Genomic DNA, 57671 nt, shown 5'->3' on the forward strand with positions numbered 1-57671 from the left:
GTGATTCCTCTTTATTATCTTTATCGGGAATACGTTCAGCTTCGGTCACAGCAGCGCGGCCCGAGGGCCGCGTGTCTCAGCGTTTATACGCCTGCAGGCCAGGCTTGATGCTCTTGTCGTCGAGGAACTGCTTCATACCCTGCTCGCGACCGCCCTCGGTGTCGAGCAAGCGCGACTGATCGAGCTTGGCGTAGAGGTAATCCTCGTTCTGCTCCCAGGTCAGTTCGCGGCAACGTTTGAAGCCATGTTTGGCCGCACGCAGCACCACCGGGTTTTTCTCCAGCAGGTTACGCGCCAGCTCAATGGTGACTTCGCGCAGCTGGGCCAGCGGTACGCTCTCGTTGACCAGGCCCATTTCGGCGGCTTTGCGCCCGTCGAAGGTCTTGCCGGTCATGATGTAGTACAGCGACTGGCGATGGCCCACGGTGTCGGCCATGGCCTTGCTTACCAGGTTGCCCGGCGGGATGCCCCAGTTGATTTCCGAGAGGCCGAAGGTGGCTTCGTCGGCGCAGATCGCCAGGTCGCATGCCACCAGCGGGCTGAAGCCGCCACCGAAGCACCAGCCATTGACCATGGCGATGGTCGGCTTGGCGTACATGCGCAGCAACTTCCATTGCCATTGCGAGGCTTCGCGGCGGATTTTTTCCTGGAGGATTTCCGGGCCGGCGTCCACTTCGCGAAAGTATTCCTTGAGGTCCATGCCCGCGGTCCAGGCTTCACCGGCGCCGGTCAGCACCAGAACACCGGCGGCCGGGTCCTGCTCGAGGGTCTCCAGCACGTCGATCATTTCCCGGTTGAGGGTCGGGCTCATGGCGTTGCGTTTTTCCGGACGATTGAGAATGACCCAGGCAATGCCTTCCTCGATCTCGACTTTGACGGTGGTCCAACGGCCTTCGTAATTGCTCATGGCGGTACGCTCTTGTTCTGGTGTGAAGATGATTCGAAATTAAACCGCAAATATAGTTATGTCAATTAACTATTAATCCAGATAACCACTATTTTTCGCGCCGGCACCCAGGTTTTTTTCGGGCGGCGTAAAAAGCCGGCATAGCCATTGCTCGCCAACCCCGGCAAACTAGATAGCCTTCTTAACCGCCACCTTCTGAGGACTGCACTGCCCATGGCCAAGCCTTCCAACATCGCCGCCAGCCAGGCCCTACCCGACCACGACGAGGGGCGGCCGCCGCTGGATTCAGCCCTGGACGATCTGATCGGTTATGCCATGCGCCGCGCCCAGCTCAAGCTGTTCCAGAACCTGATCGGCCGGCTGGCGGACCACGACCTGCGCCCCGCGCAGTTCTCGGCCCTGGCGATCATCGAGCAAAACCCAGGGCTGATGCAGGCCGACCTTGCGCGCGCCCTGGCCATCGAGCCGCCCCAGGTGGTGCCGTTGCTGAACAAACTGGAAAGCCGCGCCCTCGCCGTGCGCGTGCGTTGCAAACCGGACAAGCGCTCCTACGGGATCTTCCTCAGCAAACCCGGTGAAGCGCTGCTCAAGCAACTCAAGGACATCGCCACGCAAAGCGACCTGGACGCCACCGCAGCCCTGGACGTCGAGGAACGTGCAGAGCTGCTGCGCTTGCTCAAGAAGGTCTACCAGGACGGATGACCTACCACAGCGCCACGGTGTAGAGCACCAGGAAGCGGGTCTGGTTTTCATCGCGAAACGCCGCGCCACCAGGGAAGTCGTTACGGTAGATCGACTTGCGCGCCATCAGCCCGAGGTTTTTCAGCGGGCCACTCTGGATCACGTAGCCCAGTTCCATCTGGAACTCGCGCTCCTTGCGCTCCTCGGCATTGAAGGCTGCCAGCTCAATGTTGTCACCCCGCACATAGCGCAGCCGGGTCTTCAGGCCCGGCACGCCCGACGCGGCGAAATCATAGTCATAGATGGCCTGCCAGGTGCGCTCCTTGGCGTTGAGAAAGTCCGAACTCATGGTCAGTTCGCTCATGCCCATCAATTCGGTGCCGGAGATATAGGGCGTGGCCGTCTCCCCACTGGAACGCATGTAGCCCAGGCTGACCCGGTGGCCGCCCAGGCGGTAGCCGAACAGCGCCGAGAGGTTGCGGTTGTCGACCTTGCCGGCCTTGGCGCTGCCGTCCTCGCGGCTGAAGAAACTGCGCAGGTCGCTGGTGAACACGCCATCGCCCACCGGCAGGTTGTGCAGCAACGCCAGGGTGTCCTGCTGGTACAGGTCCGCCACTTCGGCGTGGTACGCGCGCAGGCTGAGGTCCTTGTTGACCTGGTAATCGCCGCCCACATACGCCAGGTGCGAGGTGGTGGCCGTGGCATTGAAACGCCGGTTGGGCGAGGCAATGGTCATGGCCTGGTAGTCGGTGGAGTCGCGCTTGTTGATGCGGTCGATGTAACCGGTGTTAAGCGTCAGGCCGTCGATGTCCTTGGAGCTCAAGGTGGTGCCGCGAAAGGTTTGCGGCAGCAGGCGCGACGGGCTGGCAAACGCGAACGGCAGGAAGATCGACACGTCGCCGGCCTTCACCGTGGTTTGCGCAAACCGCAGTTTGGCCGTCGGCGCCAGGCGCGAATATTCATCGGCGGCACGCTTGTCGCCAGCCGACACCGGCAATAATTCGGTGCCGCTGCGGTCCGGCGACGAGTCCAGCTTGACCCCCATCAACCCACGCACATCCAGGCCAAAGCCCAGCGGGCCAGGGGTATACCCCGATTCCAGGTTGAGGATGAACGCCTGCGCCCATTCCCGCGCGGCGGTCTTGGCGCCGTCGTCCTTGTAGTCACGGTCCAGGTAGTAATTGCGCAGCGTGAGGGTGCCATGGCTGTCGTCGATAAAGCCCGCCGCCCAGGACGGCGCTGGCAGGGCACTCAACATCAGCAACGCGCTGATCAGGCGTGGAGCGCTGTGAGGCACACAGCAGGCGGCCGCAACGGCGCCGGTGGGAAGTTTCGGCATGTTCGATGTCCATTTTTTGTTGTTGTTTTCGGGGCAGCACGCGCTTGGTCCAAGCGGCTTCGCGAATAGAGAATGGAAACAGCAGGCGGCACTCGTCAACAGCCACTGACCGATAATCGAACATTAATAAACGTATCTATTTGGCATTTTCCTACGCGCGCTAATCTCAAACGGCCGGGGTAGACGGCTCTTTTCATGATGGCGTGCGCAGATCCGCCGCCCTTCTTTTTATAGTTATATTTGTTATCTTAATTGCCAGCGGCCGGCCAGGCTCGCCACAACAAAAACAACAATGAGGTTTGCCCATGAACAGTCCATCGCGTCGTTCGACGCTGACGATCGCTCTGTGTTTTATCGTTGCGCTGATCGAAGGCTTCGACCTGCAAGCGGCCGGCACCACCGCCGCAGGGTTGCGCCACAGCTTTGCCCTCGACCCGAAAATGCTTGGCTGGGTGTTCAGCGTCGGGATCATCGGCCTGCTGCCGGGCGCGTTCTTTGGCGGCTGGATCGCCGACCGTATCGGCCGCAAGAAAATCCTGGTGATGGCGGTGCTGCTGTTCGGGCTGTTCTCCCTGAGCACCGCGTTTGTCGACAGCTACGGCAGCCTGTTGCTGGTGCGCTTCCTTACCGGCCTGGGCCTGGGTGCTGCGCTGCCCAACCTGATCGCCCTGTGCGCCGAAGCGGTGAGCGAGCGTAACCGTGGCACCGCCATCAGCGTGATGTACTGCGGCGTACCGCTGGGCGGCGCATTGGCGGCGGTGGTGGCGATGTTTTCCAGTGAACACTGGCAAACCACGTTTATCATCGGTGGCCTCGCGCCCTTGCTGGCCGTGCCGTTGATGATCCTGCTGCTGCCTGAATCCAGCGCCTTTCGCCAACAATCGCCCACCACGCCCGGCGCCCGCGCCTCTACCCGCCAGGCCCTGTTCGGCGAAGGTCGCGCGCGCACCACACTGGCGTTGTGGCTCAGTTATTTCTTCACCCTGACCGTGATGTACATGCTGCTCAATTGGCTGCCGTCGTTGTTGCTGGAACAAGGCTTCAGCAAACCCCAGGCGGGCATGGTGCAGATGCTGTTCAATATCGGCGGCGCCCTGGGCTCGCTGCTCGGCGGCGTGCTGCTGGACCGCTGCAATGCGCTCAAGGTGGTGGTGTTCGTATACGTCGGTTTGCTGGGCGCGCTGGCGGGTGTCGGCCTGTCGGTGGGCATCGTGCCCATGGCCATCGCGGGCTTCGCCGCCGGTTTGTTCGTGATGGCCGCGCAACTGGTGCTATACGCCAGCGCCCCGCCCTCCTACCCCACTGCCGTGCGCGCCACGGGTGTCGGGGCGGCCGTGGCCATCGGGCGATTGGGCTCGGTGGCCGGGCCGCTGGCAGCCGGGCAATTACTGGCGGCGGGCGCCGGTACCACCGGCGTGCTGCTGGCGACTTCGCCAGGGGTGGTCATTGCCGCACTCACCATCATCAGCGTGATGGTGCGTACGGCGCCCCTGAACCTGCCCGGTACCTCGACCTCTAGAACTGATGCAGCCAGTTGAGCACCAGTTTGTTGCCCTGGGTACGGTTTTGCGCCTGCTGCTCAAAGTAGGCGTTCACTGACAGCACGTTTTCCTTGTTGAACGCGTAGACCAGGCCTGGGCCGATGGCCCAGACCTTTTCGCGACGCCCGCTCACCGCGTCCCCATCAACCTTGGTGTCGGTGATCTGCTTCAACCAGTAGCCGTTCAACCCCACGCTCAGCTGTTGGCTCACGGCGTATTGCAACGTCAGGTTGGCGTGCAACGCCTGGCCGGCCTGGGTGCTGGAGACATCGCCAAAGCCGGCCGCCGGCTCATCGTTCTTGCCATTCCACAGGTACATGAAGCGCCCACTGGCCGACCACGTGGGGTTGAACCAGTAGGTGGCTGCGTAGTACGGGTTGAATGACCAGAAGTTACTGCCGGGGTTGATCGAGCGCTTGCGATCATAGGCGCCCACCGGCACCGAGATGTCGGCCTCGACACGCTGGGTCAGCAGCGGGCTGCCGTCAGCGCGGCTCATGGTCGGCAGTTGCAGGAAAGGCCCGATCACCACATCGCCAAACCCCGCGCGGGAACTGAGCGCAGCATTGTCCAGACCGTCATCGACATCCACATGGGCCAGCGACGTATTGATCAGGGTAAGGCCCGGCATCGCGCCGTTGGCCAGGGGTTGGCCGACGTAAATGATCTGCGTGGTCGGCGCCACCACTTCGACGTCCTGGCGGGGCAGCGCCAGCTTGTTACCGTGGGCATCGTTGAATCGGCTGGCCCGGGAGTACGTCAGGTATTCCTCAAGGTACCAACCGGGCCCGGCGGGTGCCGGCGAGCCATCATAGAAACTGGTGCTGCCCAGGTTAAGTCCTGGCAGGTCGTAGGCGTATGCGGTCGACGACAGCGCGACAAACGTGGTGGCCGCAACCGTCCGCAAGATAGGCTTGAGCATCTTGTATGTCCTGTATTTTTGTTGTTGTTCAAGACCCCCGGCGCGTTGGCTGCGCACCGGGGCTTAACGGGGTGGCAAGGCCTACACGTAGGTGGCCGCCAAGCCGCCATCCACCGGCAGGTTGACGCCGTTGACCCAGCGCGCCGCGTCCGAGCAGAGGAAGGCAATCACCGCCGCCACCTCGTCGGCCATGGCCGGGCGAGTCATGCGCCGGCTGTCCTGGGCCACCCGCTCCGGGCCGAGCATGCTGACGAAGTCACCGAGGATCGGCGTGAACACCGGCCCCGGCGCGACGCAGTTGATGCGCACACCGTGATCGCGGAACCAGGCCTGGGACTGCGCAAAGCTCCAGACAATCAGCGCCTCCTTGAAGTACTGGTAACAGCTAGCCTGCTCGACCGGATGGTCGTTGAGCCATTGCTGCCCGGCGCGGTAGCTTGCAGTCGCCGCCAACGCCTTGTGCTGCGCCAGCCGTTGCGGCCACTGCGCGCCGAGGACCGAGGCGACATTGACGATGCTGCCGCCCACCGGCAGGCGGGGCAACAACGCTTGGGTGAGATGGCGCAGCCCCAGGTAATTGACCTTGGCCACCGCTTGCACCGGTGCCGTGCCGGGCACGCCGGCAATGTTGCAAAGCGCGTCGACCCGCGCCGGCAGGCGCGTCACCAAGGCATCAATGCTGGCAGGGTCGCCCAGGTCGGCCTTAAAAAAACCATCCAGGGTCAACTGCGGTTCATGGCGATCGACACCAATGACCGTGGCGCCCTGGAAGCGCGCAAGCCGTGCCAACTCGGCGCCAATGCCTGAGGCGACGCCGGTGACGACCAGGGTTTTGTTGTGCAGGTTCATAGTCAAGCCCTCTTGTTTTTGTATAGGCGTGGGTGCATCAAAACCGCGAGCCGGGGCTCAGAAAGGGTAAGTCGGCGCGGTGTTTTTCACGGTGACCCACTGCCACTGGGTGTACTCGTCCCAGTCGGCCGGCCCGCCGACACTGCCGCCATTGCCGGACGCACCGCGCCCACCGAAGGGGTTGATGCATTCGTCTGCCACGGTCTGGTCGTTGATGTGCAGCAAGCCGACGTCAAGCCGCTCGCCGATGGCCATGGCACGCCCCACCGACGGCGAGATGATGCCGGCCGAGAGGCCGTATTCCGTGCGGTTGGCCAGCTCGATGGCCTCCTCGTCCGTGGCAAAACTGACCAGCGTGGCCACCGGGCCGAATATTTCATCTTCAAAGGCGCGCATGCCCGGCCGCACGCCGCTGAGCACGGTGGGCTGGTAAAACAACTGGTCGTATTCGCCGCCGGCTTCCAGCCGCGCACCGGCTTGCAGGCTGTCGCTGACGATCTCGTGTACACGCTGCAATTGGCGCGCGTTGATCAACGGGCCGAGCGCGGCTTCACCACGGGCGGCATTGCCCACGGTCAGGGCCCGAGCCTTGTCCACCAGCTTGCGCGTGAAGCTGGCGGCAATCGATTCATGCACCAGGATCAACCCGGTGGCCATGCAGATTTGCCCTTGGTGCAGCCAGGCGCCCCAGGCGGCGTTGCTCGCGGCCAGGTCGAGGTCGGCGTCTTCGAGGATGATCAACGGGTTCTTGCCGCCCAATTCCAGCGCGACTTTTTTCAGGTGTCGTCCGGCCACCTCGGCGACTTTGCGCCCCGCCGCCGTGGAGCCGGTGAACGCGATCATCCGCACATTGGGGTCGCGGCACAGTGCCTCGCCCGCCGGCGCGGCACCCGGCAACACGTGCAGCAGGCCCTTGGGCAGGCCAGCCTCCTCGAACAGCCGGGCGATGAGGAACCCGCCGCTGACCGGGGTTTGCGGGTCCGGCTTGAGCACCACTGCATTGCCCGCGGCCAGGGCCGGCGCCACCGAACGCATCGACAGCACCAACGGGAAGTTGAACGGGGAAATCACCCCGACCACGCCATGGGGTTGGCGCCGCGCATACGACAAGCGTCCCGCCGCACTGGGCAGCACCAGCCCATGGGGTTGGGACAACAGCCCCGCCGCCTGATGCAGCAGCACAATCGCCTCGCGCACTTCGTGTTCGCCCTTGAACAGCGCCGCCCCGGTTTCCCGCGCGACATACAGCGCCAGTTCGGCAAAGGACTGCTGGGCCAGATCGGCCGCCCTGCGAAACACTTCGGCGCGCTCCCGTGGGCCGAGGGCGGCCCATGCCGGTTGGGCCAGGGCCGCGCTGCGGCTGGCAATGGCGACGTCGGCGGGGCTGGCCATGGCGCAACGCATCAAGGGTTCGCCGGTGGCCGGCTCGATAACAGGGACCGCAGCCCCCGAGGCGGGTATCCAAGCGCCGTTGAACAGGCACTCGGACTCAATGGCCCGCTGTAGCAGGTGGGTGGTTTCAGACACTGACATGGCAACTCCGGTTCTTGTAATTGTCATCGTCCGCACAGGGTGCAAACGCCGCCTCAAGCCTTGAGCAAAGGCTGTGCCGTTTGCACGCGCCGGCCGGAGCATCCGCCGGCGAAGGCTCTAGGCCGGGGCCTGCCGCACACTACCCAGGCACGCCGCGCCCAGCGCCGAGAAAAACCGCAGCCCTGCCACTTGTTCAATTGATAAGGTTATGTTTAATAACTATCTCAGCGGTTACTCATATCGATCATTCGCTTTGCAGGGGCATAACAATGACTAATCCCCACGGCGCTGTGCCTGAACACCCGACGGCCACTGCGCCCTATCATCCGCGTGGCGACAGCCGCCAACTCAGCGACAACAGTTCGCCGACGCCGGCGGAACTGACCGACTGCCTGTTTTTTTCGCCCGAAGACGGACGCATCTGGCTCAACGACCAACGCATGCTGCTGCTGCACAGTTCCGCCTTCGGCACCCTGCGCGGGGAGGTCATCGAAAGACTCGGGCTGGAGCAGGCGCGCGGCCTGTTCACACGCACCGGTTACGCCTCGGGCTTGCGCGATGCGCGCCTGATCCGTGAACGCTGGCCCCAGGCCGATGCCGCTGCGGTGTTTCGCGCCGGCACGCACCTGCATACCCTGGAAGGCATGACCAAGGTAGAGCCGCTGCACTTCAAATTCGACGCTGACTCGGGGTTCTATGAAGGCGAGTTTCTGTGGCACCACTCGTGCGAGGCCGACGAACATGTCAGCGCCTATGGCATCGGCCAGGACCCGGTGTGCTGGACGGAAACAGGCTATGCCATCGGTTTCGTCAGCGGCCTCTTCGGGCAAATGGTGATTTTTCGCGAAGTGCAATGCCGTGGCATGGGCCACAGCAGTTGCCGGGTGATCGGCAAGACGGCCGAACAATGGGGCGACGTGGAACAGGACCTGCGCTACCTGAATGTATCCCAACCCATCACCAGCCCCGCCGTTACCACGCCCACCCCACCGCTCAATGAGGGCAGCAGGCTTGATGCGCCCCCACCGCTGATTGGCGCCAGCGCCGCCTTCAACGCCGCGACCCAAGCCCTGCAACGTGTCGCGCTGACCCCGGCGACGGTACTGATCAGCGGTGAGTCCGGCGTGGGCAAGGAGATGTTTGCGCGCCAGTTGCACCAACTCAGCGCCCGCCGCGACAACCCATTCGTGGCCCTCAATTGCGCGGCCATCCCCGACAACCTGATCGAGGCCGAGCTCTTCGGTGTGGAGCGCGGCGCGTATACCGGCGCCACGCATTCGCGTCCCGGGCGTTTCGAGCGCGCCCAGGGCGGTACGTTGTTCCTGGATGAAATCACCAGCCTCAGCCTGGCCGGGCAAAGCAAACTGCTGCGGGCCTTGCAGGAACGCGAGATCGAACGCGTCGGCGGCGTGCGCGGCATCAAGGTAGACGTGCGGGTGGTGGCCGCCACCAATATTGATCTGCGTAAAGCGGTGGCGGACGGCACGTTTCGCGAAGACCTGTTCTACCGGTTGAATGTCTACCCCATCGCCCTGCCGCCACTGCGCGAACGCCGGGATGACATCCCCCTGTTGATTAATGCGTTCCTCACACGGTTCTGCCAGGAATATGCACGCACGCCCGCAGGCTTGACCATGCGCGCCCTGAAAGTCCTGCTGCGCTACGACTTCGCGGGCAATGTGCGCGAACTGCAAAACCTGATCGAGCGCGGCTTGATCGCCAGCGATGAGGGCCAAGCCATCGACTTGGTGCACCTGTTTCGCAACGAAGCCCTGCCCGCCGCTGCGTACAGCCTGGACGATCACGGCAGCCTGTCGAACAGCGGCCCGGTTGCGTGCCCCGCACTGCTGGACACCCTTGGCCAACTGGACCAGGGGTTTTCCATCGAAGGCCTTGAATCTCGCCTGATCAACGAAGCCCTGCAACGCAACGCCGGCAACCTGGCCGCCGCCGCCCGGCTGGTGGGGCTGAGCCGCGCCCAATTTGCCTACCGCTTGAAGAAACATCAGCGCCAAACCCGCTGAGTTTGCGCAGGCAAGCGCGCTGCCCGGCAATCAGTGCTTTAAAAGCTTTACCCATTTAAGTATTTTGCTGGGGTAACGGGCGACCAGCGCCCTCTTTTTCCTCGTGACAAGGACCTCCCGTGAGCGGACTGCGTGAACGTCAGAAAGCCGAACGACGGCAAGCCATCAGCCAGGCAGCCATCGAACTGTTCGAGCGCCAGGGTTTCCAGAACACCACCATCGAACAGATCGCCAGCCAGGCCGGCGTGTCGCCGCCCACGGTGTTCAAGTACTTCGGCAACAAGCAGGAAATCATCCTCGAAATCCTGCACAACGCCGACCAGCGCGCCATCAGCGACACCCGCAGCCTGATCCAGGACATCCAGGACCCGGTCGATGCGATGTGCCATTTGGAGCGGCTGTTGACCGGTTACGCCTTGGAGGTCATGCACCCCAGCCTCTGGCGCGAACTGCTGCCGCTGATCCTGTTCGGTGGCAGCAATGAATTGCCCGCAGGCTACAGGGCCATGAACGATGCGCTCAGGGCCGAAATCAGCCAATTGCTCCGGGAACTGCAGCAAGCCGGCAAACTGCGCCCGCAACTGGATGTGGAACTGGCCGCGTTCCTGTTGAACGACTACTCACACCTGCAACTGTTCAGGCTGGTCAACCAGGAACAGCCGGATATCGAGGCGCACTCCTTGCAGGTCAGGCGCATCACCGAGTTGCTGTTTTATGGCATGCAGGCCTGATACCGGTAGCGGTAGGTCAGTGACCCATGTACTGACTGACCCATTGCTATCGGGAGCAAGCCCCCCTCCCACATTTAACTTGTGCTGTTTCTGGGGGCTCAGCGGTGCAGGTACGCCATAAGCCACCTGCTCGGCCGTCCCTGACCACCACAGCCCCCCCTCCTACATGGATGAATCCGCGACCCACCCCGTCAGCCGCGCTGCTCAGCGGTTGGTCTTGATGGCGGTCCAGGTACGGTTGCGGATGCGCTCCACCGCGGAGGGCACCGGCTCCAGGGCGAACAGGGTCTTGCGGGCCTCTTGCGGCACGTACATGTTGGGATTGTTGCGAATGCCGGCATCCACCAACGCGGTGGCGTCCTTGTTCGGGTTGGGGTAGCCGATCTGGTTGCTGATGCGCGCAATCACGTCCGGGCGCAGGATGTAATTGATGAACACGTGGGCCTCGGCAGTGTCGGGCGCATTGGCCGGGATCATCATCACGTCCGACCACATCGGCGCGCCTTCCTTGGGCAGCGCCATCGCGACCTTGACGCCCTTGCCGGCGGCATCGGCCAAGCGCGTGGCCAGGGCCACACCGCCGGACCAGCCCACGCCGATACAGATATCGCCATTGGCCAGGTCCATGCCGTAGCGCGACGAGTTGAAGTAGGTCACGTAGGGCCGGATCTTCATCATCAAGGCCTGGGCCTGGGGGTAGTCCTCACGTTTCTGGCTGTTGGGGTCCAGGCCTTTGTAGTGCAGGGCAATCGGCAGGATTTCATTACCGGCATCGAGAAAGCCCACGCCGCAACTGGCGAGCTTGGCGAGGTTTTCTTCCTTGAAAATGATGTCCCAGCTGTTCATCTGCACGTCCGGCCCCAACGCCTTGCGCACTTTGTCGACGTTGTAGCCGATCAGCGTGGTGCCCCACAGGTAGGGCGCGGCATAACGATTGCCGGTGTCGCCCACCACCTCCAGGGATTGCATGAACTGCGGGTCCAGATGCTGCCAGTTCGGCAACTGCCGGCGGTCCAGCGGTTGCACGGCACCGGCCTTGATCAAGTGCCCCAGGTTGGCGGTGCCAGGGAACACCACGTCATATCCCGAGTTGCCCGTCAGCAGCTTGGACTCCATGGTTTCGGCACTGTCGAACACGTCATAAATCGGGCGAATACCGGTTTCTTCCTGGAAGCTCTTGAGTACGTCAGGCGGCAGGTATTCGATCCAGTTGTAGATGCGCACGGTTCGTTCTTCGGCCAGGCAAAAACCGCTGATCAACAGCGAAGCAAGCGTGCCCAGCAAGGTGTTACGCAAAAAACCATTCATGATGAAAACACTCCAGCGCGGCCGCGATGGCTCGCAGCACTTAATAGCGATAGGTGAAATACAGCTCCAACGCACTGAACTTCTGGTCGTTGCCGAATACCTGCCTGGCAGCGGCCAGTGGCTTGACCCAGTTATACGACAGCGACGTATAGAACGACGGCGTGGGCGTCCAGTCGAGGAATATCACGCTCTCGTCGGCAAAGCGCCGGTCACTGACCGCCGCGCCCATGTAGTTTTTTTCATCCAGCCAGAACTGGTAGTGAATCGCGCCGAGGGTCAGGGTTTCGTTGAGGTGGGTCTTGAGCGAGAACTGCTGGACATTTTCGTTGCTGTTGAACAGCAAGTAGTTGCCGACCACGTCACCGACCAGCCACGTGCTCCAATCGACGAAGCCTTTGCTCAGCGGGTCCCAGGCTTTCTGGCGGTTATCGGCCAGGTTGTCGTCACCGGAAAAACTCGCGTAGCGATAGCCGATCACCGGCGTCAGCGGCAACGTGTTGAAGGCATAGTCGGCCTGGCCGTACCAGGCGTTGGCAGCGTAATCGACACCCTCGCCGCTGCCGCGCTCAAGGGCGTATTCGGCATTCAACGTCAAGGCCTGAACACCGGGCACCTTGGCATTGAGCGCCCGCAGGTTGTACACCTGCATCCCGTCGCGACGACGCGGCAGCGTGCTGCCTTTGGGCCCCAGGGCGTTGACCTTCATGGCCATGGCGCCCAGCGTAACCTGGTCAGCGAGGTTGTAATCGAGGTTGACGCCGGTCATGCGGAAATCGCCCAGGTCATCATCGGTGCGCAAGGTGAACACCTGCGACTTCAGCGCGCCGTGGTTCCAGGTCAGGATCGCCGAATCCTCGAAGGCCGTGCGCGGGCCCAGCCAGTAGGCGGCGTCCTTGAACTGGTCGAGGTTGCCATCCATGACGATGAACCCCGTACCGATCATGTAGTTCTGGCGCCCGGCGGTGAAGGTCCATTCGCCGGCGCGCACGCCTGCATAGAGTTCTTCGGCGGCGACCTTGCCGTCGGAGCTGCGGGTGAAGCCGCCTGCATCGCCGTCGCCGAAGGTGGTGGCCGCCACCAGGGAACCGCCGGCCAGCAGGCTGAAATCGGGTTGCAACGCATACTCGAGCTTCACCCCCGGCTTTACGTAGAACTCTTGCCAGTTGATCCGGGTGCCGCCATTTTTGCCGTTGCGCCCATCGACACGGCCACTGCCGAAGTTGACGCCACGGGTAGACAACGTCGCGCCGCCCGCCGTGAGATTGACTTCACCCTTGAGGTTACCGTCCTCAAAGGTGTAGCCCGCCCACGCGACATGGGTGGTCAAGGGTAAGCCGAACGCTAAGAGCGCTCGAGAGAAACGCTGGGTGAAAACCATAAGAAGCTCCTGTGGAATTATTGTTGTTACAGGGCAGTCAATGGCGACGCAGCGCGCCGCCAACACCTGGCCAAGCCAGGTGAATAGAACGCAAGACTCTTATTGTTTGGCGTGTATCAGTGGCTCAGGTGGGCGGCGATGCTGCGCAGCATGCGCACGCTGTCGCCATCGAACGGGCTGACCGCCTCGGTCAGCGAGGATTGCTTGACGATCACCACGCCGGACGGTTTGTCGATGAACAGGTATTGGCCGTGGATCCCACCGGCCATCAAGGCCTGGCTGTGGTCGTTGAATACGTACCACTGGCTTCGATAGGACGCACCCGGCGTCCAGCGGGAGAACTCGGTATTTTGCGCGTAGATCGCCGGATCGGCCCCGGCGGCGATACGTGCCACGGTGTGTGGCGAGAGCAGCTCAACCCCTTCATGACGCCCGTCATTGGCCAGCAGACGGCCGAAACGCGCCATGTCTCTCAAGGTCGCGCTGAACCCCGCCCCGGCGACATTGCGCCCCCACGGGTCGGCCATGAAATAGCCGTCGCGCTCGCAACCCAGGCGCTCCCAGATCTGTTCCAGCATCTGGCTGCACGCCTGGCCCGAAGCGCGCTCCATGACCCAGGCCAAGGCCTCGGTGGTCGCGGTCACGTAATGGAAAAAGCCCCCATGAGCGCCGCGCTTTTGCAACGACGGCAGGTACTGATACAAGGACTCGTACCGCGTGTATTGCGCCGGTGCCGGTTGGAAGCCGCAGGCATAGCCGTATTGCGAGCTCTCTGAAGCGGGATCGTCATACACCTCGCTGTAGTCGATGCCCACCGCCATATCAAACAGCTGACGCACCGTGGCATCGCCAAACGCGCTGCCCGCCAATTCAGGCACGTAGTACGCGGCAGGCAAGTGGGGCTTGAGCGCGCCCTGGGTGACCAGTTGCTCACCCAGGGTACCGATCAGCGACTTGGTCACCGAGAACATGATGTGCCGGTCACCTGCGCGCTGGCCATTGAAGTAACGCTCGAACAACACCGTGTCGCCCTGCATCACCAAGAAAGCGTCGGTCTGGCTGGCCAGCAAATGATCGATGACACGGATGCTCAACCCGCATTCACTGTCGAAGTACAACGCATCCAGTGCCGTGGGCGCGTCCTTGAGTGGACCGGCAGGCGCCGCGCCGGCCTGCACATCAATGGTGGGGCGCAGGCGCGCCAGGTTGCGAAACCCCCATTGGCTGTAGGGCGAGCGCATCCAGTTGCCCCACGTTACCCGCTGATTCGGCTCTGCCGGGAAGCCCTGCATCAGTAATGGTGCCAAGCGAGGCTCGGCTAAGGATTGCGCAGCCTGGGCATACAGGCTGGCGAGTGACGGCGTGATTTTCTGACCCATGGCATAACCCTGGAAATGACTCTGCGTTTGAGCAGATGCGCCGCAATCATTAACCAGACATTATTATTTAGTCAATAAAATATTTTACCGACACTCACAACTTTCAGCCTTCGAACAATGCCGTCAGCAGGCCTTCGACGCGTGGCCCAGACGGTGGTAGGCACGGTTGAAATACACCAGCCCCTCGTCGGCGCCGCTCTGGCGAATGGTCTGGATCTGGCAGTAAAAAATACTGTGAGACCCCACCTCGTGTACCTGCACGATACGGCAGTCGAAATTCACCAGCGCTTGGAGCATCACCGGCGCGCCGCTTTCCAGCGTGGTCCACTCGGTGACGGCAAACCGTTCATCCATTGTCAGCGTGCGGTCGGCAAACGCGCCGGACAGGTGCTGATGATCACCACACAAGGTGTTCACGCACACCGAACCGTTACGCTTGAAATGCTCGTTGGAATGCGAGGAACGGTTCATGCACACCAACAGCGTGGGCGGTGAATCGGTCACGCTGCACACCGCCGAGGCGGTAAAGCCGAACCGACCCGCCACGCCGTCGGTGGTGATCACCGACACGGCACCGCCCAGCATGGCCATTGCATTGCGAAAGCTGCCTACGTCTACCATGGTCGTTCCCCTTAGATATCCAGCACGAGTTTTTTGGATTTGGCGCGTGAACAGCACACTAGAATTTGATCATTCCCGGCCTTCTCCTCGTCCGTGAGGTACACGTCCCGATGGTCCGGCTCGCCTTCAAGCACATCGCACAGGCAGGTACCGCACACGCCCTGCTCGCAGGAAATCTCGATCTTGATGCCGACCTGCGCCAGCGCGGCGAGAATGCTCTGCCCTTGCGCCACCTGTACGGTCTTGCCACTGCGGGCGGCCACCACTTCGAAACTGCCGCCCGAGCTGTCCACGTCCACCTGGAAATACTCCCTGTGGATGTGCGCCTCGGTGTAGCCCCGGTCGCGCGCGCCCTGGATCACCCAGTCCATGAAACCGGCGGGGCCGCAGGTGTACAGGTGCACGCCGGCCTCGCCACGGCCCAGCACCTTGGCCAGGTCGAGCTTCTGTTCGGCGCCTTCATCATCGAAGTGAGTGAACACCTGCGCAGCAAACGGCGCGCCGGCCAGCTCTGCGAGAAAGGCACTGCGGCCGCGCTCACGCCCGCAGTAATGCAGTTCGAATGACTTGCCGGCCGCGTGCAGGGCGTAGGCCATGGCGATCATCGGCGTGATGCCTATGCCGCCGCCCAGCAGCAGCGAACGCCGCGCCTGCGCCGCCAGCGGGAACAGGTTGCGCGGTGTGCTGATCTGCACTTCGCGGCCTTCGAACAGAGTGTCGTGCACCCCCACCGAACCGCCGCGCGAGGCCGGGTCTTTGAGCACGCCCAGGCGATACAGGCTCGGGTCGGCGGGGTCGCTGCACAGCGAATACTGGCGCACCAGCCCCGGGTCGATATGGATGTCGACATGCGCACCGGCATCGAACAGCGGCAGCGGCGCGCCGTCACGACGGGTCAGGTCCAGGACGACAACGCCGTCCCCTTGCAGCTCGCGCTTGCGCACGACTACGTCCAACAGTTGTTCAGTCATGGCCGTTATTCCATGGAGTTCGCAAAGGCCGCCGTGGCGGCCGTTATCAGTCAGCGCATGAACAGGCCGCCATTCACGTCCCAGGTGGCCCCGGTGGTGAAATAGGCTTCGGGCCGTGCCAACTGCACAATCAGGTCACCCAGAAAATCCGCATCGCCAAGACGCTGCACCGGAATATTGGCCAGCAGGCCCGGCAGGCGTTCGGGCGGGATCGCCGCGCGCACCGCCGCCGACTCGATCGGCCCCGGAGCGATCGCGTTCACGGTCACCCCGCGCGCGGCAAATTCCTTGGCGAAGATCTTGGTCAACGTGACGATGCCGCCCTTGCTCGCGGCGTAATGCGCGCCGGTCGCGGTACCGCCGTTCTGCCCGGCCAGGGACGCCATGTTGATGATGCGTCCGTAGCCGGCCTCGGCCATGTACGCGCCCAACACCTGGCAGCCGAGGAACACGCTGCGCAGGTTCAGGCCCACCACGGCGTCGAACTCCTCGGGGCTGATCTGCAGCAACGGCGTGGTCTTGGTCACCGCGGCGTTATTGACCACCACGTGCAGCGTGCCGAAGCGCACCAGCACCTGGTCCAGGGCCGCTTCGAAATCGGCCTTGCTGCCGGCGTCCAGTTGCAACGCAAGCGTGCGCTCTGCGCCGGGGTCCAACTGCCTGGCGCAGGCTTGTGCGGCCTCAAGGTTGAGATCGCTGATTACCACCGAGTACCCGGCCCGCAGCAGGCTGGCACAGAAATGCTGCCCCAGGCCCTGCCCCGCGCCCGTCACCAACGCAATCTGGTTCATATCGGCGCGCCTCAGAGGATGTAGCCGATACCGGCGAGGGCATCGTCACTGTTAATCAGGCTGACCACCTTGCGGTGGATCTTGAAACCGCTGTCGCTGCGGATCAGGTCGTAGGTCAGGTCGGCGCTGTAGAACTTCAGGCTTTCCTTGCGAAACTCGCGCACGTTCTGCGCACAGCGCACGCTGACCTGGTTGCCGTCGTCGGCCAGCACGCGGAACCGCGATTGCAGGCGCACCGTGCGCGGTTGCGGGCTGGTGGAGATCGACTCGCCGCCGGTCAGGCGCTGCACCCGCAGCTCACGCATGGCGTGGTCGTCGTAGGCGTAGTTAAGGCTGTTCTCGAAGTCGGCTTCCTTCGGGTTGATCGGAATGATGTAGGTGCCCTTTTCGGTCCACATCTTCAACCAGCCGTCGTATTCACCGTGGTCGAGCATGTCGCCTTCCTGCCAGATGAAAGCGGTGACTTCTTGCAGTAATTGCAGGTTCATAAGGTTCTCCACAGGTCAGGCCGACATCATCTTCTTCCACTGCTGGTACCCGGCGCGCATGCCGGTCTCGGCACTCACGTCGGACACCCGCCCGTCCTCACTGGCCTGCTCGCCGGGCAGGCCGCGATTGAGCATGATCCACAGATCTTCACCGGCGCCGGCGCCTTTTTGAACCCGTTCCCAGGCTTCGGAGTCGTCGGGAGTGCCGAAGCCCATCGGGCCCTGGAAGTGCTCGTGCAGGCGCAGGCGGTAACGGTTGGCCACGGCCGGGCCGCCGTCCATGGTGATCACCGCGTGGTGGATTTCGGTCTCGGTCACCGAGATCGGTTGCAGTACACGAAAGAACGCCATCGAACAGGCGACGTTGGGAAACAGGTTGAGGTTGAAGCCAGTACCACCGACCGCACGCACGATCCGGCGGACTTGTTGCTCGTCGATGCCTTCGTCGCGCAGCTCGGCCGCCAGCCCTTCGAAACGCTCGGGGATCGGTTTGTCCAGGTCGGCCTCGAGGTCGATCAGGTCGGGAATCATCACCATCACGCTGTGGCCGTTGCCCAGGTCTTCGACGTAGCCGGGGCCTTTGACGAAGTCGAACAGCGCCATGGTCTGTTCGTCCACCGATGACAAAAAGCTCTTGTGCACCAGCGGGAAGTGGTAGGCGTCGGTGGTGTTTTCCAGTTGGATCTTCCAGTTGCCGGGGAAGCGGAAGCGGTGTTCGCCCGGCACCTTGATGCCGTAGCCGGCGCCCTGTTTCATGAACAGGTCCATCCATTTTTTCGCCGCGCCAAGATAGTCTTCCAGCGGCTCGATATCGTCCTTGAACGTGGCGAAAATCATGCCGGCATAGCTTTCGGTGCGCAGGCTGACCAGCGGCAGCTCGGCCTTGTCGATGCAGTCGCCGTAGCTTTCCGGGTGCGGAACGCCGCGCAGCGATCCATCCAGTGCGTAGCCCCAACCGTGGTAGGGGCAGACGAAGCTGTTGGTCTTGCCCTTCTTGTGTTCGCACACCGTGGCGCCACGGTGGCGACAGCGATTGAGCAGCACGTGTACGTCTTTCTTGCGATCACGCACCACAATCACCGGCTGCTTGCCGACGTAGGTGGTCTTGTAGCTGCCGTTGTCGGGTATCTCGCTGTCGTGGGCGACCCAGATCCAGGTGCTGTAGAAAATCTTCTCAAGCTCGGCGTCGAACAGTTGCGCGTCGGTGTACATCGAGGTGTGGACGCGGTCGGCCTGCACCAGGTCGGCGGGGTCTACGGCGAGGTTTACAGCGGGAATCAACTTGCTCATGGAAGTGTCCTCGTCGGCATCAAGTACGCTGGATGATCAGCTCGCGCCCAACCCGGGCTTCAACCTTGGTGTAGCGCCACAGCTTGTAAGGGCCATCGCCCACCGGCGTGCTGCGAAACAGGTTGCACGCGGCATGCACGGTCTCGATGTCCGGCACGTCGGCCAGCAGGTAGGTGGTCCAGGGGAAGCCATCGGACGGCCCGACCATGCTCTGGTCGTCATCCATGTTGCCCAGCACCTTGACCCCGGCGAGGTCGTGGATACCGTTCCACATGGCGCTGAACGCTGCCCACACCTGCAATTGCTCATCGCGCGGGGCGTCGAAAAAGTTCTGGTTGATGCCCATGCAGAACAGCACGCGCAAGGTCTTTTTATCGCTCATTTTTTTGTTCTCGACGGTTAGAGGTAGCCAGGCAGAGGCTGTTTGCCGAAGAACATGGCTCCGGCGTTCTGATAGGTGATGTCGCCCATGAAGGCGTGCTGGGTGACCACTTGGGCATCGTTGACGCAGCGCGCCAGCGGGCTGTCGTTGTACACACCGCTCATGCCCGAGAGCATTTGCGCGGTACGCGCCACGTCAGCGGCGACGCGGGTGGCATGGGTCGACGACAGCCGCAACAGGTTGGTCGCGGCCACGGGGACCGCGTCGCCGGCCAGCACGTAGATCCAGGCGCGGTCGATGGATTCGTAGAAAAACGCACGCGCGGCGCGCAGTTCGGCTTCGGCGCGGGCAATGTCGACCTGGGCCAGTGGCCGATCGGCAATCGCCGGGGCGCCGGTGACCGACACGCGACCGCTGGCCATGTCCGCCAGCGCATCGAGTGCCGCACGCGCCACACCCAGGCCGACCACCGAGAGCACCTGGGTGGCGAATGACAGCGATGGGTAGCGGAAAAACGCCTCGTCCAGATTCGGCAGGCCACCGCGCACGAACGTCCATTGCTCGTCGACCCGCACGTTGTCGGCGACCAGATCATGGCTGCCGGTGCCGAGCAGGCCGACGGTGTCCCAGGTCTGCTCGACGCGAATCGCGCTGCGCGGCATCACCGCAATGCGCGGTAGGCCGAAGGTATCGCCACTTTTCGGGGCGATGCCGACACCGACGATGTCCGCGCCCAGGGAGCCGCTGGAGTACTTCCAACGGCCATTGACCACAAAGCCGCCCGCGACCGTTTCAGCCGGTTGCGGCGGGAAGATGCCGCCGGCGAACACCACGTCAGGGCCGTCGGCATACACCTGGGCAATGCTGGCGGGCGGCAGTGCCGCGAGGTAGACCGGGCTCATGCCGAAACTGGCGACCCAGCCAGCAGATCCATCAGCCTGGGCAATACGCTCGATCAGTTGGCAGAACTCGGCCGGCGAACACTCCAGGCCACCAAAGCGCTTGGGCACCAGCGCCCGGTAGACACCGTGATGCTTGAAGGCTTCGATCACATCCGGCGAGATATGGCGCTGGCGGTCGAATTCACCGGTACGGGCCCGTTCACGCACATCGACGAGCAACGCTTCGAAAGCGGGGCCACTGGCAAGCGGACTCACCGCACCCACCGCTGGTTTTTTTAGCGAATGCATACATTTACTCCGTTGTCAGGAACGGTATTGGGCTGGGCAGGAAATCAGGGTCGAGATGGGGCGAGACGCGCAACGAGCGGGATGGATCGGCATAGTGATTACCTTTGTTTTTGTGGGTGCCGTTGGCGGTGAATCTGGTCCTTAATACGTGAATTGTCAATTGATTTATCATGCTAAACAACACCACTAATCACGTAATTAAAAGCGGGAATTACTGGAACAAACAGCTATATCTATTTGTTTTTAATCAATAAAAAACACACAAAACACCCCCGTATAAAACCTGAAACCCGCGAAAAATTATTTATTTTTTACACACAAAAATATGGGAGCGGGCTTTCTCCCGAAGGCGGTGTATCACGTCAACATGAGTCGACTGATGCACCGCCTTCGCGAGCAAGCCCGCTCCCACAGGGGGTCTGCGTTGTTTTGGGGTACGGGGTTATGCGTCAGCGCTTGAGGGCACCGGTAGCTCGGCGTCGCTGTTCCATGCCTGCACCGGGCGGCCGAACAGGTTTTCGGTCTGGAAATGCGCCATGCGCCAGTGCCCATCTTCCTCGGCGAAGCGCACCGTCAGGCGCGCCGCATTGAGATGGGAGGCACCGCTGGCGAAGGTCGACGTCTGCAACATCACCCAACTGCCGATGACCGCATCGTCGCGCACCTCGATCAGCTCACTGGTGAGGAAGTGCACGTTGAGGGCAAAGTGTGCCGGCGTTTTCATGTAGCCGGCGAACATTGCCGCAATGGCCTCGCGCCCACGGTAGCCACCAAAACTCTTGGCGTACCTGGCGCCCTTGCCCTCCCACACCGCGTCCCGGGTGAACAGGCCGGCCAGCTCATCGAGCGGGGTGTGGGCGTCGAGGGCATCACACAACACCATGTAGCGGTTCATGCAGGCGCGGGCGCTGTCCTGGGTTTCAAAACGGCGCAGGCGTTGTTCCAGATCGGCGCGTGGGGCGGCTGTGTTCATGTCAATCCTCCTGCCCGGCGTAAAGGCGTTCAAGCAAGCGCCCGGCGATGGCCAGCAGTTGTTCATCGGCGCCCTTGGCCCCGACCAGTTGCAAGCCGACCGGCAGGCCCTCGGCACTGGCCAGCGGAATGCTCAGCGCCGGGTGCCCCGACAGGTTGAACGGGCGCACGAAGGCGGTCATGCCCAGCACCGCCTGGGTGTCGCCCGCCTCGGTCAGGGTCAGGGGTAAGTCCGGCATAGTCGGCAGCACCAGCACGTCGACCAACTGCAAGGCGGCGTCGACTTCGGCACTGAACTGCACGCGCACCTGCTCGGCCTGCGCCAGTGCCGCAGCCGTGGTGTGGCCGGCGGCGGCCAGGCGCGCGGCGATATCGGCGCCCACTTTGCCGGTTGCCAGCAAGTGCCCGCAGGCATCGAAGGTCTCGCGGTTGATCACCACCATGCCGGCCTCATAAGCCGCCTGGAGGCTGGGCAGTGCAAGGGTTTGGCCCGGCAACCGGCTGCCGGCGATGGCCGCGTCGATCACGCGCTGTACGGCTGCACTCGCCTGCACGGCCACGATGCCCAGGCGCGGCGAAGCCGGCGCCGAGACAGGTTTGAAGGTGACGTCGATGGCTTGCATGGCGGTGACCAGCATCGGCAGGCTCGGGGCAAACGGGCCAACGCAATCGAGGCTGCTGTGCGCCGGCATCACCCCGCGCCGGCTGACCCGCCCGAACGTTGGTTTAAAACCGAACACGCCACAGCAACACGCCGGGATGCGCACCGAACCGCCTGTGTCGGTCCCCAGGGAAAAATCCGCCAACCCGGCCGCCACGGCCGCCGCCGAACCACTGGAGGAACCACCCGGAATACGCCCAGGGAAACGCGGGTTCGGCGCGGTGCCGGTCCAGTGATTGATGCCCGTGGTGCCGAACGCCAGTTCATGCAGGCTGGTCTTCGCCACTATGCGGCAGCCTTGGTCCAGCAGCGCCTGTACCACATCGGCGTGGGCGGCTGCCGGTGCGGCATCCGCCAGGGCCTGGCTGGATGCGCGGGTCGGCGAGCCGGCGATATCGATGGTGTCCTTGACCATGACGGTCGGCCCATCGCCGCCAAGGGAAAGCTGTTCAATCACCAGGGTCATGTCACGTCACCTTCAGTGCAAAATGCGCAATCAGGGCGCCCGATGCGCCCTTTGCTTTTTTCACACTCACCGAATATTACGTGAATTGTCAATTATATTTCCGCGCACAATGGCGTCTGTAGGGCGGTCAAAACCCGTGTCGGATTCACGAGAAAAGTCTATGATTGCTCGCCTCCTTCGACATGAGCAGACCATGAGCCCACCCAAGAAACACGCAGGCCGCTACGACCCCGGCAGTGAAGACTTTCACAAGGAAGATTTCCCGTTCTACTGGCTCGCCATGGTGCATGGCCGCTACAGCCAGTACATGGAAAAGGCCCTGAAAAAAATCGGCCTGGACATCCCGCGCTGGCGGGTGCTGTTCATCCTCAAGGAGAACGGCCAGTCGAGTATTTCGGAAATTTCCACGCATGCTATCGCCAAGCTGTCGACCATCACCAAGACGGTTTACCGCATGAAGGAAGACGGCCTGGTGGATACCGCGCCGTGCGAGGACGACGGCCGGGTCACCCAGGTGCGCATCACCGCGCAGGGGCGCGAGGCGATTGAACGCATCCAGGCGGCTACCGGTGACGTGTTCAAGCGCAGTTTCACCGGCATGACCGAAGCGCAGATCCAGCGCCTGAACCGCATGCTCGAAACGGTGTTCGATAACCTCGGCGAACCCTAGGCCGGCGCGGCACTGCCTGTCAGGCATAACCAAGTTCCAGGCGGGCTCGCACAAGCCGGCAAACGCGCATCCGTTTTTAATGCAAAGGTCTTTCGAGCGCGCTTCGGGCGCGACGAACCTTTCATTGGAGCGCCGCCATGCACATTGCCTTACTGCCTTCAGTCGTTGCCTTCCTGGGCCGCGACCACTCCAACTTCATCGACGGCGCCGCGCACACCAGCGCGTCCACCCAGCGCATCGGCGTGGTCGACCCCGGCACCGGCGAAACAATCGCCCATCTGCGCGACGCCCAGGCCGAAGACGTAAACCTGGCCGTCAACAATGCGAACGCAGCCTTCAAGGGCGCCTGGGCGCAGGTCACGCCCTACCAGCGCGGTGTCCTGCTCAACCGCCTGGCCGACCTGATCGAGGCCCATGGCGAAGAACTGGCGCAGTTGGAAACCCTGAGTTCCGGCAAGTCGATCAACCTGTCGCGCCATATCGAAGTGGGCCAGAGCGCGGTGTTCCTGCGTTATTTCGCCGGCTGGGCGACCAAGATCGGCGGCCAGACCATGAGCCCCTCGTTTCCCAGCCTGGACGGCGAGCAGTACAGCGCCTATACCCTGCGCGAACCGGTAGGCGTGGTAGCGGCCATCGTGCCGTGGAATTTCTCGCTGATGATCGGCGTGTGGAAACTCGGCGCCGCGCTGACCACCGGCTGTACCGTGGTGCTCAAACCCAGCGAGTACACCCCGCTGTCCCTGTTGCGCCTGGCGGAACTGGCAATCGAGGCCGGGATTCCGGCGGGCGTGATCAATGTGGTCAATGGCCGTGGCCAGGTCGGCCAACAGTTGATCGAACACCCTGGCGTGCGCAAGGTGTCGTTCACCGGCTCGGTACCCACCGGTATCGCCGTGGGCAAGGCCGCCATGGCCGCCGACCTGACCCGTGTCACCCTGGAACTGGGCGGCAAGAACGCCGCCGCGCTGCTGGCCGACGCCAATGTGGATGACGCCGTGGCGCGCTTCGTGCAGTCAGCCTATGTGCATCAGGGCCAGGTGTGTGCATCGCCCGAGCGTTTGTTCGTGCACCGCTCTCTCATCGGGCACGTCACCCAGAAAATGGTCGCGACGTTGTCGCAGCTGGTCATCGGTTCGCCCCTGGATGAACATGCCCAGTTCGGCCCGCTGTCGAACAAGGCGCACCTGGACAAGATCCTCGGCTTTTTCGACCGAGCCCTGCAAGGCAACCAGGTGGTATACGGCGCGCGTGCCGTGGACCGCGCCGGCTACTACGTGGAGCCGACGCTGATCGTGGCCACCGGCAGGGACGACCCGCTGCTGCACGAGGAAACCTTCGGCCCGGTGGTGTGTGTGCTTGCGTTCGACGACGAAGAGGAACTGGTCGAACTGATGAACGACAGCCCGTTCGGCCTTACGGCGAGTATCTGGACCAACGACTTGTCCAAGGCCCTGCGCCTGATCCCGCAAATCGAAGCGGGCACGGTGTGGGTCAACATGCATACGTTTGTCGACCCCAGTGTGCCGTTTGGCGGCGTGAAGGCTTCGGGCATTGGTCGTGAATTCGGCAGTGCGTTTATCGATGATTACACTGAGCTGAAATCGGTGATTATTCGTTACTGAGATGGGTGGGGGTGCTTGTTTGCGTGGCGGCCTTAGGGCCGACCAGGTTCTTTGGGTGTGAGTACATATCCGTTGCTGCGGTAACGGCGGCTATGGGTTCCGCCCTTACGGCGGGTCACTTTTGGAAAAGAGCCCCAAAAGTAACCAAAAGGGCTCTTGCCCCAACACTCGGCACCTCGCTTAGGCTCGGTGTGCCCGAACGCAGGCTTGAATCCGTGGGCCGCCGCCACGCGCCATCCATGGCGCGGGGCGGCTAACCCGGCGTCCTGCCGGGTTACCCACGGATTCAAGCCTGCGTTCGGCCAGCGTGTTTAACGGGGCGCCTAAGATCAAAAGCAAAAGCAAAAGCCAGATCAAAAGATTGCTGACTTCGTCAGCGGCTGAGGAAGTAGAAGCGGCACCGCGTACGCCTCAACGGTCAGGTCGGCTCTAAGGCCGCCTCGCTTTGTTTTTGATCTGGAGCGCCCCGTTAACCACGCTGTCGGATTACGGGCACACCGAGCCTAGGCGAGGTGCCGAGTGGTGGGGCAAGAGCCTTTTGGTTACTTTTGGGCTCTTTCCAAAAGTGACCCGCCGTAAGGGCGGAACCCATAGCCGCCGTGACCGCAGCAACGGATATGCACACACTAAACCCCAAAAAAAGCGTTCACCCCGAAGCCCCCAGCAACCCAGCCTCAGTACCCACGATGTCTATAACTGCTCGGTGTCAGCCCCGTCTGCCTCTTGAACGCCTTGGAAAAATGCGCCGAATCGGCAAACCCCCAGTAGCTGCCAATATCAGTGATCGAACGATGCGCGCAAACGGGGTCGCGCAGGTCTTGCGCGGCCTTCGACAACCGCTCCCGCAGGATGTAGCGGCAGACACTGTCGCCACTGGCCTCAAACAACCTGTAGAGCTGACGGCTGGAGATGCCCAGCTCTTCGGCCAGCAACGCCGGAGACAGCCGGGGTGATTCAAGCCGTTGCTGAATGAGCGATTGCACCTCATGCAACTGCCATCCCGGCGAGTGGTCGCTCGCACGGTACTCCAGCACCGAGGCCAGCAAGGCCACCAGCGCCCTTGGCACACCCTCGCCATCCTGCGCGCAAGACCACTGCGCCAGCTCGCCCGCAGCGAGCTGACGGACCAGCGTGCCCAGCAGTTGGCCGCACACCCCGGTGGTCGACAGCTTGCCGAAGCGGTTGCGGTCCAGGCCCTTGAGCAACTCGCTCGGCAGCGGAATCGACACATGGGCGAACAACCCCATGGGGGTCATTTTCACCGCGCCGCAAAAGTCCAGCAAAGCCAGGTCACCCGCGCGCAGGTCAAGCACCTTGTCGCCCAGCTCGATACTCATCGAGCCCTGCTGCTGCAACACCAGAAAACACCGCGCCGATGAGTCGCGCCCGCTTGAGCCGGCGGCCTTGGCAATCACACTGGCATTGCTGCGAATATGGGCGACCGCCGTGGTGCCCACCAGCGTCTGTTGCATGTCGCCGATGAACAGGCTCTGGCAATGGTCATAGCGCGTATCGAAACGGCCACAGGCCGCGTGCACACGCTCGTTCCACGCCGACAACGCTTGACCGCGCATGGGTATTCCCCTTGTTACTCGCTCACACCCCGGACATAACGGCGCTGCCCGCAGCCTGGGTACGCTGGAATGCCAGTTGGGCTCTCAACACCGCCGCACCATAGATGGCCAGCACCGCCACCGAACAGGCACCCGAGAACACCAACACCGCCGAGTAGCCGAATGCCTCGATCAGAAACCCACCGATGGCCGGCCCGAACGCCGCGCCGAGGGACAGGCAGAGCGCGCCCAGCGCGACGAGCTTGCCCGAGAGGTCAAACTCGGCCATGACGCCAAAGGTATAGGTCAGCACGAAGCCGATCGAAAACAGAAAACAGATCACGCCTATCACGTAGCTCGTCAGGGAAGCGAACTGCGCCAGTGCCACCAGGCCCAGCAACTCTGCGAGGATAACCACGGCCACCGGCATGAAGCGCCCCACGTTCAGGCCGATCGCCGACGCGATGAAGCCACCGCCCGCATTGATCAAAAACCCCAGCGCCAGCACCATGCCGATGGTGTCGGAAGCCAGGCCGGTCTTTTTGCCCATGAGCTCGAGGAACGCCCATACCGACATAATGCCGGTCAGGAACACCAGGCTGGCCACCAGGCTCAACCACACGATGGTGCGACTCTCGGCGCTGGCAATCCGCACCTGGGCACCGGCCGCATCCCGTTGCCGCTCGCTGCGACGCGGCACCCAGGGCAGCGGCAGGATCCCCATCACCACCATGGCAATCGCGATGGTGATCAACATACCTTCAAACCCCCACACCGGGGCCACCGCCACCGGCAGCACGATGAGCAGCAAGGCGCCCGGCACGGTCTCGATACCCAGCTTGAAACCAAACGCACGTTCGGGCTGCGAGCTGTCACCGAAAATCGTCATCGCCAGGGCATACAAGGCACCTGTGCCGGCGCCCGCCAGGGCCATGATCACCAGCAGCGCTTGATAGGACGGGTTGCGCAGCACAAACAGGATCGCCCCCACCACCAGCGCCGACGACAACGCCGAAATGACCCGCCAACTGAGCCGGTGAATCCACAGCAAAGACGCCAGCCCGAACGCGCCAAACCCCAGGTTCATGGCCATCGCCAGGTTGCCCAGTTGGTGCTCGCCAAGCCCAAAACGCTCGGCAAACGCGCCAAACAGCAAGGGCAGCACGTTCAACAACAGCGCACCTGCGCCCGAGACCAGCCCTGCACACACATAGACGGAGGTTTTATCGATCGGATTTATTTTTGTAGTTTTCATTCCAATATCCTGGTTTTTTTAACAGCGGCTCACGTTTGCTCGACAACATCCTGCACCGCGACCGCGCGGGCAGGCATACGCAGGCTGACTGCATAGGCAACAAGGCAACCCAGCCCACAACATCCCACCACCAGGCACATCGGCCAGGCGCTGCCATCAGCCAAGTGGCTGACCCACAGGCTGGCCAGCGCTCCAATAGCGAATTGCACCGAAATCCCCAAGGCCACGCTTGCACCGGCCTGGCGCGGGAACAGCGCCATCAGGCTGGCCGTGCAATTGGCGCCGAGCAAGCCGGTCACACCCATATAGAGCACCATGCAACCCACGATGCTCGCCAGCCCGCCCCAGCCGGTAAACCCCACGATCAGCAGCGCCAGCCCTGCCCCGCACGCCAGCATGGCGCCCACCCCGAGCATGCGTTGCGGCCCATAACGGCCCACCCAGCGTGCGTTGATAAAGGTCACCAGGATGATGCCGAGGATATTCAGGGCGAACAGCGCGCTGAACATGCGTGGCGACACCCCGAAGTACACGACATACACAAACGGCGAGGCGGTGATAAAGGCGAACATGCCGCCGAACGCCAATGACATGCACAAGATCAGCGCCACCGCCCTGGGTTGCCGGGCAATGGCCAGGTAAGCCGCGAACGCCGCCTGCACCGACGCCCCCCGCTCCTGCGGCGGCAGGCTTTCTTTCAAGGTCACCGCAACCAGCAACAGGCACAGGCTGGACAGGATGAACAAGGCCGCGAAGATCGTGCGCCAGCCCTGGATCAATACCAGCCAGGTGCCGATCATCGGCGCGACCAGTGTCGCCATCATGGTCAGCACGTGCATCCACGACAGCACTTTGGCCGCCTGCACCAGGCCCACCAGGTCCCTGGCGACCGTGCGGGCCAGCACCAACGCACCCGCCCCGCCCAACGCCTGGACAAAGCGCCAGGCAATCAACTGCTCGACGCTGCCGGCAAACAGGCAACCCAGGGTCGCCACGACATACAACGCCAGGCTGCCCAGCAACAGCGGACGACGGCCATAACGGTCCGACAACGGGCCGTAGCACAACATGCCCAGGCACAACCCGGCGAGAAAGGCGCTGATGGTGTGTTGCACCTGCGCGGTGCTGGTCGACAGGTCCTCGGCGATCTGCGGGAAGCTGGGCAGGTAAGTATCAATCGAAAACGGCCCGAAGGCCGTCAGCGATGACAACAGTGCGATCAGGCGTGCTTGCGTCTTCATTGACCCGCAATCGCGAGGCTATCCAGGAACTCGATGACCAGCCGGTTGAAGATTTCGCCCTGGTCGTCATGCACATAGTGACTGGCATCCGCCACCTGCGCCGTGCGCACCCACGCATTGCTGTCACGCAGGGCTTGCAGCGTCGCCGCCGGCAGAAAGTCCGAGCGCATACCTCGAATGAACAAGGTCGGGCAATCCAGGGCGCGTACCGCCGGCCACAGGTCGGTCGGCTCAATGCTCAGGCGCGCCTCGGCGATACCTTGTTGGTCGTGGCGCCAGGTAATCGCGCCCGCGCTTTCCTTCATCGAATGCGCCAGCCGCGACGTCAGGCCCGCTGCCGACAAGCCGGGCCGCGACGCCTGCCAGAAGGCGCGGGCGGCGTCCCAAGTGTCGAAACGCAACGGGGTCTGGGCCATCTCGCGACGAATGCGCGCCGCACCGTCGCCCTGGCTTGAGGAACCGGGCCCGATGTCTTCGATGATCAGGCCAATCAAGCGCCCCGGATGCTGGCGTGCATACTCCAGCGCGTTGGCGCCCCCCAGCGAGTGCCCCAACAACACGAAGCGCTGCAAGCCGACATGGGCGACGAAGTCCTCCAAGTCGTGCACATAGGATTGGGTGTGGTAGCTGGCGGCCGGCGCCCAGTCACTCAGCCCGCGACCGCGCTGGTCCAGGGCATAGATGCAATAGCCATCGCCCAGTGCATCGACCAGTGACTCCCAGGTCTGGGCGTACGCGCGCAAGCCGTGCAGCAAGACCAAAGGCACGCCGCTCGGGTTGCCCCAGCGCAGCACATGCAGGTTCAGGCCTGAACGATTGGTGAAAAAACGGCTGTCCGGGTGCATAGGGTGGCTCCGCTAATCCGGGTAAAAGCGAGGGGCGTGGGGGGTGGACCTCGTTAGAAACGCTCAAACCGATAGGGGCTCGGGTCGATGATCGGGGTATGCCCGCTGACGATATCGGCGGCCAAATGGCCTGCCGCCGGCGAGGTGCCGAAGCCGTGCCCGGAGAAACCGGTGGCCACGGTCAGGCCGGGGATTTGCGCAACCGGCCCGATCACCGGGTTGGAGTCCGGCGTCACATCGATCGTGCCCGCCCAGGCCTCGGCTATCCGCGCTTGCTCGAACACCGGCCAGGCGGCCTTGAGGTTGTTCATCGCATCGTTATTGAGCCGGGGGTTGGCCGCCGGGTCCTGTACGCGCACGCGCTCGAACGGGCTGACACTGTCAGCCGACCAGCGCCGCGCAAGTGCCAGGTCGTTAAAGAAATATTTGCCCAGCGACACGTTCAACACACTGCGCTGCGCGCGAAATTGCGGCATGTATTGCTTGGCCAGCAACAGGTGATCGAGGGTCAGGAACGCGTCCAGCTTGCCGCGCTGGGTAATGATGAAGCCGCCATCCTTGTGCTTGCGAAAGGAAAAGTCCGGCGCGCCCACGGCAATTTCGGTGGGGCCCTGCATCGGATGGGTGCGCAACACCGAACAGGTCAAGGCCAGGGTCGGCAGCGACACCCCCAGGTTACCCAGGAAGCGCCGCGACCACATGCCGCCGGCGAGTAACACCTGGTCGCAACGAATCTCGCCTTTTTCGGTGACCACGCCACTGACCTTGCCGGCCGACATCTGCAGCGTACGCACCGCGCACTGTTCGATGATCACCACGCCCAGCGCCATGGCGGCCTTGGCGATCGCGCTGCTGGCCAGGGTCGGTTCGGCACGCGCATCGGACGGCGTGTAGATCCCGCCGGCCCAGGCCCCCTCGCCGCCCGGCACCAGCGCTTCGATCTCGCGCTTGCTCAGCAACAGCGAGTCAAGCGACAACTGCTCGACCGATTTAAGCCAGCCTTCATGCATTGCCATTTGCGCCTCGTTATGGGCGACAAACATGATGCCTTCCTGGCGGTAGCCCACGTCCGCACCGACCCGCTCGGGCATTTGCGCCCACAAGCGGTCAGCGGCCAGGGCCAGTGGAATATCGTGCGCGTGGCGGCTGGTCTTGCGCACCCAGCCCAGGTTGCGCGAGGACTGCTCGCCGGCGATACGGCCTTTTTCCAAAACCACCACCGGGATATTGCGTTCGGCCAGTGTCAGTGCAGCGCTCAAGCCGATAATGCCGCCGCCGATGATGACAACGGCGGTGGCGGTGGGAAACTCGGTGGACGTATTCACGGGCGCAATAGTCGGGGCCATGATCAGGACTCGCAAAACAATTGAGGTCGGCCGCGCGAGGGCGCGGCCGCGGGACGGGTTATTGCGCCAGGCGAATCACTTCGACCTGGGCCTTGGAGGCGTTGCGATACGCCGTCACTTCCAGCTCCACCTTGTACACCGTCGAACCCAACGGCGGGCAGGTCACGGTGCTCGCCGGATCGACACCGCGGAATTTCTCGCCGATCAGGCCCATCACCGCCGGCACGTCCTTGGGGTCCTGGATAAATACCCGCGAGCACACCACATCGGCCAGGCTTGCATCGACGGCGGCCAGCGCGGTTTCGATGTTGGCGAACACTTGGTGCGTCTGCTCGAGGATGTCTTCAGGGATCAGTTTGGTCTGCGGGTTGCGCCCGGCGGTATTGGACACATAGATCCAGTTATCCACCACCACCAGGCGCGAATAGCTGGCCTGGTCTTCAAAGGGGGAACCGGTTTTGAGCTTGATGATTTTAGTCATGTCACAGGTCTCGTCAGTGGGGTAAAGGTTGGCTTAGCGCAGGACGGGGGTTTCCCACAGGTTGAGCTTCACGCCGATGCCTTTTTCCACGGCATTGCGGTACACCACGGTGCCCCAGGCGACGTCTTCCACCGGCATGCCGCCCACCGACATGATGATGATCTCTTCATCGTTGCGACGGCCCTGGGCATCACCGGCGACGATCTTGCCGATGTCTTCAAGCTCTGCGTGCTGCATCTTGCCTTCGGCGATCATGTCCATGAACCGCACACCAATCACCGGCACGCAGTGGTGCGCAGGCTTGGGCAGCTCTTCGAACCAGGCTTCGTAGAGGCCGGTGTTGTCGAGTACCTTGCGCACGTCGGCGCGCTCCATGCCTTCATCCAGCGAGCACGATGCCGGCATCGCCATGAAGCACCCCGGCTTGACCCACTCGCGCTTCACAATTGGGTAGATCGAGGGGTCGCCTGTCTCGCCGGAGCTACAATAAGTAACAAGGTCGGAACCACGCACCACCTCTTCGAGACTGTCGACCACCTTGATCGTGGTCACCTGCGGGTAAGTGTTTTTCACCCAGGCAATAAAATCGTTCAGGCTTTTCTCGCCACGGCCTTTGATCTTCAAGGTGTCGATGTGCGGGCAAACGGCGATGAATGCGGCGAGCGTGGTCTTGCCCATCACCCCGGGGCCGAGCAGGCCGACTACCTTCGAATCCTTGCGCGCCAGGTGCCGCGCGCCCACGCCGGGGATGGCGCCGGTGCGGTAGGCCGACAGCAGGTTGGCGGACATATGCGCCAGCGGTGCGCCGGTGTCGGGGTCGTTGAGGGTGAACATCAGGATCGAGCGGGGCAGGCCTTTTTCGCGGTTGGCGATATTGGAGCCGTACCATTTGACGCCCGCGGTGCAGAAGCTGCCGCCCAGGTAGGCCGGCATCGCCATCATGCGGCGGTCGGCGGTGGGCTTGGGCATGTTCGGGAACGGCGAATCCTTGGGGAATACCACCATCGCGCCATGGGAATCATTGTTCGGCCCGGCCATGCGATAGTCGCCGCTATAGAGCAGGCCGAACATCTCTTCCATGGTATTCACACAGGCGAGCATATCGGTTACGCCCGCGCGGATCATGTCCTGCTCGGACAGGTAGATGAAGTCTATTTTTGTAGTAGTGGACATAGTTATTCTCGGGCTGAAGGTGATATCGCTGCGGTAGGCGCTGCTCCCACGCTATCGAGGTCGAGTATCACGGCGCGTTTTGCGCCGGTATTGTAAATTTCGGACATCAAGGCCCGGCCCGCTCGTCTGAGTTGGCGCGAAAAATGCGTGAATATTCCCGCTTTTAGCCAACCCGAGTCCGCTCATGATCAACCCGAGTACGCCAACGCTGCGGCACCACACCGCGTACGAACAACCCTGGTTCGTGCTCAACTCATCGCGCTATTCGGTCATGCCTTCCCAACACCCGGCGATCTCGCATTTCTACGCCTTCGATGTGGCCCACTCGGCGGACCTGCTGGCGGTGCCGGACGGCTGCGTGGACATCGTGTTCGACTGCGACGCCACGCGCCCCAGCGTGAGGATCTGTGGCACACCGCTGCAAGCGCAACGGGTCGAGCTGCTGCAGGATCACCACTACTTCGGCGTGCGCTTCGCGCCGGGGGTGATTCCAGGCTTCATCAATGTGGTGGCCGAAGACCTGACCGAACAGGAATGGGACCTGCTGGAAGTGTCGGCCTTTGCCCAGCGCATTTTCGAGAGCATCGTGCAGGCCCCACAGCTGCACGAGCAGATGAAATTATTCAGTGACTACCTGGCCCCGCGCCTGATGGGCAGGACCTCAAAACTCACGGCCATGGTCATTCAACAAGCGCTGGCCCATCGGGGCGACCTGCGCATTCAGCAACTGGAAGACCTGAGTGGCTACACCAGCCGCACGATTCATCGCCAGTTCAGCCAGGACACCGGCGTGTCGCCCAAGACGTTCTGCCGGATCATTCGCTGCCAGGCGGCGCTGGAAACCCTGAACACCCGCAACGACGTATCGTTTTCGGACCTGGCCCTGGACCTGGGTTTTTCCGATCAGTCGCACTTTTTGCGCGACTTCAAGAAGCTGGTCAGCACGACCCCCTGCGACTACCAACGCAAAATGCTGCAGAGCGCCTGCAACGAGCGCATCCGTTTCGCCTGAGCGGCCCCTCCTCCCAGCTCGACGAATATTTATTCGCCTCTCCATCATTTCTCCATAAAACCTTCGCTGAACGTGCATGCTTGCGGTGCATCATCCAACCCGTTGCTGAAAAACCGTGCACCGAACGAGCAGACCATGACTGAATCACTCCCTGCATCACCCGCCCACCAGGCGCTGGTGCTGATCGCCGAAGACGAACCGGAAATCGCCGACATCCTCACGGCCTACCTCAAGCGCGCGGGTTTTCGTACGGCGCATGCGCCGGATGGGCGTCGCGCGCTCGAACTGCATCAGCAGCTCAAACCGGACCTGGTGCTGCTCGATGTGATGATGCCCAAGCTGGACGGCTGGAAGGTGCTGGCAGAGCTGCGCCATCGCGGCAACACGGCGGTGATCATGCTGACCGCGCACGACCAGGATATGGACAAGCTCATGGGCCTGCGCATCGGCGCGGACGACTACGTCGTCAAACCTTTCAACCCGGCGGAAGTCATCGCCAGAACCCAGGCCGTGCTGCGCCGCTGCGGCGAACAGGGCCATGGCGCCGACCGCCGTGTACTGCGCGTCGACGCCTTTGAAATCGACATCGACAGCCATGAGGTGAACGTCCACATCGGCACGCAAAAACAGCCGTTGCACCTGACGGTCACCGAGTTCAAGTTGCTCGCCCAGTTGGCCAAGGCGCCGCGCCGAGTGTTCAGCCGTGCCGAACTGCTGGTGCTCTGCTCGCCGGAAAGCGACAGCCTGGAGCGTACCGTCGACAGCCATATCAGCAAGCTGCGCCGCAAGATCGAAGACCTCGGCCTGCAGGGCGTGCCCGCCAGCATCCGTGGCGTCGGCTACCGGTTCGGGAGCCAGGCATGAACGTGGCCAACAGTCTGAGCCGGCAGATCATCGTGTCGATGTCGGCCGTGGTCCTGTGCGTGATTGCGCTCGCGGTGGTGGGTTCCTATGTGTTCTACGCAGTGCTCTGGACAATCGCGCCACCCACGGAGTTGGAAATGGAAGCGAACGAATGGCTGCCCACAGGCGTGGAATGGGTGTGGATGGGCCTGATCACCTGCGTCAGCCTGGGGGTCGGCGCGGCGGTGGCCGTCAAGTTGTCCAAACGCATTCTGGCGCCGCTCAATTCGGTGGCGGCGAGCCTGCGCAGCCTGGCTGACGGTGACCTGGATGCCCGCGCCGTGGCGCCCGATCTTTCCCTGGGTGAAGCCGCCCTGTTGGTCAATGACTTCAACAGCATGGCCAACCGACTCAAACGCATGGCCGAGGAACAAGCCTTCTGGAACGCTGCCATTGCCCACGAACTGCGCACCCCGCTGACTATCCTGCGCGGCCGTCTGCAGGGGCTGGCCGAGGGCGTTTTCGCGCCGGATACCGCGCAGTTCTACAGCCTCCTGGGCCAGGTCGAGGGCTTGACCCGACTGGTCGAAGACCTTCGCGTGGTGGGCATGAGCGACAACGGCCATTTGGAGCTGGCACTTCAGGAGGTGGAACTGGCCGACGCACTGGAGGCTGAAGCTCGCTTGTTCGAACCCAGCCTGAACGGTGCCGGTTTTGCCTTGCAATTAAACCTGCGCAAGGGCCCCGTGCACTGCGACGCCGATCGCATCCGCCAGGCCTTGCTGGCGCTGCTGGACAATATTCGTCGGCATGCCACGCCGGGCATCGTCAGCATCGAACTGGGCAGTGACGAGCGCGGCCATTTCCTGAGGGTCGCGGATGAGGGCCCGGGGGTCGACGCGGCGTTCGCCGAGCACATTTTCGAGGCGTTCCAGCGCGGCGAACGTTCACGCTCGCGCGCCCAGGGCGGCAGCGGCCTGGGCCTGACCGTAGTACGCGCGATTGCCATCGCCCATGGCGGCGCAGTGACCTGTCGAACCGCGCTCAACAGCGGCACGTTATTTGAACTCAGCTGGCCTGGCGCCGCGCTGTTTAAGACTCAACCCTGACAACTTATCCGTACTAAATCGCACCAAGGTGATGGCATGCATTGCTCTATTGGCCTGTTCAAAAGAGTCAAAAAATACCGCCACTTTGCCTTACTGGACACACACGGACGTTGTATTGCTTTTATGAGTTGCCAAGGGATTCCCGCCAGGGGTGAATGGGTGGAAGTCAACGCAGTCAATGTCGCCTGGCTCGGCCAAACGCTGCCAGGCCGTGGGCACCCGGGCCAACAATAGCCACATCGTCGATGGCCCGGCTCCGATGTTTAACGTTGTTACTTGGATAACTGTTATGCCTACACAGCATTCAGCTCGGCACTCTATCGACCTTAAACAACTGGAAACGTCATTGACGCTCTATGCGTTTAAGTTGAGAAAGTTGCAACGCGTGTGGATCCCCCTGCAGCAGTACGCGCCGCAATGTGTATTGGCGCTGTGGTTGATCGGCGTGTGCGTTTCATTAGTCACGCTGTCGTATTACCACTGGCTGGTCATTGCCCCGGCTATTGGCCTGTTGATCACGCTGGAAATCATTATCGAGGAAGTCCAGATCGACCTGTTGTTGATGACTGACGAAGCGCGTTATCTGCTCGACGTCACCCGTGACATCTATCACCGTTCGACGCACTCCACAGGTGCCCCATGCCGTCCGTAACGCCGCCAAATGTGGGAGGGGCTTGCCCCCGATGGCGGCCTGACCGGCGACCAGGATGTTGGATCGAGTAAATATCCGTTGCTGCGGTAACGGCTGCTTAGGGTTCCGCCCTTACGGCGGGTCACTTTTGGAAAGGAGCCCCAAAAGTAACCAAAAGGGCTCTTGCCCCAACACTCGGCACCTCGCTTAGGCTCGGTGTGCCCGAACGCAGGCTTGAATCCGTGGGTCGCCGCCACGCACCATCCATGGCGCGGGGCGGCTAACCCGGCGTCCTGCCGGGTTACCCACGGACTCAAGCCTGCCTTCGGCCAGCGTGTTTGACGGGGCGCCTGAGATCAAAATCTAAAGCAAGATCAAGAGCGGCTCGCTTCGCATCGTAGTTACCGATCCAGCTGATACATGGCGATCAAACATGTAGAAGCGCGCTTTGTCGTGTCAGTACTGTGCCCGGCGTGTTTCGGACGGCGATTCGCCGAACAGCTCACGATAGTGCGTGGCGAAATGGCTCAGGTGGAAAAACCCCATGGCCACAGCAATCTCACCCACGTTTTTCTCGCACGCGGGGGTGGCGATCAACTGTCGCCGGACCGCGTTGAGGCGCAGGTTGCGCAGGTATTCGACCGGCCGCATATCAGTCACGGCCTGGAAGCTGTTCTGCAGGGTCCTGCGACTGACGCGCAGTTGCTCACACAGGTCAAGAATGCTTAACGGCGCATCACCACTGGCAATAAGCAGTTCCTGGCTGCGCCGGACCAGGTAGGCACTCACCGCGAAATTGCCACGTCGGCAACGCACCTCATCGCCGGCGTGGCTGAACAGATCGAGGAACGCACCGAGCAGTTCGTCCTCGAGCATTTTTTCCGACGCCGGGCTGATCGCGTGCGCATGTTCCAAAAAGTGACGAAACAACGGGTGGATGCGCTGGCGAATACGCAACAGTAACGTTTCATCCACGCTGAGCGCCGACACGCTGGTGAGGCGCTTGAGCTGATCATTGGATAATTCCACCGCAGCCAGTTTGGCAAAACGTACGGCGTCGACGTTGAGCGCAAAAAAGTGCGTGCCTTGCGGCGCATGTAACACGAACTCTTCGCCGTCGCGCAGCAACACCACACTTTGCGCATTGACCTGCTGCCCCTGAACCACCGGCGGGCTGCCCAGGGACATGGCCGCGCACAAGCGTCCCTTGGGCGAGCGGCCGTGCTGCACCACGCGCTTGTCCAGCACCTCCTGGAAGATCTGAAAGCGATCGCCGGACAACTGCCACAGCTCGCTGGTCAGGCAACCACGGCCGAGCTGGTCATACACCTGCTGCCAGCCCTGGATCGAAACGGCGTGCTGTTGAGAGTCATTGAAGGTGCGGACTTGCGCGAGCATATTCGTCGTTCCTCGGCGGCCGGTTGCGTGGCTTGGGCCTGAAGGGGGCTTTGTCATCCCTGACGGCAGCTGGCGTTTACGCGGACGCGATGCCCGCGTGAAAAACCAAAGCCAGTTCCGTGCCAAGCATGTGCAGACGATACGTGCCCGGCTGAATATCCAGCGGTGCCAGCAGCGCACCGGACAGCACAACCTGCCCGGCCTCAACGCCCTGCCCGGCTGCCAACAGGCGCCGCACCAGCCAACACAGGTTCAACAGCGGGCTGTCTTCACGCTGCTGAGTGTCGCCGCTCCCCAATGGCGCACCGTCGTGTTCCAGGCGATAGGGCACGCAGCCATGCAGTGCCGGATCGAACGGCGTACGCGGGCCAACGCAATACAGCCCGGCGGCGGCGTTATCGGCAAGGAAGGCACCAAGCCCGAAACGCCAGCCCTGCCAGCGGCAGTCGGCGATCTCGAACGCCGGCGCCACTTCGGCCACGGCCGCCAGAATCGCCTCGTCGCTGTAGGCGCCCGGCGCCAGCGTGCGCCCGAATACCAGCGCCAGTTCGATCTCGAGCTTAGGCTGGATCAGCCGCGTAAACGGCACCGTGCTGCCCGGTTCAACTTCCATCGCAGGTGTAAGGGCGCCATACACCGGTTCATCCAGGCCAAAACGCGCTTGCGCCGCACGGCCGGCGAGGGCCACTTTCCAGCCACTCACACGCTCGCCCGCCGCCTGGCGGCGCGCCACGCCCTGATGCAGCAGCGCGTAGCCCTGCTGCCGGTCCAGCGCCTCTAGCGCAAGGGGTGCGAGCGCCCGAGCGCGGCGCCCGGCCTGGTGCAATTGTTCAAGCAGGTCATGGTCGTGGCTCATGACAGTTGCTCCGCCAGTTTGCGCAGCACGCCATCCAGGCGTTCAGGGGTGGTGATGGCGGCGACAAAGCGGTCCGGACGCACCACGACGATGCAGTCGCGCACCTTGGAGAACCATTCGCCCAGGCGGTTATCCACGTCCTCCACGCTCAGGGCGTCGGTGGCCGTCAACGGCTGGTTGCGCCCCACACCGCTGCGCGACCGGTTGACTTGAATGAACCGCGTGCCCCAACGCGCCCAATACTCGGCCATGGGTTGGCTGAGCTGGTCACGCGGGTTCACCCGGTAGCCAAGCACGGCATAGCCACTGCCCAGCATCTCGTCCAGGCGGCGGCGCTGGCCCTGGGCGTCTTCGATGTTCGGCTGGATGAACAACTGGCCCACCAGGTCGTCTTCACGCAGCTCGGCGCGCTCGTGATAAACCAGGCCCTTGGTGATGGTGGCCTTGGGTTTGAACTTGAACTCCAGCAAGTGCGAGCGCAGGTTGTCGACGCTGTTCACCGCCTGGAACAACCAGTCGCGCACGCCGGCCATCAGCGGATTGGTCAGGCCCAGTACCGCCCCCATGTTGTCGGCCAGCGCCACCAGCTCGGTGGCGTGGCCACGGCGTTCCTGGTCGTAGCTGGCCAGAATCGACGGCGCCGCACGGCCCTGAATGATCGCCGCCAGTTTCCAGGCCACGTTGGCCACGTCGCGAAGGCCGGAGTTGAGGCCCTGCCCGGCCCAGGGTGGCGAAATGTGCGCCGCATCACCCACCAGTGCCACTCGCCCTTGGACAAACCGCGCCGCGACCCGCGAATGGTGGGTATAGGCACGAATGCGGATGATATTGAGCTGGTCGACAGCGTCGCCGATATGCCCATGGATCAGTTGGCGAATCGTCGCCTCTTCGCACATTTTGGCTTCGTCTTCGCCCTCCATCAGCATGAATTCCCAGCGCCGCTGCTGATAAGGCAGGTAGATGCACACAAACGGCCGCTGCGGATCGGCATGCAGCGCGGTATAGGGCGCATCCAGGGTGTCGTTGGCCGTATCGACCACCACCCATTTGCGCGGATGGGTCAGCCCGAGCAGCTCGATACCCAGTTGTTTGCGCACGGTGGAACGGCCACCGTCGGCGCCGATCACGTAGTCGGTCTGCAGTGCATAGACCTCGCCAGCGGCGTCGCGTACCTGCAGGGTCACGCCGTGCTCGTCCTGCTCCAGCTCAAGCAGTTCATGGCCCTGGCGCAATTGGACACTGGCATGCTGCCCGAGCCGTTCGCGCAAGGTGCCTTCGAGCAGCTGCTGCATGAAAATATTGCGCATCGGCCAGCCGTACTGCGCGGCACTTGGCTTGACCTCGGCGAAACACACGCCGCGCGCGTTGTAATAGCGCAGCGGTACATCGCAAATCATGTCGCGCACCGCCAGCTCGGCAATGCCGATGCCCTGCAGCACGCGCAACGCCTCGTCGTCCATGCCCACCGCACGCGGGTAAGGCAGGATGCCGTCGGCCAGCTCAAGGACGACGCAGTCGATACCGTACATGCCCATAAAGTGCGCGGCCGTGATCCCGTTGGGGCCACCGCCCACGATGACAACCTGGGTTTTCTCCTGCTTCATCGCTATTCACCGCTTTCTTGTTGTGGTTTTTGTTCCAGCATCGCTCAAGCACGGGCGCGTATCAGTGCAGCCCGTCGATACCTTTTACATCCTCGGCGCGCAGGCCGCCCAGCCGCGCATGCAAACGCCCGCGCGTGGCGAAGGCCCAGATCACCACCACCTCATCCGGCGACGGGCCGTCACCGAAGGTCAGGGAAATACTGTCGTAATGCGAGCGCACGTACAGCGCGTCTTTATGGGCCAGCGGCACGTCTATGGTGGTGCCGGGGCCGCCACGCTTGCCGGTGGACGGCACCCACGACTTGCCGCCGCCCAGCGCCACGCGAATCGGATCGGCCGCCGGGTTGGTCAGGAACGCGTTGCCGTGCTCGTACTCGCCCGCGCTGCCCACCAGGATCGCCTTGCCATAACTGACAATCGGCTGCGCGCCGGCCAGGGCCTGGATGCGTCGACCAAACTCTTCGCCCAGCAGCGGCGACGGCTCGACCAATTGCCCGAGGTCTTCGCTGTAGCGTCCGGCATAGGGGTTGGCGATCACGGCGGCCACGGCGTATTTGAACAACGGCTCGCCATCGGCCAGTTGGCCGGTCTCATTGGCCAGGGTTTCTTCAACGAAGCTGTACCATTTGCGGATGTGATAGCTGGCGAAATTTGCGCTTTTCATGCTGTTTACCTTTGTTCAAATAGGGTCGAGGGGGTCGAGCGTGTAGTTGCGACTCGGCGCGCCGGCCGCCTTGAAGCGAGCCTTGCCGCGCGCATCGTCGTGCTCGGTCTCAAGGAAGAATTCCATGCGGTTGCAATCGGGGTCGTTGAAGTACAGGCCATGGCCGATTTCGTGGTCGGTGATCTTCACCACCTCCACGCCCTTTTTCAGCAACATGCCGTAGAGCTGGCGCAAGGTGGTCATGTCACCGGCGATTTCCAACCCGTAGTGCTGCAGCCCCAGCCCGCCCTGGTGAGCGCCGGGTTCTGCGCGAATCAACGCGATGTCGTGATGCTTGGTGCCAAACGCCATCATCACCCAGCTCTCGCCACGGGCGCTTTCATGCATGCCCAGGATGTCGGCGTACCAGCGCGCCGACACATCAGGATCACTCACCCATAGCGATAAGTGAGTGCGAAGGATTTCGACTTTCATCGCTCGCTACCTCAATGCTGTTTGACGATGGATTGGTGCCCGGCCTTGATCTGCGCCACCGCGGGCGTCCAGAGCACATCGGCGATTTCACTGAACTCGCGCCAGTGTTTCTGCCAGCCGTCACCGCCATTGTCGGAGGTGAACAGGTGACCGTACTTGGTACCGGCGACGATTTGCCGAGGGTTGGCCGGGTTGAACGCTAGCGCCCACACACACGAGTTAGGCTGTTGCGGCAGCGGCAGCACTTGCCAACTGAGCGCGGCGTCACGCGACACCAGCACCTTGCTGGTGGTGCCGGGGGTGCCGTCGGAAATGCTCAGGTACACGGTGTCTTGCGAGCCCGGCGGTGCGTTCATCGCACGCAGGTAATACAGGCCGAAGGCTTCACGGCCGATGATGCCGGTCCAGGTCAGCCCCTCGTCGAGGCTGCGATAGACCGCGTTGACGCACACCACCACGATGACTTTCTGGCCATGGTTGGGCAGCACGACGATGTTGTGAACGTCCGAGTTGAAGTCCCACAGCAGGCGGTCATCGACGCGGGTCCAGCTGTCGCCACCGTCGCGGGAATGGAACAGCCCACCCTCCTCCAGGCCGAACCACAGCTGGTTGCGGTCGCAGGGGTCATAGGCGAAGGCCAGCAAACGCGGACGGCTGACGCCATCGCAGAATTCAGGAATTTCCACCGGCGCGCGGTCCCAGCTTGCGCCGCCGTCCAGGGTGCGCCACAGCACCGCGCGCGAGGGCGCCCCGGTGCCGACGAAAATCCGCCGGGCATCCTGCGGGTCCACCGCCACCTTCCACACGGTCTGGCCGTTGAACGGCGAGTCGACCTGTTGCCAGCGCCCGCCGATGTCATGGCTGACGCACAAACCGATATCGGTGCCGGCATAGATCACCTCCGGCGTGCCGGGGTGCAGGCTCAGCGAACGGGTGATCGCATCGAATTCCAGGTCTTGCCCCAGGCCCAGGCGATGCCAGGTCTTGCCGTCGTCGGCGCTGCGGATAACCGCCTGGCCGACGGTGGCGACTAACAGGGTTCCGTTACTCATCGCAGTTGCTCCTCAGATGAAGATGCCACGGGTCAGGCCGCCGTCGATGCCGATGGATTCGCCGGTCACCGCGCCTGCCTTGGGGGATGCGAGGAAGCCGATCAGCCAGCCCATTTCGATCGGCGCCAGGGTGCGGCGAATCGGCGTGGCATCGATATAGCCCTGTTCGACCTGCTCCGGGGTCTTGCCCTGCTTGATCCCTTCGCGCTCGTACAGCTCACGGATGTGCGGGGTGTCCACGACGCCGGGGTGGATCAGGTTGACCGTAATGCCGCTGGCGCCCAACTGGTCGGACAGGGTCTTGGTCATGTGCGCGATGGCCAGGTTGCGCATGCCCGACAGCACTTTGCTGCTGCGCCCGGTGAGGCCACCGATATTGATGATGCGCCCGAAGCCGGCGGCCTTCATGTGTGGGGTCACGGCCTTGGCGCAACGGAAATAGCCGATCACCTTGGTATTGAGGTCCGACAGCAGTTCGTCGTCGCCGGCATGTTCGATGTCATTGCGCACCACGCCGGATGGCGCCGCCGCACCGTTGACCAGAATGTCGATGCGCCCGAAGTGCTTGTGCGCCGCTTCGACCATGTCCGACACGGCCTTCATGTCATTGGTGTCGCAGAACAGCGGCAGCACTTCATTGCCGGTCTGTGCGCTGATCTCTTCGGCGGCCTGGGTCAGGAACGCCATGCGCCGTGCGCAGATCACCACCTTGCAGCCTTCCTCGGACAGAAAACGTGCGACTTCCTTGCCGATGCCCATCCCACCGCCGGTGACGATGGCCACGCGGCCTTTCAATTCCAGATCCATAGCAACTACCTCGTAGTGATGATTCAGTTCAGGCCAGATCGACGAATACGCTTTTGGTCTCGGTATAAGCGTCGATCACGTTCTTGCCCATTTCCCGGCCCCAGCCGGATTGCTTGTAGCCACCGAACGGCGAAGCCGCATCGACGACGTTCCAACAGTTGACCCACACCGAACCGGCCTTGAGCTGCGCCGCCAGGCGGTGCGCCGAGCGCAGGTCGCGGGTCCACAGGCCGGCGGCCAGGCCGTACGGCGAATCGTTGGCGCGCAGTACCAGTTCGTCGACTTCGGTCCAGCTCATCACGGTGAGCACCGGGCCGAAGATTTCTTCGCGGGCCACGCAGGCGCGCTCGGCACGGTCGAGAAAGACGCTGGGCTCAATGAAATGACCGCGCTCCAGGTGCGCCGGACGCTCGCCGCCGCAGATCAGTTCGGCGCCCTCTTCCCGACCACGCTGCAGGTAGCCCTTGACCGTCTCCAGTTGGCGCCCCGATACCAGCGGGCCCATGCTGCTCGCCGGGTCCAGGCCGTTGCCGAGCACATGCGCGGCGGCATGGCGTTGCAGCTCTTCAAGCACCTGGTCGAGCACGCTGGCGTGTACATACAGACGCGAAGCGGCGGTGCACACCTGGCCCTGGTTGTAGAAAATGCCATCGGCGGCGCCCTTGGCGGCACGCACGATGTCGGCGTCGGGCAAGATGATGTTGGGCGACTTGCCCCCCAGCTCCAGCGAGACCTTTTTCATGTTGCGCGTGGCCGCCTGGGCGATCAGCCGGCCGACCTGGGTGGAGCCGGTGAAGGCGATCTTGTCCACATCCGCATGCTGCGCCAACGGCGCGCCGGTTTCGGCGCCCAGGCCGGTGATCAGGTTGACCACGCCCGCCGGAAACCCCGCGGCCTCGATCAACTGCACCAGCCGGATCGCCACCAGCGGCGTCTGCTCCGCCGGCTTGAGCACCGCCACGCAGCCGGTCGCCAGCGCCGGGCCGAGCTTCCACACGCACATGTTCAGCGGGAAATTCCACGGCACGATCAAGGCACATACGCCCACCGGCTCGCGCAGGGTGTAGTTGAGCATCGGCGCGCCGCTGGCCGGCGAAACCGGCAAGGTGCCGCCTTCGATCTTGGTCGGCCAGCCGGCGAAGTAACGAATGATGGTGGCGGCGCTGGCCGCTTCACCGCGAGCGGTGGCGATGGTCTTGCCGTTCTCCAGGGTGATCAGTTGGGCCAGCTCCTCGCGGTGCTGGTCGATAAGGTCCGCCAGGCGAAACAGCAACAGACCGCGCTGGGCCGGCGACTGCATGGCCCAGGTGCCGGTAAAGGCGGCGCGGGCGGCCGCGACGGCGGCATCCACGTCGCGCTCGTCGCTCTGCGCAACCTCCGTCAGGGTCTCCTGGGTAGCCGGGTTTTCCACGGCAAATCGACGACCGCCGGCGGCGTCCTGCCAGGTTCCGCCGATGAACAGGCGACCGGGTTGCGCCAGGAACGCGCGCACTTGGGGTAACACATCAAGCTGCTTCATCATCGACTCCTTCACAGTGCCATTTCGATCAGGCAAGGCCCCGCATCGGCGGCGGCGTTGGCCAGTGCGCGTTGCAGTTCGGCGTTGGTGTGTACGGTGCAGGACGGCACGCCGTAGCCTTTGGCCAGGGCTTTCCAATCGATGCGCGGACGGTCGAGCACGGTCAGCTTGAGGGCCTGGGGGTCGAGTTCGGTCATGCCGAAACGGCGCAATTCGTTTTGCAGGATCGCGTAGCGGTGGTTGGCGGCGATCAGGATCACCACCGGCAATTGCTCGCGGGCGATGCTCCACAGGGTTTGGATGGTGTACTGCGCGCTGCCGTCCGATTGCAGGCAGAACACCCGATTGCCACGCTCGGCCAGCGCGGCGCCGAAGCCCACCGGAATGCCCTGGCCGATTGCGCCGCCGGTGTTGGTCATGACCCGATGCCGTTTGGCGCGCGCCGAGGCGGTAAAAAACGGATAGCCGCAGGTGCCGCCCTCCACCGAGACAATGCAGTCGTCCGGCAGCGCGGCGGCCAAAAGCTGGCCGACCGACTGCGCGCTCAACGCCGCTTCGCCCGGCGGCAGCTGGATGTCCTGCGGCGTGGGCACATAGGCCGGGGCATCCAGCGCATCGGCCAGCGCGGTCAGCGCCCCGGCCACGTCGTCGCCGACCTCGGCCAGCGACAACAGGCGCTCACGCTCGGCCAGCCGCGACGGGATACCTTCATAACCGAAGTAACTGATGGGCTCGGGTACACCGGCACACACCACTTTGTCGTATTGCTCAAGGATTTCGATGGCCACTTCCGGGAAATACGGCAGGCGATCCAGGTCGGGCAAACCGCCGCCGCGGTAGCTCAGGCGCGGGAACGTTTCGGCGAACAGCCGCACGCCGGGCAGTTGCGCCAGGCGCCCCGCCGCTTCCAGCCCGGCCACCGACAAGCCATGGTCACCGACGATGAACACCAGGCGCTGGCCATCGCGCACCGCCTGGGCCACGGCTTCAATGCGGTCGCCGGCAAAGCGCCGCACCGGCGCCCGCAGTGGGCTGAACCGGCCGGTGTGGGTCACGGCGTTGGCTTGCAGGTCCATCGGCAAAATCAAGCTGGCAATCTGGCCCTTGGCTTGCCAAGCGGCACGCATGGCTTCTTGCAGGTCTTCGCCGACTCCCGAGGCGGTGCGCGAGGTGCGCACCCAACTGGACACGCTGCCGGCCAGGGCCTGGATATCGCTGGCCAGGGGCGGATCGTAATTGACGTGCCACGAGGCGTGATCACCGATCACATTGACGATGGGCGTGTTGGCGCGCCGTGCGTTGTGCAGGTTGGCGATGCCATTGGCAAAGCCCGGGCCCAAGTGCGTGAGGGTCATCGCCGGTTTGCCGGCGATACGGCCATAGCCGTCCGCGGCGCCGGTGCACACCCCTTCGAACAACGACAACACCGGTTTAAGGGCCGGCGCGCTGGCCATGGCCGCCACCAGTGGAATCTCGGTGGTTCCCGGGTTGGCGAAGCAGTACTCGATACCGCTTGCCGCCGCCGCATTCACTATCAGTTGCGCGCCATTCATGCTCTGCCCTCTCGCTTGAGCGTTTTATGTGGTGAGATTTATCACATACAAAAACACACCAAACAAGCATTTTTTATTAGTTTGTCTCTTATTTTGAGATTTATGAATATTTAATGCCTATCTAAATTGCATTTATCGCGAGCTGATGTAATGTGGCGCAACCCCGCAGGCCGTCTGTGGACGCGGGCTTGGATCTGCGCTGTTTTCGCCTATAGTGCTTAGCCGCGTGCCACCCCCCTTTCTAGGAACGAAATGAGCAGCCTGAGCAAATTGCTGAGTGTCCTGGACCTGTTCGGTCCAGCGACGTTGAGGATCGACCCGGACACCATCGCCGAACGCATGGGCCTGTCGCGCGCCACGGCGTATCGCTACGTCAAGGATCTGTGCGACGCCGGCCTGCTGACCCGTGTGGATGCCGGCAGCTATGGCCTGGGGCCGCGTGTGATCGAACTGGACTGGATGATGCGCCAGTACGACCCCATCCTGCTGGCGGGGCGCGAGCTGATGCACGAGCTGTCGGCGCAGACCGGCCTGGCGGTGTTCGCCAGCGTTTTTTATGACGGGCGCATCATCAATACCTACATCGCCGAACCCACCGATACCTACCACTTCTCCTTCGGGCGCGGGCACCCGTTGCCGTTTTTTCGCGGGGCGCAATCCAAGGTATTGATCGCCTTTCAGAAGGGCCGACGCCTGCAACGCCTGTTCGACGAACACATGGCCGGCGACCCGGACAGCCCCTACGACTGGGCAAGCTTCGCCAAGGCCACGAAAAAGATCCGCAAGGATGGCTATTGCCTGACCCACGACGAACTCAACCTGGGCCTGACCGGCATCGCCGCGCCGATCATCCAGCCGGATATCGACGAGGTGATCGGCAGCCTGTCCGCCGTCGGCAGCACCCAGAGCTTCAAGTTGCTGCGCCAGGAAACCGTGATCGAAATGGTGATGGACACCACGCGGCGCATCGCCGAGAACATGCGCAATCACCCCCGCACCGCCGCGCCCTGAAACGCGACGGTGATGGCGGGTCAGAACGGTACGGCGACGGTCAGTTGGCTGTACAGGTTGGTGCCTTTGCCGACGGCCTGGTTGCCGCCGCTGGTGGCGTCTTCCTTGGGTTTGTAGAGGCCGATCAGCGGCGTGATGATCAAGTGCGGGTTGACCGCCCACTCGGCATACAGGTCCAGCTCCTGCGCATTGAGGTTCAGCGCATTGCTTTTGCGCACCGTGTCGAAGTCGAAGTACAGCGCGCCCAGCGTCAGGTTTTCCAGCGGCATGGCCTTGAGGCTCACATGCTGGATGCGCGTGTTGCTGTTGAACGGCCCGGCATAGTTGCCGGCCACTTCACCCTGCAACCAGGTGCCGTAGCCGGTGCTCAGGCCGGTGAACAGCGAATCCCACTTTTGTGAATAACGGGCATAGCGATAGGTGACCTTCGGCGTCCAGGCGACATCGGCGAAGGTGTAGCCGGCTTCGCCGTACCAGGCTTTTTCGGGCCCGCTGTCCTTGTCCTGCCAGGCATATTCGAACGCCAGGTTCACGTTCGGCAGGCCGGCGTCGCCTTCACCGCGCACACTGTAGACGTTCATGCCCTTGCGCTGGCGCTGAAAATCGCTGGCCCAGCGCTCGTTCACATCGATGCCATGCACCCAGGTCAACCCCAGGGTGCCGGGCTTGGTGGTGTAATCCAGCGTGCCGGCGGCCACTTCGCTTTCAGCCTGGGCGCGGTTGTCGGATTTAAGCCACAGCAGGCTGCCGTGCAGGCCGTCTTTGCCGCCCAGGCGCAGGAACGCGGTTTGATCGAAGGCATGCCGCGCGGCCAGGTAATACGCACCGCCACGGTTCATCGCGCCATCGGCCGGGCCCTTGCCCAGGTTCGGGCCGTCATCGTTGATCAAAAAGCCACTGCCGAGCTTGACCACCTGGCGCCCACCGGAAATATCCACGCCGTCCTGGCCCAGGGCCGGAAACAGATCTCCGGAGCGCCACCCCAGGTAGGCGTCTTCGATCTTGGTGGTGCGTTCGCTGCCGAGGGTATTGCCGGCCGGGTCGCCATCGCCCCAGGTGGCGGAACTGACCAACGCAAAGGCGCCATAGGCAGTACCGTTACCGGCCAGGGACTGGTCGCCGCTCACGCCATACTTGATGAAGCCTTCGCGCCAGGTAGAACCGCCCGCCGTGCCGTCGTAGTTTTTGCGGCTGTTGAACATGCCGAATACGGCGGTCATGTCGGCGTTGAGATGACGGCTTTCATCGCTGTACAGCTCGTAGGCCTGGACCTGGCTGATGGCACCGAGCGACAAGGCGCAAGCCAATGTGCCGCCCAGCATTGAAGTGGATGGGTACCGCATGATCGAAGCTCCTCAGGGTGCGCCTTTAAAGGCTGTCTTAGCTATTGGCATGAGAGCGGCGCAGCTTTGCTGCGCCAGGTGGGCAAGGCTTACTCGGCCGCGCGCTTATTGACGAACAGCAGCTGTTGACCGGTGAATTCGAGCAACCCTTCCAGGCCGAACTCGACGCCGAAACCAGACATTTTGCTGCCGCCGAACGGGGTATTGGGCTGGATGCGCGCGTGGCAGTTGACCCACGCCACACCGCTTTCCAAACGGCTGGCCAGCGCCTGGGCCTGCGCCACATCCGGGCCCCATACCGAGCCGCCCAAGCCCATGTCGCCGGCGTTGGCGCGGCTCAGTACGTCTTCGACGTCGCGGTAGGCGATCAGCGGCAAGACCGGCCCGAACTGCTCTTCATCGACCAGGCGCTGGCCGTCGGTCACATCGGCGACCAGCGTGGGCGGGTAAAAGAAGCCTGGGTGATCCAGGCGCGCGCCGCCGCACAACACGCGCGCGCCTTGGGCCCGCGCATCGTCGACCAATGCCTCGACCAGCTTGAGTTGATCCAGGTTCTGCACCGGGCCGAAGTTGACGCCGGGCTCCAAGCCATCGCCCACCACTTGGCGCCCCGCGATCAGCGTCAATGCATCGGCAAATGCCTGGTACTGGGATTCGTGGATATACAAACGCTTGAGCGCCGCGCAGGTCTGGCCCATGTTGAGAAACGCCGCCTGGAATATCTCCTCGGCCACCTCAACCGGCGTGCCGGGCAGGACGATGGCGGCGTCGTTGCCGCCCAGTTCCAGGGTGAGGCGCTTGAGGTTACTGGCGGCGCCGCGCATGACGCTCTGGCCGGTGGCGGTAGAACCGGTGAAGACGATTTTCTGGATACCCGGGTGCGACGTTATCGCACTGCCGAACCCCTGCTCGCCAGTCACGCAGTTGATCACCCCCTTGGGCACATGCCGCGCAATGATGTCGACCAGGCGCAGGGTACTCAGCGGCGTCAGGCTCGACGGTTTGCTGATCACGCAGTTACCGGCCCTCAGCGCCGGCATGATGTGCCACACGGCGATCATGAACGGCCAGTTCCACGGTGTGATGGAGGCCACCACCCCCAGGGGCTTGCGGTGCAGCTCGACGCGCTGGGTCGGGGTTTCTTCCACCAGCTCGACGTCGATCTGTTGCCCGGCGGCGTAGCGGGTCCAGGCGGCGCCCCCCATGACTTCGGAAAATGCCAGCTCCAGCGGTTTACCTTGCTCAAGCACGATCAGCCGGGCCAATGCGTCGGCATTTTGCTCAATATCATCGGCAATCGCCATGAGGCGCTCGCAACGCAGCGCATGGGTACTCAGGCGCCAGGTTTTGAACGCGGCCTGGGCGGCGTCTACCGCCGCGTCCAGTTGCGCCAGCGAACCGGCCGGGCACTGCGCGAAGGCGGCGCCGGTGGCTGGATTGATCACATCAAACTGCCCGTTTTCACCGGCAACCTGAACCCCGTTGATAAGCATTGTGTAGTGCTGCATGTGGACGCTTCCTTTAACGCAGACGAGCTTTGGCGTGCGACGCAAAATAAGTCGCAGTGGATGTGTCGGAACGTGCTTTAGAGCTTGTGGCTACCCAGGGCCAGGAACCGCTGCGGCGAAACCTTGCGCAGGCGCGCGGCCAGGTAGATGCCGGCCAACAAGGCCGCCGGAATGACCGCACACAGGCTGTAGGACAACAGTTGGCTGGCACCGGTCAGCACATCGAAATGCACCACCGCCAACACCAGCACCATCAGCAAGGCCAGGCAGGAGAAAATCGGCAGGATGCGCCCACGCCAGATCCCGACTTTGAGCTCGGGATGCCGATGGAAGTACACGCACACCGCGACCGAGGTCATCGCCATCAGCAGGATCACGCACAGGGTGGCCAGGTTGGAGAACCAGGCGAACAGTTGCAGGATCGGGTCGGCGTCCATCGCCGCGAAAATCAGCACGACCACCGCGGCGATCAGGCTTTGCAACGCCGAGCCCATGTGTGGGCTCTGGTGCACACGGTGGGTGGTGCCCAGCAGGCTGTGCAGCAAGCCGTCACGCCCGATGGCGTAGAAGTAACGCGCCGCGGCGTTATGAAACGCGAGCAGCCCGGCGTAGATGCTGACCATGAACAGCACGCGGATAACCTGGGTCAGGTGCGGCCCGACAAAGTGGTCGGACATGCCGTAGATAAACGTGGTCGGGTCCTGCAGGGCTTGCAGCATCGGCACGATCTTGTCCGCGCCCACGCCCACCACCATCGCCCACACCGACAGCGCATAGAACCCGCCGATCAGCAGCACCGAGCTGTAGGTTGCGATTGGAATCGTGCGCTGCGGGTTTTTCGCTTCTTCACCATAAATGGTGGTGGCCTCAAAGCCGATGAAGGCAGCAAAGCAGAACAGCAGGCCGATTGACGGCGTGCCGCTGAACACGTGCTGGCTGCTGAAGGAATCAAGGTTGACCCCGCTGTCGCCACCGGTCTTCAGAATGGCGAAATCCAGGGTGAGGATCGCCAGGTATTCAGCGATCACCACCACCGACAACACCCGCGCCGACAGGTCGATCTTGCGATAGCCGAGAATCGCAATGCTGACCATCGCCAGCAGCGAATAGGACCACCAGGGCAACACCAGGCCGAAGACACTCTCCATGGTGCCGCTGACCACACCGCCGAACATGCCGTACAGGGCGATCTGCAAAATGTTGTAGGCGAACATCGCCAGCACCGCCGCCGAGCCGCCGGCCAGGCCGCCCAGGCCACGCGAGGTGAAGGCGTAGAAACCACCGGCGTTGGTGACGTGCCGCGCCATGGTGGTGTAACCCACCGAAAACGCCATCAGCACCGCCAGGGCCAGCAACAGCAACGCCGGGGTGCCGGCGCCGTTCCCCAGCATGATGCCGATCGGGAATCCGCCGGCAATCACACTGAGCGGACTCGCCGCCGAAATCACAAAAAAGATGATGAAGCCGACACCCAGGGCGCCACGCTTGAGCTCCGTAGAGCCATTGACCGGCATAGTTACACTCATGTTATTGACCTTATTGTATGAGGCAGTCGCTGTGGGGTGGCGCCGACTCAGGCTCTATCGGTGCCGGGTAGCGCTTTTATTCTTGAGGTTGCACGCTGGATTCGATCCTATGCCCGCCTACGGAACCCTCGCTATCCCAAATCGGTAACATCGCCGCCAGCGCCCCAAAACAGGTCACCCGCCGCGACACTCCACGCCGATTTGGGATAGTCGCGCGCAGCTGCTGGCCTGCATGCTAGGTTCAGGCCCCCTCTGCCCGGCTGTCGGCCAGTGGCACCAACCGCCAGTCGGCCCGTGGCAAACGCCTGTGCGCAAAACGCGGCGCCGGCCGATGCACTGACAAACCAATAAGAAATCGGTGGCCCAGGCCAACCGATGATCGTTCAACACGCTGTTCACCCGTGAGATAGCCCAATGTTCGACACCCTCTCCATTCGCTTGAAAATCGTGCTGCTCTCGGGCTTGTGCCTGCTGGGCGTGATCAGCCTGATCGTCGGCATGAACCTCTACCAGAGTAGCCAGAACAACCGGTTGATCAGCACCTCAAGCAGCCGGATGCTCACGGACAGTGGCGAGAACCTGCTGCAGGCCAAGGCCGCCGAGCAGGCCAGCAACCTGCAACGGGTGTTCGGCAGCAGCCTGCAGACCATCAGCGCCTTTGCCGACCAGGCGAGCCACCTGCGCGACATGGCCGCCCAGCGCGGGTTGGCCGCCACGACCTTGCGTGAAGAACTCAACCAGGCGCTCAAGACCACGTTCGACCACAACCCGCAGGTACTGGGGCTTTGGCTGGTCTACGAACCGAATGCGCTGGACGGCAGGGACGCCGAATTCGCCAACGACGCCGCACGTGCCTCCAACGAAAACGGACGCTTTGCCAGCGCCTGGAACCGGGGCGCCGGCCAACCGATGAATATCCTGATACCCGAAGCCGATTTGCAGAAAACCGAACTGAGCATCAGCGGCACGCCTTACAACAGTTGGTACACCTGCCCGCGAGACACCGGGCGTACCTGCCTGATGGCGCCCTACGCCGACACACAGGCCGGGCAGGTGCAACTGATGACCACCTTGTCCATGCCCTTGATCGTGGATGGCAAGGTGGTCGGCACGCTCGGCGTGGACCTTGCGCTCGGCGCCCTGCAAGCGGCCGCGAGCGATGCCCAGCGCGCACTGTTCAACGGTTCGGGGCGCATGCTGATTGTGTCCGACAGCGGGGTGCTTGCCGCCTACAGCAGCGACGCCAGCCAGATCGGCAAACCCATCAGCGCGCCGTTGGCGCAGGAAGGCCAGGCGGTGCTCAGCGCCCTGGCGCAAAAAAAGCCAGTCGTGCTGGCCCAGGATCAATCGATTCGCGCGGTCTACCCTGTCGCGCCGATCCCGGAGGCGGCGCCCTGGGGCGTGGTCATTGACCTGCCCAGGGAGGTCTTGCTGGCCGACTCGGTGAAACTGCAAGCCTTGCTTGACCAGACCCAGACCCGCGACACCCTGGAGTCGCTGCTGGTGGCCATCGGCGCCGGGCTGCTGGGCCTGCTGTTGATCGGGTTCACCGCCTCCGGCGTGACGCGCCCGATCAACAGCGTCGCGCAGATGCTCAAGGCGATTGCCAGCGGCGACGGCGACCTGACTCAACGGCTCAATTACCGCAAAAAGGACGAACTGGGCGAACTGGTGCAGTGGTTCAACCGCTTTCTCGACAAGCTGCAACCCACCATTGCGCAGATCAAGCAGAGCATCACCGATGCACGCGGCACCGCCGACCAGTCTTCGGAAATCGCACGACAGACCAGTGAAGGCATGCAGGTGCAGTTTCGCGAGATCGACCAGTTGGCAACCGCCTCCAACGAAATGAGCGCCACGGCGCATGAAGTCGCCAGCAGCGCGTCGAACGCCGCCCAGGCGGCCCGGGGTGCCGACCAGGCGTCCAAAGACGGCATTACCCTCATCGAACGCAGTACCCACGACATCAACGCCCTGGCCAATGAAGTCAGCAAGGCCGTGACCGAAGTCGAGGCGCTGGCGGTCAACAGCGAGCAGATCGGCTCGGTGCTGGAGGTGATCCGCAGCATTGCCGAACAAACCAACCTGCTGGCACTCAACGCCGCAATCGAGGCCGCACGCGCCGGAGAAAGCGGGCGCGGTTTTGCGGTGGTGGCCGATGAAGTGCGCAACCTGGCCAAGCGCACCCAGGATTCGGTGGAGGAAATCCGCCTGGTGATCGAACGCATCCAGACCGGCACGCGTGGCGTGGTGGCCACCATGCATTCAAGCCATGCACAGGCCCAGAGCAATGCCAGGCAGATTCACCAGGCCGTGCAAGCGCTTGGCAAAATCAGCGAGGCGGTGACGGTCATCAGCGATATGAACCTGCAGATCGCCAGCGCGGCGGAGGAACAAAGTGCGGTGGCCGAGGAGGTCAATCGCAATGTCTCGACTATTCGCGGGGTGACCGAAACGCTGACCGAACAGGCGGCCGAATCGGCGCAGGTCAGCAGCCAGCTCAATGCGCGGGCCAATCATCAAATGCAGTTGATGGACCAGTTCCGCGCCTAGGCGGCGGCCGGTATCGCTACAGCGGCGCCAGGCCATTGATGCGCCATGGCGGGCGGGTGTTCAGGCGCGCGCGCAGGCAGGGATGGCGGCACGCGCGGTTTGCGAGGGCAACTCGGCGAACAGGGCGTGGTACTCCTCGGCAAAATGGCTGAGGTGATAGAAGCCCCATTGGGCGGCGGCATCGCCGACCGAGAGACGGGACGCCGCGGTCGACATCAAGGCGCGGCGCACACCGTTGAGCCGCACCGAGCGCAGGTAGTTCAGCGGCGTCGTCTCGGCCACCGCGCGAAAGCTGTTCTGCACGGTGCGGCGACTCACCTGGAGGCGCTCGCACAGTTCGTTCACGCTGGGCACGTTGAGCATCTCGGCCGTGGTCAGCCGGTGGCATTTCTCGACAATGAAGCTGCGCGTGGAGCTCGGGCTGCGCTGCTGTTTGTCACAGGCCGGGTCGGTGAGCAGCTGCATCAGTTCATCGAGCAGGGCCTGCTCAAGCCTGGGCTCACACGCGCTGTCGGGCGCCTGGTCGGTCACCGCCAGGGACAGCATCGCCAGCAATCGCCCTCGGGCCTGGGCAAAGCGCTGCGCGCAGACCCGGATCACCGGCTGACGCAACAACCGACCGATCTCCCCGGTCGACGCCGTGTGCGTCAACGCCTGCTCGAACCATTCGCGCTCGAACGTGACGGACAACAGCTCCATGCCCATCGGCATATGGAACATGAACTCCTCGCCGCCGTGCAGGAAAAACAGGCTGCTGTCGTCCACCTCGCGGCCCTGCATGCGCGTCGAGCCCGGCACGCTGATCGGCACGGCGAAGCACATCTTGCCGCGCGGCGCCACGCCGTGCTGCACCACGCGTTGGTTGATCTGCTCGCGGAACACGTGGCAACGCGCCGTCGTCAGTTGCATCAAAGAACTTTCGGCCTGGCCGGCGGTTAACTGGCTGTAGTCCTGGCTCCATTCCTGGACAGTGGCGGCATGCACATGGATATCGCGAAAGTGGCTCACATGATGGTTTTGCATGATGGGTGAAAACCTCTGCCGATAGTGTTGTTTCCAGCCTGCCGTGTTTTGCGATAGTCCCACATAGGTCACGCATTGCAAATTCTTTGTATCTGCCGCCATGCATCGGCAACGGCGCAGCTCATGCGCGTCGATTTGCCGATTCGGGCTAACGGTCAAGGCCCTGTCATGAGAATGATCGGCTCACTGAAAACCGTCAGCCAGAGAGTTCGTCATGAGTGAGTCCAAATTAGAAGCCCTGCATTTTGCGGATGCGCCGCGAATGATTTCCACAACCCTGCCCGGCCCCATGACCCGCGAGGCGCTGGCATTGTCGGCACGCACCGAGTCGATGGCGCGCGGTGGCGGGCGCATGCCGATCGCCATGGACCGCGCGTTCGGCGCGACCTTCAAGGACCCCGACGGCAACACCTACATCGACCTGTCGGCGGGCGTGGGCGTCAGCAGCGTCGGGCGCTGCCACCCCAAGGTGGTGCAGGCCATCCGCGACCAATCCGAAGTGCTGATGCACGCCCTGGAAATCAACAGCACCCGCCGCACCGCACTGGCGGCCAAGCTTTCGGAGATCGCGCCCGAGGGCCTGCGCGGTGACTGCATCACGTTCTTCACACAAAGCGGCAGCGACGCGCTGGAGGCGGCGGTCAAGTTCGCCAAACGCATCACCGGGCGTCACCAGATCCTGGCCTTCCACGGCGGCTACCATGGTGTGTGGAATGCCTCCGGCGCGCTCACCACCGGCACGGCCTACCGCAAGGGCTACGGCCCGATGATGGGTGGCGTGATCCATGCGCCCTACCCCTACGCCTATCGCTTTCCCTTCGACACCTCGCACGCAAGCGCCGAGCAGATCGCCGGCGACTACGTGGATTACCTGCTCAACAGCCCCTACACCGCCGCCGATGATGTGGCCGCCGTGATCGTCGAACCGGTACAGGGCGAAGGCGGCTACGTGCCGCCCTCGCCGCAGTTCCTGCAACTGCTGCGCAAAGCCTGCGACCGCGCCGGCGCGCTGCTGATTGTCGATGAAGTGCAATCCGGCGCGGGGCGCACCGGCAAGATGTGGGCGGTGGAGCATTCCGGCGTGAAGCCCGACATGCTCACCTTCGGCAAGGGTATCGGCAGCGACCTGCCGATGGCCGGACTGATCATGCGCTCGGACCTGGCGGCCGCGATTCCCGACGGGTCGATGCCCAATACCTTCGCCGCCAACTCGTTGTCGGCAGCCGTGGCGCTGACCAACATCAGCATCCTGCAAGACCCGGAACTCGGCCTGCTGGAGCGCGCCCACACCCTGGGGCTGGAAGCGCAGGCACACATCCGCGCATTCAACAGCCCGCTGGTGGGTGAAGTGCGCGGTCGCGGCCTGATGATTGGTATCGAGCTGGTCGAAGACGCCGCCACCAAGACCCCGCTGGCGGGCGAAAAGATCGGCCGGCTCATGGGCTACCTGATGAATCACGGCGTGCTGATGATCCCGTGCGGCCGCTACGGCAACGTCATGCGTGTGATGCCCTCGCTGACGATCCCGCGCGCAATGTTCTTCAAGGCGCTGGACGTATTCGGCGACGCCCTGGCCTCCCTTGAGGCATGAGGTATATGCCCCCTGCTCATCACCCCCGGACACTCACATGAATCAGCACCTGAACCACTTCATCCAAGGCGCGCCGTGCGAAGCCAGCGACAGTGGTCGCATCCCGCTCATCAACCCCGTGACCGAACAGATCTACGGCAGCTGCGCCAGCGGCACCGTCGACGACGTGGCCCGCGCCGTGGCTGCGGCACGCGCCCAGCTTGAAGGCGGTGATTGGAGCCGGCTTGACGGCGCCCAGCGCGGTCGGCTGCTGTCGAAACTGGCGGACCTGGTGGAACGTGACAGCCAATTGCTGGCCGACATGGACGCCGACGCCATCGGCCGTTCGCCACTCGAACCACGCCGGATGGACCTGCCCAACGCCATCGCCAACCTGCGCGCCGCCGCCGGCTGGGCCAACCAGTTGGAGGGCCGCACCATTCCCACCGGCGGCTACTTCGGCAGCAAGACCCTCTCGTACACCGTGCGCGAACCGGTGGGCGTGGTCGGCGCCATCGTGCCGTGGAACTCACCGCTGATGATCACGGTGTGGAAGCTCGCCGCCTTGCTGGCGGCGGGCTGCACGGTGGTGGTCAAACCCTCGGAAGAGACCCCGCAGTCGGCCCTGCACCTGGCGGTGCTGGCGCAGCAAGCGGGCTTTCCGGACGGGGTGATCAACGTGGTCACCGGCTACGGCGCGCAAGTGGGCCGCGCCTTATGCGAGCACCCACACGTCGCCAAGATCAGCTTCACTGGCAGCCCCGAGGCCGGGCGCGAGATCCAGCGCACCGCCGGTGTGCTGTTCAAGCGAGTGGCGCTGGAGCTGGGCGGCAAGAGCCCGCAGATCGTGTTCGACGACGCGCCATTCGATGACGCGCTGTTCGGCTGCACCCTGGGCCTGTTCGTCAACCAGGGGCAGATCTGCGCCTCCGGTTCGCGCATCCTGGTGCAGCGCAGCCTGGCCGAACGCTTCGCTGCCGCGCTGGCCGATGCCGCGCGCGCGGT

Annotated in this window: 51 protein-coding genes (1 of these 51 only partly in view); 14 read left to right on the forward strand and 37 right to left on the reverse strand. The window is 63.1% G+C overall.

Translation table 11 applies throughout. The features are described from left to right. Window positions 1–76 precede the first annotated feature (76 nt). Complete coding sequence (locus AB4O23_RS21700) at window positions 77–907, reverse strand: p-hydroxycinnamoyl CoA hydratase/lyase (protein WP_017528275.1); 831 nt, start codon at window positions 905–907, stop codon at window positions 77–79. Window positions 908–1120: 213 nt separating this feature from the next. On the opposite strand from AB4O23_RS21700, the gene AB4O23_RS21705 reads away from it, so the two are divergent. Continuing rightward, window positions 1121–1609 (forward strand): MarR family winged helix-turn-helix transcriptional regulator, encoded by a 489-nt coding sequence (locus AB4O23_RS21705; protein WP_017528274.1) that lies wholly within the window; start codon window positions 1121–1123, stop codon window positions 1607–1609. Between the two features lies 1 nt (window position 1610). On the opposite strand, the gene AB4O23_RS21710 is transcribed toward AB4O23_RS21705, so the two are convergent. Beyond that, window positions 1611–2927 (reverse strand): OprD family porin, encoded by a 1317-nt coding sequence (locus AB4O23_RS21710; protein WP_065878560.1) that lies wholly within the window; start codon window positions 2925–2927, stop codon window positions 1611–1613. Between the two features lie 305 nt (window positions 2928–3232). Between AB4O23_RS21710 and mhpT the strand changes: the two genes are divergently transcribed. Then, window positions 3233–4465 (forward strand): 3-(3-hydroxy-phenyl)propionate transporter MhpT, encoded by a 1233-nt coding sequence (gene mhpT, locus AB4O23_RS21715; protein WP_135196984.1) that lies wholly within the window; start codon window positions 3233–3235, stop codon window positions 4463–4465. On the opposite strand, the gene AB4O23_RS21720 is transcribed toward mhpT, so the two are convergent. From AB4O23_RS21720 to AB4O23_RS21730, 3 genes are all read right to left on the reverse strand, one after another. Beyond that, complete coding sequence (locus AB4O23_RS21720) at window positions 4443–5390, reverse strand: SphA family protein (protein WP_065878564.1); 948 nt, start codon at window positions 5388–5390, stop codon at window positions 4443–4445. The two genes, mhpT and AB4O23_RS21720, sit on opposite strands and share 23 nt — an antisense overlap. A gap of 81 nt (window positions 5391–5471) precedes the next feature. After that, a complete protein-coding gene (locus AB4O23_RS21725) occupies window positions 5472–6239 on the reverse strand; it encodes a coniferyl-alcohol dehydrogenase (RefSeq protein ID WP_017528270.1) in 768 nt (255 codons plus the stop codon). A gap of 57 nt (window positions 6240–6296) precedes the next feature. Next, entirely contained in the window at window positions 6297–7772 is a 1476-nt protein-coding gene (locus AB4O23_RS21730; protein ID WP_017528269.1) for a benzaldehyde dehydrogenase, read from the reverse strand. A 269-nt stretch (window positions 7773–8041) separates the two neighbouring features. Between AB4O23_RS21730 and AB4O23_RS21735 the strand changes: the two genes are divergently transcribed. Both AB4O23_RS21735 and AB4O23_RS21740 read left to right on the forward strand, forming a co-directional pair. Further along, window positions 8042–9796, forward strand: coding sequence for a sigma-54-dependent Fis family transcriptional regulator (locus tag AB4O23_RS21735; protein WP_065878570.1), 1755 nt, complete (start codon window positions 8042–8044; stop codon window positions 9794–9796). Window positions 9797–9915: 119 nt separating this feature from the next. Further along, the gene (locus AB4O23_RS21740) at window positions 9916–10527 is read left to right on the forward strand and encodes a TetR/AcrR family transcriptional regulator (protein WP_017528267.1); all 612 of its coding nucleotides are present in this window, start codon (window positions 9916–9918) and stop codon (window positions 10525–10527) included. A 204-nt stretch (window positions 10528–10731) separates the two neighbouring features. Here AB4O23_RS21740 and AB4O23_RS21745 read toward each other — a convergent pair whose 3' ends face one another. The 12 genes from AB4O23_RS21745 to AB4O23_RS21800 form a co-directional block, all read right to left on the reverse strand. Further along, on the reverse strand, window positions 10732–11835 hold the full coding sequence (locus AB4O23_RS21745; protein ID WP_017528266.1) for a polyamine ABC transporter substrate-binding protein: 1104 nt from the start codon (window positions 11833–11835) through the stop codon (window positions 10732–10734). 40 nt (window positions 11836–11875) lie between these two features. Continuing rightward, complete coding sequence (locus AB4O23_RS21750; protein ID WP_460150251.1) at window positions 11876–13213, reverse strand: alginate export family protein; 1338 nt, start codon at window positions 13211–13213, stop codon at window positions 11876–11878. Window positions 13214–13329: 116 nt separating this feature from the next. Continuing rightward, a complete protein-coding gene (locus tag AB4O23_RS21755) occupies window positions 13330–14592 on the reverse strand; it encodes a serine hydrolase domain-containing protein (protein WP_065878574.1) in 1263 nt (420 codons plus the stop codon). A gap of 123 nt (window positions 14593–14715) precedes the next feature. Next, window positions 14716–15213 (reverse strand): flavin reductase, encoded by a 498-nt coding sequence (locus AB4O23_RS21760; RefSeq protein ID WP_017528263.1) that lies wholly within the window; start codon window positions 15211–15213, stop codon window positions 14716–14718. Between the two features lie 11 nt (window positions 15214–15224). Next, entirely contained in the window at window positions 15225–16184 is a 960-nt protein-coding gene (locus tag AB4O23_RS21765; RefSeq protein WP_460069189.1) for a PDR/VanB family oxidoreductase, read from the reverse strand. Between the two features lie 50 nt (window positions 16185–16234). Next, window positions 16235–16975: an SDR family NAD(P)-dependent oxidoreductase gene (locus tag AB4O23_RS21770; RefSeq protein ID WP_017528261.1), complete on the reverse strand. Its 741-nt coding sequence runs from the start codon at window positions 16973–16975 to the stop codon at window positions 16235–16237. An 11-nt stretch (window positions 16976–16986) separates the two neighbouring features. Beyond that, window positions 16987–17463 carry an aromatic-ring-hydroxylating dioxygenase subunit beta gene (locus tag AB4O23_RS21775; protein ID WP_460060519.1) on the reverse strand — a complete coding sequence of 159 codons (477 nt, stop codon included), beginning with the start codon at window positions 17461–17463 and terminating at the stop codon, window positions 16987–16989. Window positions 17464–17478: 15 nt separating this feature from the next. After that, complete coding sequence (locus tag AB4O23_RS21780) at window positions 17479–18753, reverse strand: aromatic ring-hydroxylating oxygenase subunit alpha (protein WP_017528259.1); 1275 nt, start codon at window positions 18751–18753, stop codon at window positions 17479–17481. A gap of 19 nt (window positions 18754–18772) precedes the next feature. Beyond that, entirely contained in the window at window positions 18773–19135 is a 363-nt protein-coding gene (locus tag AB4O23_RS21785) for a hypothetical protein (protein ID WP_017528258.1), read from the reverse strand. A 17-nt stretch (window positions 19136–19152) separates the two neighbouring features. After that, window positions 19153–20325, reverse strand: coding sequence for an indole-3-acetate monooxygenase (iacA, locus tag AB4O23_RS21790; RefSeq protein WP_460150253.1), 1173 nt, complete (start codon window positions 20323–20325; stop codon window positions 19153–19155). 442 nt (window positions 20326–20767) lie between these two features. Then, window positions 20768–21298 carry a nuclear transport factor 2 family protein gene (locus AB4O23_RS21795; RefSeq protein ID WP_017528256.1) on the reverse strand — a complete coding sequence of 177 codons (531 nt, stop codon included), beginning with the start codon at window positions 21296–21298 and terminating at the stop codon, window positions 20768–20770. 1 nt (window position 21299) lies between these two features. Beyond that, entirely contained in the window at window positions 21300–22424 is a 1125-nt protein-coding gene (locus AB4O23_RS21800; RefSeq protein WP_460150255.1) for an amidase, read from the reverse strand. 193 nt (window positions 22425–22617) lie between these two features. Between AB4O23_RS21800 and AB4O23_RS21805 the strand changes: the two genes are divergently transcribed. Further along, on the forward strand, window positions 22618–23094 hold the full coding sequence (locus AB4O23_RS21805) for a MarR family winged helix-turn-helix transcriptional regulator (RefSeq protein ID WP_017528254.1): 477 nt from the start codon (window positions 22618–22620) through the stop codon (window positions 23092–23094). Window positions 23095–23231: 137 nt separating this feature from the next. Next, window positions 23232–24716 (forward strand): aldehyde dehydrogenase family protein, encoded by a 1485-nt coding sequence (locus AB4O23_RS21810; protein WP_065878580.1) that lies wholly within the window; start codon window positions 23232–23234, stop codon window positions 24714–24716. Between the two features lie 674 nt (window positions 24717–25390). On the opposite strand, the gene feaR is transcribed toward AB4O23_RS21810, so the two are convergent. The 7 genes from feaR to AB4O23_RS21845 are packed head-to-tail and all read right to left on the reverse strand — an operon-like array spanning window position 25391 to window position 32610. Then, window positions 25391–26290, reverse strand: coding sequence for a transcriptional regulator FeaR (gene feaR, locus AB4O23_RS21815; RefSeq protein ID WP_065878584.1), 900 nt, complete (start codon window positions 26288–26290; stop codon window positions 25391–25393). A 22-nt stretch (window positions 26291–26312) separates the two neighbouring features. Further along, on the reverse strand, window positions 26313–27524 hold the full coding sequence (locus tag AB4O23_RS21820; RefSeq protein ID WP_460116668.1) for an MFS transporter: 1212 nt from the start codon (window positions 27522–27524) through the stop codon (window positions 26313–26315). Between the two features lie 29 nt (window positions 27525–27553). Beyond that, window positions 27554–28765: a multidrug effflux MFS transporter gene (locus tag AB4O23_RS21825; RefSeq protein WP_068936439.1), complete on the reverse strand. Its 1212-nt coding sequence runs from the start codon at window positions 28763–28765 to the stop codon at window positions 27554–27556. Then, window positions 28762–29610: an alpha/beta fold hydrolase gene (locus AB4O23_RS21830; protein WP_017526992.1), complete on the reverse strand. Its 849-nt coding sequence runs from the start codon at window positions 29608–29610 to the stop codon at window positions 28762–28764. Before AB4O23_RS21830 ends, AB4O23_RS21825 begins: the two co-directional genes overlap by 4 nt. A gap of 53 nt (window positions 29611–29663) precedes the next feature. Then, window positions 29664–30956, reverse strand: a complete 1293-nt coding sequence (locus AB4O23_RS21835) for an NAD(P)/FAD-dependent oxidoreductase (RefSeq protein WP_460060528.1) — start codon at window positions 30954–30956, stop codon at window positions 29664–29666. Between the two features lie 58 nt (window positions 30957–31014). After that, window positions 31015–31437, reverse strand: a complete 423-nt coding sequence (locus tag AB4O23_RS21840; RefSeq protein WP_017526990.1) for a RidA family protein — start codon at window positions 31435–31437, stop codon at window positions 31015–31017. A gap of 33 nt (window positions 31438–31470) precedes the next feature. Further along, window positions 31471–32610, reverse strand: coding sequence for a tyramine oxidase subunit B (locus AB4O23_RS21845; RefSeq protein WP_065878590.1), 1140 nt, complete (start codon window positions 32608–32610; stop codon window positions 31471–31473). Between the two features lie 184 nt (window positions 32611–32794). Here AB4O23_RS21845 and AB4O23_RS21850 point away from each other — a divergent pair, with 184 nt between their 5' ends. From AB4O23_RS21850 to AB4O23_RS21865, 4 genes are all read left to right on the forward strand, one after another. Next, on the forward strand, window positions 32795–33622 hold the full coding sequence (locus tag AB4O23_RS21850) for a helix-turn-helix domain-containing protein (RefSeq protein WP_017526988.1): 828 nt from the start codon (window positions 32795–32797) through the stop codon (window positions 33620–33622). A gap of 135 nt (window positions 33623–33757) precedes the next feature. Next, window positions 33758–34486: a response regulator gene (locus tag AB4O23_RS21855; RefSeq protein ID WP_017526986.1), complete on the forward strand. Its 729-nt coding sequence runs from the start codon at window positions 33758–33760 to the stop codon at window positions 34484–34486. Beyond that, the gene (locus tag AB4O23_RS21860) at window positions 34483–35574 is read left to right on the forward strand and encodes an ATP-binding protein (protein WP_017526985.1); all 1092 of its coding nucleotides are present in this window, start codon (window positions 34483–34485) and stop codon (window positions 35572–35574) included. Before AB4O23_RS21855 ends, AB4O23_RS21860 begins: the two co-directional genes overlap by 4 nt. Before the next feature lie 289 nt (window positions 35575–35863). Then, complete coding sequence (locus AB4O23_RS21865; protein WP_026067202.1) at window positions 35864–36226, forward strand: hypothetical protein; 363 nt, start codon at window positions 35864–35866, stop codon at window positions 36224–36226. 435 nt (window positions 36227–36661) lie between these two features. On the opposite strand, the gene AB4O23_RS21870 is transcribed toward AB4O23_RS21865, so the two are convergent. The 9 genes from AB4O23_RS21870 to AB4O23_RS21910 all read right to left on the reverse strand — a co-directional run bounded on the left by AB4O23_RS21870 (window position 36662) and on the right by AB4O23_RS21910 (window position 46132). Continuing rightward, a complete protein-coding gene (locus tag AB4O23_RS21870; RefSeq protein WP_065878594.1) occupies window positions 36662–37603 on the reverse strand; it encodes a helix-turn-helix domain-containing protein in 942 nt (313 codons plus the stop codon). Between the two features lie 76 nt (window positions 37604–37679). Then, window positions 37680–38459, reverse strand: coding sequence for a 2-keto-4-pentenoate hydratase (locus tag AB4O23_RS21875; RefSeq protein ID WP_017526982.1), 780 nt, complete (start codon window positions 38457–38459; stop codon window positions 37680–37682). Beyond that, the gene (locus tag AB4O23_RS21880) at window positions 38456–40063 is read right to left on the reverse strand and encodes a bifunctional 3-(3-hydroxy-phenyl)propionate/3-hydroxycinnamic acid hydroxylase (protein WP_460138623.1); all 1608 of its coding nucleotides are present in this window, start codon (window positions 40061–40063) and stop codon (window positions 38456–38458) included. Before AB4O23_RS21880 ends, AB4O23_RS21875 begins: the two co-directional genes overlap by 4 nt. Window positions 40064–40124: 61 nt before the next feature. Then, entirely contained in the window at window positions 40125–40727 is a 603-nt protein-coding gene (locus AB4O23_RS21885; protein ID WP_017526980.1) for an amino acid synthesis family protein, read from the reverse strand. 15 nt (window positions 40728–40742) lie between these two features. Continuing rightward, complete coding sequence (locus tag AB4O23_RS21890) at window positions 40743–41201, reverse strand: VOC family protein (RefSeq protein WP_017526979.1); 459 nt, start codon at window positions 41199–41201, stop codon at window positions 40743–40745. 11 nt (window positions 41202–41212) lie between these two features. Then, the gene (locus AB4O23_RS21895) at window positions 41213–42253 is read right to left on the reverse strand and encodes a YCF48-related protein (protein WP_460060535.1); all 1041 of its coding nucleotides are present in this window, start codon (window positions 42251–42253) and stop codon (window positions 41213–41215) included. 12 nt (window positions 42254–42265) lie between these two features. Next, a complete protein-coding gene (locus AB4O23_RS21900; protein ID WP_017526977.1) occupies window positions 42266–43060 on the reverse strand; it encodes an SDR family NAD(P)-dependent oxidoreductase in 795 nt (264 codons plus the stop codon). A gap of 28 nt (window positions 43061–43088) precedes the next feature. Further along, complete coding sequence (locus AB4O23_RS21905; protein ID WP_068936444.1) at window positions 43089–44579, reverse strand: aldehyde dehydrogenase family protein; 1491 nt, start codon at window positions 44577–44579, stop codon at window positions 43089–43091. A gap of 11 nt (window positions 44580–44590) precedes the next feature. Continuing rightward, entirely contained in the window at window positions 44591–46132 is a 1542-nt protein-coding gene (locus tag AB4O23_RS21910) for an acetolactate synthase large subunit (protein ID WP_017526975.1), read from the reverse strand. A gap of 252 nt (window positions 46133–46384) precedes the next feature. Here AB4O23_RS21910 and AB4O23_RS21915 point away from each other — a divergent pair, with 252 nt between their 5' ends. Continuing rightward, on the forward strand, window positions 46385–47143 hold the full coding sequence (locus tag AB4O23_RS21915) for an IclR family transcriptional regulator (protein WP_017526974.1): 759 nt from the start codon (window positions 46385–46387) through the stop codon (window positions 47141–47143). Window positions 47144–47163: 20 nt separating this feature from the next. Here the strand turns inward: AB4O23_RS21915 and AB4O23_RS21920 are convergent, their stop codons facing one another. The 3 genes from AB4O23_RS21920 to AB4O23_RS21930 form a co-directional block, all read right to left on the reverse strand. After that, window positions 47164–48486 carry an alginate export family protein gene (locus tag AB4O23_RS21920; protein ID WP_068936446.1) on the reverse strand — a complete coding sequence of 441 codons (1323 nt, stop codon included), beginning with the start codon at window positions 48484–48486 and terminating at the stop codon, window positions 47164–47166. Window positions 48487–48575: 89 nt separating this feature from the next. Further along, a complete protein-coding gene (locus AB4O23_RS21925) occupies window positions 48576–49994 on the reverse strand; it encodes an aldehyde dehydrogenase family protein (RefSeq protein WP_460060540.1) in 1419 nt (472 codons plus the stop codon). Window positions 49995–50071: 77 nt separating this feature from the next. Next, window positions 50072–51520: an APC family permease gene (locus AB4O23_RS21930; protein ID WP_460060542.1), complete on the reverse strand. Its 1449-nt coding sequence runs from the start codon at window positions 51518–51520 to the stop codon at window positions 50072–50074. 414 nt (window positions 51521–51934) lie between these two features. Between AB4O23_RS21930 and AB4O23_RS21935 the strand changes: the two genes are divergently transcribed. Beyond that, window positions 51935–54073 carry a methyl-accepting chemotaxis protein gene (locus tag AB4O23_RS21935; protein WP_068936450.1) on the forward strand — a complete coding sequence of 713 codons (2139 nt, stop codon included), beginning with the start codon at window positions 51935–51937 and terminating at the stop codon, window positions 54071–54073. 60 nt (window positions 54074–54133) lie between these two features. Here the strand turns inward: AB4O23_RS21935 and AB4O23_RS21940 are convergent, their stop codons facing one another. Beyond that, window positions 54134–55096 carry a helix-turn-helix domain-containing protein gene (locus tag AB4O23_RS21940; protein ID WP_460084473.1) on the reverse strand — a complete coding sequence of 321 codons (963 nt, stop codon included), beginning with the start codon at window positions 55094–55096 and terminating at the stop codon, window positions 54134–54136. A gap of 214 nt (window positions 55097–55310) precedes the next feature. Between AB4O23_RS21940 and AB4O23_RS21945 the strand changes: the two genes are divergently transcribed. Beyond that, window positions 55311–56687, forward strand: coding sequence for an aspartate aminotransferase family protein (locus AB4O23_RS21945; protein WP_017526968.1), 1377 nt, complete (start codon window positions 55311–55313; stop codon window positions 56685–56687). A gap of 37 nt (window positions 56688–56724) precedes the next feature. Continuing rightward, window positions 56725–57671, forward strand: partial view of an aldehyde dehydrogenase family protein gene (locus tag AB4O23_RS21950; protein ID WP_460060547.1) — the 5' portion only. It continues 508 nt past the right edge of the window; only the first 947 of its 1455 coding nucleotides appear in the window; its start codon is at window positions 56725–56727; its stop codon lies beyond the right edge, outside the window.

Source organism: Pseudomonas sp. H2_A10, from assembly GCF_054680085.1.

Bases quoted from the DNA above. Each gene is read 5' to 3' on its own strand.
- AB4O23_RS21865 (WP_026067202.1), top strand. From the start codon at position 35,864: ATGCCTACACAGCATTCAGCTCGGCACTCTATCGACCTTAAACAACTG.
- AB4O23_RS21760 (WP_017528263.1), bottom strand. From the start codon at position 15,213: ATGGTAGACGTAGGCAGCTTTCGCAATGCAATGGCCATGCTGGGCGGT.
- AB4O23_RS21850 (WP_017526988.1), top strand. From the start codon at position 32,795: ATGATCAACCCGAGTACGCCAACGCTGCGGCACCACACCGCGTACGAA.
- feaR (WP_065878584.1), bottom strand. From the start codon at position 26,290: ATGCGCGGTCAAGCGTTGTCGGCGTGGAACGAGCGTGTGCACGCGGCC.
- mhpT (WP_135196984.1), top strand. From the start codon at position 3,233: ATGAACAGTCCATCGCGTCGTTCGACGCTGACGATCGCTCTGTGTTTT.
- AB4O23_RS21825 (WP_068936439.1), bottom strand. From the start codon at position 28,765: ATGAAGACGCAAGCACGCCTGATCGCACTGTTGTCATCGCTGACGGCC.
- AB4O23_RS21755 (WP_065878574.1), bottom strand. From the start codon at position 14,592: ATGGGTCAGAAAATCACGCCGTCACTCGCCAGCCTGTATGCCCAGGCT.
- iacA (WP_460150253.1), bottom strand. From the start codon at position 20,325: ATGCATTCGCTAAAAAAACCAGCGGTGGGTGCGGTGAGTCCGCTTGCC.
- AB4O23_RS21910 (WP_017526975.1), bottom strand. From the start codon at position 46,132: ATGAATGGCGCGCAACTGATAGTGAATGCGGCGGCGGCAAGCGGTATC.
- AB4O23_RS21700 (WP_017528275.1), bottom strand. From the start codon at position 907: ATGAGCAATTACGAAGGCCGTTGGACCACCGTCAAAGTCGAGATCGAG.
- AB4O23_RS21725 (WP_017528270.1), bottom strand. From the start codon at position 6,239: ATGAACCTGCACAACAAAACCCTGGTCGTCACCGGCGTCGCCTCAGGC.
- AB4O23_RS21920 (WP_068936446.1), bottom strand. From the start codon at position 48,486: ATGCGGTACCCATCCACTTCAATGCTGGGCGGCACATTGGCTTGCGCC.
- AB4O23_RS21770 (WP_017528261.1), bottom strand. From the start codon at position 16,975: ATGAACCAGATTGCGTTGGTGACGGGCGCGGGGCAGGGCCTGGGGCAG.
- AB4O23_RS21810 (WP_065878580.1), top strand. From the start codon at position 23,232: ATGCACATTGCCTTACTGCCTTCAGTCGTTGCCTTCCTGGGCCGCGAC.
- AB4O23_RS21945 (WP_017526968.1), top strand. From the start codon at position 55,311: ATGAGTGAGTCCAAATTAGAAGCCCTGCATTTTGCGGATGCGCCGCGA.
- AB4O23_RS21840 (WP_017526990.1), bottom strand. From the start codon at position 31,437: ATGACTAAAATCATCAAGCTCAAAACCGGTTCCCCCTTTGAAGACCAG.
- AB4O23_RS21860 (WP_017526985.1), top strand. From the start codon at position 34,483: ATGAACGTGGCCAACAGTCTGAGCCGGCAGATCATCGTGTCGATGTCG.
- AB4O23_RS21915 (WP_017526974.1), top strand. From the start codon at position 46,385: ATGAGCAGCCTGAGCAAATTGCTGAGTGTCCTGGACCTGTTCGGTCCA.
- AB4O23_RS21765 (WP_460069189.1), bottom strand. From the start codon at position 16,184: ATGACTGAACAACTGTTGGACGTAGTCGTGCGCAAGCGCGAGCTGCAA.
- AB4O23_RS21930 (WP_460060542.1), bottom strand. From the start codon at position 51,520: ATGAGTGTAACTATGCCGGTCAATGGCTCTACGGAGCTCAAGCGTGGC.
- AB4O23_RS21895 (WP_460060535.1), bottom strand. From the start codon at position 42,253: ATGAGTAACGGAACCCTGTTAGTCGCCACCGTCGGCCAGGCGGTTATC.
- AB4O23_RS21735 (WP_065878570.1), top strand. From the start codon at position 8,042: ATGACTAATCCCCACGGCGCTGTGCCTGAACACCCGACGGCCACTGCG.
- AB4O23_RS21845 (WP_065878590.1), bottom strand. From the start codon at position 32,610: ATGTCCACTACTACAAAAATAGACTTCATCTACCTGTCCGAGCAGGAC.
- AB4O23_RS21870 (WP_065878594.1), bottom strand. From the start codon at position 37,603: ATGCTCGCGCAAGTCCGCACCTTCAATGACTCTCAACAGCACGCCGTT.
- AB4O23_RS21835 (WP_460060528.1), bottom strand. From the start codon at position 30,956: ATGGCCCCGACTATTGCGCCCGTGAATACGTCCACCGAGTTTCCCACC.
- AB4O23_RS21800 (WP_460150255.1), bottom strand. From the start codon at position 22,424: ATGACCCTGGTGATTGAACAGCTTTCCCTTGGCGGCGATGGGCCGACC.
- AB4O23_RS21780 (WP_017528259.1), bottom strand. From the start codon at position 18,753: ATGAGCAAGTTGATTCCCGCTGTAAACCTCGCCGTAGACCCCGCCGAC.
- AB4O23_RS21890 (WP_017526979.1), bottom strand. From the start codon at position 41,201: ATGAAAGTCGAAATCCTTCGCACTCACTTATCGCTATGGGTGAGTGAT.
- AB4O23_RS21720 (WP_065878564.1), bottom strand. From the start codon at position 5,390: ATGCTCAAGCCTATCTTGCGGACGGTTGCGGCCACCACGTTTGTCGCG.
- AB4O23_RS21885 (WP_017526980.1), bottom strand. From the start codon at position 40,727: ATGAAAAGCGCAAATTTCGCCAGCTATCACATCCGCAAATGGTACAGC.
- AB4O23_RS21745 (WP_017528266.1), bottom strand. From the start codon at position 11,835: ATGAATGGTTTTTTGCGTAACACCTTGCTGGGCACGCTTGCTTCGCTG.
- AB4O23_RS21880 (WP_460138623.1), bottom strand. From the start codon at position 40,063: ATGAAGCAGGAGAAAACCCAGGTTGTCATCGTGGGCGGTGGCCCCAAC.
- AB4O23_RS21730 (WP_017528269.1), bottom strand. From the start codon at position 7,772: ATGTCAGTGTCTGAAACCACCCACCTGCTACAGCGGGCCATTGAGTCC.
- AB4O23_RS21710 (WP_065878560.1), bottom strand. From the start codon at position 2,927: ATGCCGAAACTTCCCACCGGCGCCGTTGCGGCCGCCTGCTGTGTGCCT.
- AB4O23_RS21805 (WP_017528254.1), top strand. From the start codon at position 22,618: ATGAGCCCACCCAAGAAACACGCAGGCCGCTACGACCCCGGCAGTGAA.
- AB4O23_RS21795 (WP_017528256.1), bottom strand. From the start codon at position 21,298: ATGAACACAGCCGCCCCACGCGCCGATCTGGAACAACGCCTGCGCCGT.
- AB4O23_RS21785 (WP_017528258.1), bottom strand. From the start codon at position 19,135: ATGAGCGATAAAAAGACCTTGCGCGTGCTGTTCTGCATGGGCATCAAC.
- AB4O23_RS21750 (WP_460150251.1), bottom strand. From the start codon at position 13,213: ATGGTTTTCACCCAGCGTTTCTCTCGAGCGCTCTTAGCGTTCGGCTTA.
- AB4O23_RS21855 (WP_017526986.1), top strand. From the start codon at position 33,758: ATGACTGAATCACTCCCTGCATCACCCGCCCACCAGGCGCTGGTGCTG.
- AB4O23_RS21900 (WP_017526977.1), bottom strand. From the start codon at position 43,060: ATGGATCTGGAATTGAAAGGCCGCGTGGCCATCGTCACCGGCGGTGGG.
- AB4O23_RS21830 (WP_017526992.1), bottom strand. From the start codon at position 29,610: ATGCACCCGGACAGCCGTTTTTTCACCAATCGTTCAGGCCTGAACCTG.
- AB4O23_RS21705 (WP_017528274.1), top strand. From the start codon at position 1,121: ATGGCCAAGCCTTCCAACATCGCCGCCAGCCAGGCCCTACCCGACCAC.
- AB4O23_RS21925 (WP_460060540.1), bottom strand. From the start codon at position 49,994: ATGCAGCACTACACAATGCTTATCAACGGGGTTCAGGTTGCCGGTGAA.
- AB4O23_RS21875 (WP_017526982.1), bottom strand. From the start codon at position 38,459: ATGAGCCACGACCATGACCTGCTTGAACAATTGCACCAGGCCGGGCGC.
- AB4O23_RS21935 (WP_068936450.1), top strand. From the start codon at position 51,935: ATGTTCGACACCCTCTCCATTCGCTTGAAAATCGTGCTGCTCTCGGGC.
- AB4O23_RS21820 (WP_460116668.1), bottom strand. From the start codon at position 27,524: ATGAAAACTACAAAAATAAATCCGATCGATAAAACCTCCGTCTATGTG.
- AB4O23_RS21940 (WP_460084473.1), bottom strand. From the start codon at position 55,096: ATGCAAAACCATCATGTGAGCCACTTTCGCGATATCCATGTGCATGCC.
- AB4O23_RS21775 (WP_460060519.1), bottom strand. From the start codon at position 17,463: ATGAACCTGCAATTACTGCAAGAAGTCACCGCTTTCATCTGGCAGGAA.
- AB4O23_RS21905 (WP_068936444.1), bottom strand. From the start codon at position 44,579: ATGAAGCAGCTTGATGTGTTACCCCAAGTGCGCGCGTTCCTGGCGCAA.